This window comes from candidate division TA06 bacterium B3_TA06 (assembly GCA_005223075.1).
Lineage (GTDB): Bacteria > Hydrothermota > Tepidihabitantia > B3-TA06 > B3-TA06 > B3-TA06.
This window is the reverse complement of record NJBO01000003.1, coordinates 56,379-114,049: the sequence shown is the minus strand read 5'-3', so window position 1 is coordinate 114,049 and position 57,671 is coordinate 56,379. Positions and strand designations below refer to the sequence as shown.

Genomic DNA, 57,671 nt, shown 5'->3' with positions numbered 1-57,671 from the left:
CCGGATGTCAAGGGACTTAACGTTTAATCGCCCTATCTCTCTTTCCTCACGTGTCCTTTTGTGTCTCGATTTCCTTCGCAGTACAGGCTGATCCGTAACCGTTCCCATTTTCTTCGCAAGGAGAATCAGCAACAATATGCCAACGGCTATCGCGATGATGAAAAAAATTTGTCTTTTATTCATTTGAATTCCCATTGTTGATATAAGAATAGTCCCTATTTCCTTCGTGTCAAGCCCCCTTCCACGCAAGCTCCACGCATGGTGTCTATGATGTATTTATCAAGTTTGAGCGTTTTTTAATTCTTCTTCATTAAAACCGTATGCCACGAAGTAATCGCAATCAGCAGGCTCGGAAGTGCGGAAGGAAAGAAAGGCTATAGAGCGGGAAGGGAATCATCAATACGGGATAGCAATAGACGTAGTGTCGCCTTGAGTTTGCTGTATTTATTCCTTAATTATAGATTTATCCACCATTTCCCCCATTTTTTCCAATAAACCAATAAATACGCTTGCGTTTACTAAGTGGCGCAATTGCGCAACTTAATAATTCCTTCCCCTGGCAGTTATTTATGGGCATTTTTATTTCCCTAAATCTAATCATCTCAAATAATAAAGTCTTGGCAGGCTTCCTTGTCTTGTTCTTTGCGTATTTTGACAAGTCTAGCTTGCTCCTCTTCTGTTTTCTTAACTTCGTCCTCTATCTTCTTAAAGTCGGTTTTCGCCTGAGCCTTGGAACGCTTTTTAGACAAGCAGCCCTGCCTCGCGCCTGCTGGTTAGTGCTACACTGCTGCGGGGTGAAGGGGAATATGCTTGACGTACTCTTATAGTTAGATATACTGGGGGTAGACATGGGTACCAATTCTTTACACACCAATCAAGACCTCTTCTCAAACCACTACCTTGAAGAAATACTACCAGAAGAAAGAGAATGGCGGGATCACGAAGGGATTGAAGAAGCCTTTGAAGGTATCTCCAAGCTCTATAAGGAGAATTTAACGAGACTCCCCGCTTTAAGCGAACCTCAACTGGAAAACGACTTCATCAGGCCCATACTCGAAATACTCGGTCACCATTACATTGTTCAACCGCGAGAGAAAACCGCCGAAGGCATCAGAAGGCCCGATTATGCGTTATTCGACACGGAATCTGCAAAAAAGAAAGCCTCTACGGAAAAGGGCAAGGAATGGGAGCTTTTCAACAAAGCAATAGGTCTTTGCGAAGCCAAGCATTGGAATCGCAAATTAGACCTTTCATCGCGTTACGAGCCCGACCTGTTTGATTTCGAGTACCGCAACCCTGCCTACCAAATGCACCTGTATCTTCTCTATAGCGAGGTACGTTGGGGCATACTCACTAACGGGCGAATCTGGCGTTTGTATGAGCGGGAACAAAGCAAACACCTTGACCGCTACTACGAGGTTAATCTTGTAAGCCTAATAAACTCCGACGGGCCCCTCTTTGCAGCAGGCGTAAGCCGTGATGAACAACTTGAAGCCTTTAAGTATTTCTACATGTTCTTTCGCTGTCAAGCATTCCCGCGATTTCTCGACTACGTGCTTGACGGCTCAGTCCGTTACGCTGAAGCCGTCGGCGCGGAGCTTAAGGACAACGTTTACAAGGCGCTTCGAATACTCGCTCAGGGATTCGTGGAGTTTAAAGAAAACCGCTTGGAGCCTGTGCGCGACAAGGAGCTTATACGCGAAAACTGCTTTGTTCTTCTCTACCGTCTCTTGTTTATACTCTACGCCGAAGATAAGTTGCTCCTGCCAATCTCTAACAGAAGCTACCTTCAACACTACAGCCTGGAGAGTATGAAGGAGGAGATATACGCAAGGAAGGACGGGCCGCCTTACGGCGGCAGCATACCTATGCTGTGGGGCAAACTATCTGCCCTTTCAACACTTATAGACCAGGGGGAAAAAGACCTGGGTATTGCCCCTTATAACGGTGGTCTCTTCGATGACAATCAGCACGAGTTCCTCAAGAAGTACAAAATAGGCGACCGCTGGCTTGCCGAGGTTATTGACCTTTTATCCAGACCCCAGACAAAGACTACGCCAAAAAAGGAGTTCATTGACTATTCGAGCTTGAAAATCAGGGACCTTGGGAGCATATACGAGGGGCTTTTAGAAAATCATCTTGAGGTTGCCTCTGAGCCGATGGTCGCGGTAAAAAAGGGAAAGAAAGAGCAATGGAAGCCCTTGCGGGAACGCAAAGAAGAGGAGATAAGCAAAACTACGGACAGCGTAGGGAAAGGGGAATACTACCCCGTGACAGAGCGGGGCGACCGCAAGGCCACAGGCTCTTACTACACGCCGGACTACATCGTGAAATACATTGTCGAGCACACCCTTGAACCGCTGACCAAGGACATTAAAGAGAAGGAACTCCTTTCGCTCCGTGTGCTCGACCCGGCAATGGGTTCGGGACACTTTCTGGTTGAGGCAACCGATTTCCTTGCCCCCAAGCTTCTGGGAGTTAAGGAGATTGAGGAAACGGAGGACGAGATCGGCAAGGCAAAGCGTTTGATTATAGAGCGCTGCATCTTCGGGGTGGATAAGAACCCGCTTGCTGTGGAGCTTGCCAAGCTTTCCTTGTGGCTTTCAACCGTGGCCGCGAACAAGCCGCTTTCCTTCCTTGACCATCACCTGCGTCCTGGAGATTCGCTTATCGGCGCAAAGGTTGCAGAGCTTGGCAACCTGCCGGGCGAGAAAACCGGCTCGCTGTTTCAGCAGATAGTTGAACACTACTCGGCACGCACGATAGTCTATTATAAGCAAATTGAGGACGAGCCTTCGGATACCATTGACCAGATAGATGACAAGATAAAGCGGCTCAAGCAGGCGCGGGGGATGATGAAACCTTTTCGCCAGGCCGCCGACGTCTGGGTCTCCACCTACTTCGGGAACGAGGTCAAGCCGAAGGACTACTCGCGGCTTGTGGAAGCGCTGAGGCAAGACGATAAAAAGGCATTTGCCGCGCTGGAGCGCGAAAAGTGGGTGGATAAAGCAACTAAGCTCTGGAACAAGCATCACTTTTTCCACTGGGAGCTTGAGTTTCCAGAAGTGTTTTTCGATAAGCACGGCAGGCCGCTTGCCAATCCCGGCTTCGACGCGGTGATAGGGAATCCGCCGTATGACGTTCTTGAGAAGGAAAGGAAAGGAATCTCTAGCCCCCATAAAGAATTGGGTGATTATGTAAAGAATATCCCTCTGTACGAGGCAGCGCTAGGTGGTAAGCTTAATCTGTACCGATTATTTATTGTAAGAGCATTAGGGCTTTTACAACGAGGGGATCGATTTGGTATGATTGTGCCTTTATCTTTGGTTGCAGATATAAGTTGCTCAAAAGCGCGACGTAATTTGATGCTTTCAACCTGCGAATTATTAGCAGATTGTTTCCCGCAAAAAGATAATTCTAAACGGAGAATTTTTAAGGATGCAAAACTGTCCACAACGATTGTTACTTGTATGAACGAACCTCAATCACCCAAAATGACTCAAATTCATATCCGGGTGTTTCCTGGAAACAGCTTTGAAGATGAATGTCGTGAGGCTTTAATCAAATTTGATGATTTGGTATTGCTCGATCCAAATAATATTCCTATTCCTTTAGTTGACCAGAGTAACTGGGAGGTTTGTCGGAAAATGTACCTAACCGAAGGTATTGTAAGATTAGCAGAAGAAGATACTTTTGATGTAAGAAGAGGAGAAATCAATCAAACAATATATAGCAAGTTCATTACCAGTGATTCCAGTATGTCTAGATTATTGAAAGGAGTGGAAATTGGGAGATACTATTTCCAAGATGTGTTAAGTCAAGGTGAAAGGGAATGGTTCGATGAGAAGAAATTTTTGGAGGATGGAAATTCTATTCCTGAAGAAGTATTCAAGCGTCGTATAGCAACTCAAAGAATAACGGGAGTTGATGAAAAATGGCGAATCGTTGCAATGATTATAAAGCCACCGACCTATTTTGCGGATTCTACAAATTCCATTACTTTGAATGTTAGGACGGAGTACGATCTTTATTATTTAATGGGTTTGTTAAATTCAAAGTTGTTCCAGTGGAGATTTAAGATCACAAGTACGAATAACAACGTGGGAACAAACGAAGTAGAGTCTATGCCCATCCGCACAATCGACTTCTCCAAGCCCGAAGACAAGAAGATGCACAACGATATGGTTGAGCTTGTACAAGCTATGCTTGACCTGCACAAGCGCAAGCAGGAGATAGTTAAAGAATACTCCGGCTGGCTGGAGCACCTTATAGGGGCAAAGCTCGCTGAGCTTTCGGGCAGGGAGCGCATCCGCGGCCTTGAGAAGCTTGACGATGCCAACGCCCTTGCCGACCTTATCGCAAAGAACCGCAAGCTTGCCTTCAACACCCGCGAACCCAGGAACTACGAGCTCCTCTCAAAAGGTTTTGATAAATACAAAAACAAACTCACGCCGGTCGTAACTGAGATCGCCGAAACTGACCGCGAGATTGACCGCCTTGTCTACAAGCTTTATGCCTTAACCCCTGAGGAAATCGAGATCGTTGAAGGAAAGGGAAATCCCTGCAAGGGATAGACTATCGCCCACCATAATTTCACCCTAAGCCCCTGCACCAAAATTGCACCACTTTTGCACCAATTCCTTGCCCTAATCCTGCTCTGAAATCTCAGAGAGGCAATTTCTTAAAGTCGCAATTTTAGGCAAAGGGGCTTGACAAAAGGATAGTCTAAGTGTATAGTATTTCCTTATGAGGTTGGCAGATCGGCAAAAAAGAGGATATTAAATGACCGAATCTTCAGGCGAGACAAAAGAACAGCCGAAAATAGGAATGGGCGAACAAGAGCGAGAGAAGGCTTCCGACATAAAAACAGGCAAGGAATTAGTTGCGGAGTTCTTTAAAGAACTTGACATTTTGCGGATCGATGCCGATGTTATGGGTCTTTTACGTTCCCTTTTTTATAGCAGTAGATTTACCAAAGAAGAGATTCTTAATGGGTTGAAGGAATTGAGAGAGGCAGGCAATGGATAAAGTTAGTCTAAAGAGATTAACCATAGAGGGTTTCAGAGGCATTCTAAAGCCTGTTGTGCTTGAATTCCCCAATAATGCACCAAATCTCGTTTTATACGGCAACAATGGTGATGGTAAAAGTAGCTTTACAGATGCGATTGAATGGTTCTTTACTGACGAAATAGAAGACCTTAGAAAGGAAGGTTGCGGTAGAGAGGATTACTTCAATAAGGCTTTGCCCGATAGTCAAGATGCAACTGTTACGCTTGAATTTGATGATGTGAACTTAAGCTCCGTTAAGACGTTGAAAAGGAAAGGGGGGTATTATTCTTCGAATCAATCTGAGGAATTTAATAAGTTTATAGAGGAGGTCGCGAAAGAATCATTCATTTTAAGACATTCTACGATAGGAAGATTCGTTGACAAGACAAAAAGTGAAAAGCTTGAAGATATAGAGGAAATTGTAGGGTTTAGGGTTGTAACGGAGATGAGAGAGATTCTGCTGAAGGTATACAATGCGTTGAAAGATGACAAGGAACTAATCCAAAATGAAGCTAGGTTGCAGAATAGCAAAGAAGAAATCGGTCGGATTATTGGTCGCGACACTTTTGAAATTCAGGATATTATCAGTTATGCTGAACAAATAAGAGCAGAACTAAAGCATCTCGAATTAAGGGGACTGACTTTGACAGACAGTTCGACTGAACAAATAAGAGCAGAACTAAAGCATCCTCAACCAATAACGGATTTTGAGTCTCTAATTGCAGTAGCCAACACCCTAGATGAACAAACATTGAGAACCGACAAAGGTAAAAAGCGCCTTGCGGTTGAGGTTTTACAGAGGGCCATTGAGAAAATACGCACACCCGAAGAAATTTGTAATCAGTTAAAGACCATCGCCGGCAAACACAACAAACTTGTTGCGAAACCGGAATTGTTGGCTGCTTCGGCATGGGAAGGTCTTTATGCCAAGGCCCAACAGATTTTGAGTAAAGGGTGGGGTGCACCAAACAAGTGCCCTCTATGTAAGAGTAAATTTGATACGTTGCAACTCCAAAAAACTGTGGAAGAAGAAGTAATTAGGCTCGAAGCATTGTTAAAAGAGAAAAAGGAACTTATTGATAGCGTGAAACAATTGAGGGTAAGTATAACTTCATCTATGGATGGAATCCAGGAATTCGAGAGCGAAGAAAACAAGAAGCTCCTTACCTTGCCCGACGAATTGAATCAGATAATTAACTGGCTGAACCGCCTTAATGCGTGGAACGATTTGACAATCAATATGCAGAAGGTTATTGAACCAACTGAAGTAGGAGTGCCGAATGATGAAAGTCTAAGAGTCTTAAGTGAAGCTATTCAAAAGACACGAGGGAAGTTAGCAGCGCTCAAGGATGAACTATCTGATACCGAGGAAGAAAAGATTTTTTACAGGAATGTCGCCAGGCTTGACTCATTGCGCGATAATTTTATAAAGATCCAAAGGTTGAATCAAAAGATTGAGAAATTCAGGGAACAAATATCATCAATGTGGCATGTACTACGAGATTTTGAAAATCGAGAAAAGGAAGGGCTTAACGCCGTGATCTCGGTGATATCTTCCGACGTTGAAAAATTTTTTGCTCGTCTTCATTTGGACGAAAAAATAGATCAAATACAGCTTATTCAAACAGAACTTAGGGGTGTCGAGTTCAAGCTTCTGTTTCACGGCTTGGAAATATCACCACCGCGAAAGGTTCTAAGCGAATCCCACATGAATAGTCTTGGTATCTGTTTGTTCTTAGCCTTCATTAGATACTTCAACAAAGTAAGCAATTTCATTATACTCGATGACGTTATTAGCAGTTTTGATTCGAACCACAGGTTTGCTTTGGCAAGGTTACTCCGTGATGAGTTTTCTGATGTTCAGATTCTGCTTTTTACACACGATGATCTCTGGTTTGAAGAGTTGAAGAAAACCTTGTCACCTACAGGTAAATGGCGTTTTCGTGGGTTGAAAAAATGGTCAATTGAAAGAGGGGTTGAGGTCATAGAGTCACCAGCTACATTAGACGAAAGAATCAAATGGCAATTGGAGAGAAATAATATACATGAGGCTGCGAATCGTTGTAGAACTTTAATTGAAGAATTGTTGAAAGACAAATGCTCTAAACTCGGTGTGAAAAGCCTTGAATTTCGTGTAGGCCCTAGGAATGATCAAAGAGAAGCAAGCGAGTTGTTAGATGGTCTGCGGAGTTACATAAATGAGAACCAGTCTCTGCGTTCAAAGGATGGGAAAGCAATTTTTGATGATTTAAGAGCAAGTCAACTGCTGACAAATTTAGGTTCACATCATCGGAACATGCAATCAACTACTTTAAGTAGAGGGGATGTGGAAACGGTTCTTAGAGATATAGATGAATTTAAGGCCCTTTTCGTTTGTCCAAGTTGTAATACAGAAGCTTGCAAAAAATACTCACCCAACAATGCGAAACTCAAGCAGTGTCGGTGTGGTAATCTGAAAATTTGAGGTGACAAGATGAAGAGAATCCCAGTTCAATCGAGTAATCTTGTATCCGTAGGGTACAACCGATCTACTCAAGTCTTAGAGGTGGAGTTTCATGGGGGTAGAATCTATCAATACTTTGGTGTTCCACTTGCCTTATATGATGGTCTTATGAATGCTCCTTCAAAAGGTCAGTATTTGGATCAAAACATAAAAAAGGAAGGATACACTTACATTCGGGTAAAATGACGAGGTTGCCCCGTGTACATTTGAAAGACGGATTCAGAGAGCGGCTTGAGAAGATATAGACCTACTGCACTAACCTTTTGAGTTCTGGGCAGCGGCCCAAACTGACGGCGGTGTGTTTGGGCTGTGTTTCTCCGAGCACCTTTTGGGCTGTGTCAGTAGGTGTGTTATTTTAGGGGTTCTTAGCCATTTTTGCACCCAAACGCCTACTTTTCAGGTGTGATAGGGTAAACCTTGCACCCGCCCAAAGGGATACCTATATCCCTTGTAAGTGCTTGTGTTACAACGGGTTGCGCCCTACTGGGTAACGATTGAAAAAGCCGACGAGTGGATTCGAACCACCGGCCTACGCTTTACGAAAGCGTTGCTCTACCGCTGAGCTACGTCGGCAAGTTTCTTTAACTCCGTAACTTGGGAGATTGCTCGACGGGTGCATCCTCGACTTGTGACCAATTTGTGACCATCCGGTTTACCGCCTTTCTGAGGTATCTCTTGGAAAGATGCGAATACCGCATGGTCATCTTGATGTCCTTGTGTCCCATCAGTACCTGAACCGTTCGGATGTCTACACCCGCCATAACGCGATAAGAGGCAAAGGTGTGTCTAAGGCTGTGACAATGGAAATCCTCGATACCAGTCCGCTTACACGCTTCAAGTAATTGCTCTCTTTCTTCAAAGGAGAGGTATCTTACCCGTCCTGAGGGTTCCTTGAACTGTTTCACCCTGCTTGCAGGATTTTCTTTCCGCAGGTAATCCCAATCTATTGCCTTACGGAGCATATGCCTTAGTAACGCCAACTCACGGTTAACGGAAGCAGACTTTACATTCTCTATCCAGACTTCTTTGTAGCGTTCAATCTCGCCAAGTTTTAAAAGAGCCTCCCGCTTAGTCCGACCCGCGGACCGGCGGTACCTTTTCGGGTTGTATGAGTCCTCGACATACCAACGCTTACCACATTGATAAACTCTCATACCTTACCTCCAATTGTAGTTGAGGCAAGTATCTTGTCAACATCACGTTCGAGATCGGCGCTGTTGGTTCGGATGAGTTGTGGTTGCACGCCCCGCGACTCAAGCCACTCCTCAACCCGCGCAAGATCGAAGCGAAAGACCTTACCAAGACGATACTGAAGGATTCACCGTCCCCCCCTGTAACTTTCAATAAAATAGACTTATAATTAACTTGACATCGTTCGGAATTTAATCTATAATTCGTCAATGATAAAAATAATAGGATGTCAACGACTTCAATGGCAGACTTTAAAGACATAAGTCTAAAGACCAAGGAGGCTAAGATGAATGAAATGAAAGGCAAGGTCTGCCTGGTGACAGGAGCTAACTCAGGTATAGGCAAGGAAACCGCTCTGGGATTGGCAAAGATGGGCGCGACCGTAGTTATGGCCTGCCGCAGCAAGGAACGAGGCGAGGCAGCCAGGCTCGAGATCAAGAGGGAGAGCGGAAACGATTTGGTTGATTTGATGCTTGCCGATCTCTCCTCGCAGGCTCAGATTCGCCGACTGGCCCAGGAGTTTAAGGATCGCTATCAACGCCTGGACGTGCTCATAAACAACGCTGGCATTGGTCTTGCCGAACGAGCCCAGAGCTCCGACGGTATCGAGATGTTCTTTGCCGTCAACCATATCGCTCCTTTTTTGTTGACCCACCTGTTACTTGATGTCCTCAAGACCAGTGCTCCGTCCCGCATAGTCAATGTTTCCTCCTTCATGCACGCATGGGTTAAGGGGTTAAATCTTAACGAACTACCAACCAGGGAAAAATTCTTCGGTATCCCAGCATATACCCACTCCAAGCTTGCCCTGCTCATGTTCAGCTACGAACTCGCGCGGCGGCTGGCGGGCACCGGGGTCACGGTAAATGCCCTCAATCCTGGCTTTGTGAAGACCAACGTGGCGCATCAGGTTAGGGGTGCTCTTAGGATAGTCAGGTGGGTGAGTTTTAACCTCTTATGGGCGATTCCCCCTGAGGAGGGTGCGCTGACCAGCATCTATCTGGCGTCCTCGCCGGAGGTGGAGGGCGTCACCGGAAAGTATTTCTCCAAGCGAAAACCCAAGCGTTCGTCCAAAGCCTCTTACAACCAAGAAGCTTGGCAGCGGCTGTGGAAAATCAGTGAGGAGTTAACAGGGCTGGCGTCATGAAGAAAACAACCAAGCTGTGAGCTAAACCCTAAAGGAGGTGAACCAGAAAACAAAGTCCCCACGGAGTTGTTTCCAACCCCGTGGGGACGTGTTTAGCCCCCCAGTTTTTTCTTGTTCTCAGCTTATGTTGAGCCTTGTTCTATATCAGTCCATCTGAGCAGATCGAGTATGTTGAAGCGTCCGTCGTGATGCCAGGTGAGGGAAGGAGCGGTCATCTTGCCCAGAGGGCAGATGCGATCTGCCCCTAGTTGGCCCATCTTATTCGCCAGGGATAAGAACCTTTCTTGTGGCAGAGCTGCGCCTACCGTCTGCAGGTAGCCCTTTATGGGTTCGATCAATCCAACCACTTCTGATACGTCTTTCACCGGCTTGATGCGGATGGTTCGATTCAGACACGACGGCACGAATGCCGGATCGCGTTCGTAGATAACCGTCCAGTCCGTACCCCGTGAGCTCGCATGCAGTGCTACACCTTGGTCTTCAAACTCCCGGAACTCGTATGAGCCACGTAGCTGGTTGATATGTGCCGATTCGTCAGGCGAGATCCTCCCGCGAGGGATCTTTTGGTTAAAGGCCTCCATCTCGCTAGCCAACAGCCTCGCAAACTCCTTGGGCGTGGTCTGGCCGCCTTCTTCTACGTAGAACACGTGAGGAGACAGGCACCCCTGCTGATCAAAGACTGATGCGTCTACGGCTGCCCAGGCCGCCGTCTGCCTGACGCGGTCCGCTGCTAGATGCTCGCGGCCTATGACCCCGAAGCTGAGTTTATGCCCGTAGGCGATGAAGCGGGTTCGGAAAGGAACCCGCTTCCGGACTTCGTTTACAGAATGCTCTCCGCCATAGACAACCACAGCATCCGAGGAGCCAAAAGCCAGGTGTTCGATCTCCACATCGCCGCCTTTCCAGCAAACCATGGCAACAGAGCGAGCCAGCTCAGGATCTATCTCAGCCAGAGTTTGTGCGAATAGAACGCCGAACAAAGGCTCCTCAGAGGATGACTTGCCTAAGATCGCCGATTTCATGAGCAGCGCATAGACGATGTTTGCCACAGGAAGTCCTGGAACGTTGCCTGCGAACACGGCGGTGGTGAGACGAGGCCCGTAGACCTTGCACATCCCGGTGCTTTTCGGCCGCGGCCTGAATTGATCCAGAAACAGAGGGTCGCCTAACTCCTCTTCAAGAAGGAGCTTCAGGTCTTCTCCCCGCAACATGAGTACGATCTCGTCCAGGGTCTGGGTAATCATCTCGCTGGAGTAGCCGGTGATGAGAGGAAGTAGCGCTTCGGCCTTGCGACGCAGTGGGTAGTCTGGATCGCGCCAAAGTGCCACGGCTTTATCTATGGTTTCGATGATCTCATAGACAGGGAGCTTGGCGAGGTATTCCTCCCGCGCTTCTTTAAGTTGCGCTATGATCTTGGAGAGCAAAGCAGGTGTAAGGAGGGGAGAATGCATCCTGACCGTGTTCTGGCCTTGCCCGAACTCAAGCGTAGTAAACTCCCCAAGGTCAGCCTCAGCAACTTCGGGCAGGAAGAACGCTGGGATTGATGTTTCTCTCATCTTGCCGGCTACTTCATTTTTTGGGCACTGATCAGCTCGTCCATGGCAATGGAGCAGCCGCGTGCTTCAGCACCTTTTGCTCTGCCTACGACCTCAAAGCCATCTTCGACCGCATAACCCACATCGTCGCTTTGCACGGCCATCACGTTCGAAAAGTTGGTTAGGCAGTGGTAGCGCAGCAAGCCGGTTTGGCCTTTGGGCAGGGGTTTGAGCGTATCCGGATCGACCACAACCGCTTTAACCCAGTGCGGGATCATCTTGTAACGTGGGCCATCTATGCCGTTAGTCTTGTTGTACAATCCGTTATCATTGAATCCCGTGGCCACCTCGCTCAAACCGTAGGCGTTCAGGATGCGCTCCGGTGGAATTCCGAGAACCTGACGGGCCAATTCGAAGTACTCTTCCCTGGGTATCTCTCGCGCCTGCCCTTTGAAGCCTCCGCCGTCGTTTATAACGCTTTTCTCGGGAAGCCGGAACGACATATTCTGGGATTTCGAGTACTCGAAGAAGTGAAGGAACGCGAACGTGGCTCCGGTCAGAATCAGGGGATCTTCGGCTTCTCTTAAGTTCGCTACCAATCCAGGGAAATCAAGTCCTTCCTTGCCGATAAGATACACCGGCTCACCAATCAGGCGGCCTTTAAGCGCGAGCAGCGGGTAGTTGGTCAACGCCAAATTGGGAGCCATAGTTGGTGGGGGAGCAGCGAGCAAAAGACGAGCCTTGTCGAAATCACGACACATGGTCTCAGTCACCACCGTCTGCTGAGACAGCTCAAGCAAGCGAAGCCCGGCTTCATCGAAATAAAGGGTTGAGCGCTTGGTCTGCTGGGTGGTCCCGCTGCTCGTGAAGACCTTCACAGCCTTTTCCGGTGGGAAGGTGCATAAGGGGATCTCCTTGAAAGCGGTTGTGGGCACCGCAGGGATCTGTGTCCAGGAGCGGATCTCGCCTGGGGCAACTCCTCTTTTCTGGCAGTACTTCTGATAGGGCGCATTCGCGTTATAATGGTACTCGAACAACAGAAGGGCCAGTTCATTGAAGCGCTCCTCGGTGCCGGCTTGATCACGTCCTGCCTTTATGAAGGCTGTGATGTCCTGTTCCAGATTGCGGACGAAGTCCGAATCGGCTGCATACCTCTTTGTTTTTTTTGTTGTTTTCGGCATTTGTTCCTCCTTCTTAATACTTGATACTTTAATGTATCAAGCGTTTTCGGCTAACGTTTTCAGGCTTTTAGAAGCGGCAACACCTGCGTTAGTCTTTGCTGAAACACCCGCTGTGGGCGAAGCAGTTCTTCATCTCTAAAGAACGACTCTTTTTATTCATTGATTGATTATAGTCAAAAAATTGCATATGTCAAGTGAACATTTAGGTCATTTTCCAAATAGAAATGGATAGCCAATAAGACTACAGATGGTTCCATTTAGTTGGTTCCTTTAGATAAATGTAATAAAATAATATTATTTAGGGATGTTCGGGCATTAATAGAGTGAGCTAATCAAATGGACTTGACAAAGGAAAGAAAAACAGTAATATGTCCAAAGATTCCCCGCTTACAAGTATGGGTAGTGTGGGCATAGAGAAGTGTAATGCTTGCTGTGACTGAATCAGGCTTAAAACCAGATTCGATGCAAGCAAGAGACTCGCTTTTATTGCGCGAGGAAACCCTTAAATCGCCAAAAGGAGGAGAAAAATGAAAGAGAAAGACAAATCCAAACTCTGGTACGACGAGGAGAACGGGGTACTGTGGCTGGAGATCTTTGATAAGTTCGAGACGGAAGACGTAGGAAGTTTCATTAACTCTGCAAAGGGATTCACCCCGGAGCAACGGCGTTATCTATCAGTCAAGATCTCTTCCGAACGTGGCCAGATTATACCCGAGAAGGAAGGCCGTAAATTACTAAAGGATGGGGCTGCGAGTCTTGATTTCTACAAGATAGCGATCTGCGGCGCGAAACCAGCCGTGCGGATGTTTGGCAGAATCGCAGCGACGGCACTTGGAAGGGCGAAGGATACCAAGTTCTTCGCAACCGAAGAAGAGGCCCTTGCTTGGCTGAAGGCTGAAAAAGAGAAGGAATCAGAGTAATTAGCCCGCTCTGAAGGAGTAAGACATGAACAGGAGCAAAGGGAAAGCGGGGATCACGCCAGAAGGCTACGGTTTTGTCTATCCTCTCCACAAACTCATAAATCGCAAGATGGGATAGGTAGTTTTCCCTTGCTGGTTTTGGTTCTGCGATGATTGGAGAACTAGGGAGGATGTGGGTGCCAGCGAATCTCTCCTGACGCGATCCCCGCGGGTTTGGACCTCAAGGGCAAAAGGGTTCTAAACGTGGGTCTCATCCAGGGCACACAGGAAGAACACCGGGGTAGATGTTTCTGCCCCTGACATCCTGTCCTCCATTATTTTTTTTGTGCGCTGAGGAGTTCGTCAATGGCAATGGAACAGCCGCGCGCCTCGGAGCCTTTTGCACGGCCCAAGATTTCGAAGCCGGAACCGATTGCGACACCTACATCATCCGTTTGAATAGCCTGCGCGGTCACAAGATTAGCCAAACAGTAATGACGAAGCAATCCTCGTTCGCCCTTGGGCAAAGGCTTCAGGGTGTCGGGATCAACAACCAGGGTTTTCCCCCAGTGAGGAATCATCTTGTAGCGTGGTTCCTTTATGCCTTTTCTGTGGTTGTAGAATACGTTTTCCATGAAAGGCAAGGGTACCTCGACCATGCCGTAGCAATTTACAAGAAGATGTGACGGTACGTCAAGTACCTTTTTAGCCAGTTGACAGTACTCTTCTCTGGTGATCTGTCTTGCTTTGCCTTTGTAGCCTCCACCGTCAAAGCAGCGGCTGCCTTCGGGCAGCTTGAAGGAGATGCCCTGGGATTGGCAATAGTCAAAGAAGTGGATATGTCCGAACGTGGCTCCAGCGATCACCACCGGTTCACCGGTCTCTTCGGCCTGCCTGAGTCTTTCGGCAAGGCCTGCGAAATCGAACCCATCAGGCTTTATGAAGAATTCCGGCTTCCCGATATAATGCCCTTCAACCACTTGTATTAGTCCGCGTACCACTATAGATGCCTCGGGCGTTAATTCGGGATCGGGACCGAGCAACAATGCGTGAAACTTCTCATCCGGGGAACCATACAATCCAAGTTCTATTGCGGTTTGGGTGGACAAGTCGAATAACTCGAGACCCATCTTATTAAGATAGACCTTTGAGCGCTTTTCAGGATCGTCTGTTCCGCTACTGGTCATGAGCATTACAGTTTCTTCCTCCGGAAAGGTCCTGAATGTCACTTCCTTGAATGCGGAAGTGGTAACCACGGGAATCTCTTCCCAGGAATCTATGGTGCCTGGTTTTTTGCCGTATTTGTCACAGTACTTCTGGTAAGGTATGTTCATGTTGTATTGGTACTCAAACAACCGAAGGGCGAGTTCGTTGTACTTTTCGTCGACATCGGATTGTTCAGCGCCGGCCTTTATGAAGGCAGTGATGTCATGCTCCAGATCGCGGACGAACTCCGAATCTGTTGCATACTTGTTTGTTTTTTTTGTGGTTTTCGGCATTTAGCTCTCCTTTTTAATACTTGATACTTAAATGTATCAAGCAGTTTTGGCTAAGGTTTTCAGGCTTTTCGAAGCGGTAAAGCCTGCGTTAGTCTTTGCTGAAACACCCGCTGTGTGCGAAGCAGTTTTTTATTTCCAAAGAACGACTCCTTTTGTTCGTTGATTGATTATAATCAAAAAACTGCATATGTCAAGTGAACATTTAGGTCATTTTTCAGATAGGAAGAAGTAGCCAATAAAATTAGAAATGACTCCATCTAGCTGGTTCCTTTAGATAAATGTAATAAAATAATATTATTTAAGGATGTTCGGGCATTAATAGGATGAGCTGATCAAATGGGGTTGACAAGGGAAGGAAAAACAGTAATATGTTCAAAGATTTCCCCCTTACAAGTATGGGTAGTGTGGGCATAGATGAAGACAGAATAATGTTAGCCGTAGCTGAATCGGGACTAAACCTGATTCGGTGCAAGCAAGATACTCGCTTTTCTTGCGCAAGAAAACCTTTAAATCGCTGAAAGGAGAATAAAAATGGAGGAGAAAGAGAAGTACAAGATCTGGTTCGACGAGGAAAACGAGGTGATGCGCGCGGTTCTCTATCAGGCATTAGACTCGGAGGGTACCTCCGGCTTCTTCCATTTTGTCAAAGACAATTTTGAACCCGAGCTACACCGCTACTTCTTCATCGAGCTGGCCGAGGAGTCTCAGACTCTCCACGATAAACAGACCCGCAAGACAATCCGCGAAACTATCAACCTGGTCAACTGGGGTAAGATAGCGATCCATGGAGCGAACCCGACACTCCGGATGCTTGGCAAAATCGTATTCACAGCGATAGGAAGAGGGAGAGATCTCAAGTTCTTCGACACGGAAGAAGAAGCCCTTGCCTGGCTGAAAGACGAAAAGGGAAAAGAGAAGGAATCAAAGTAATTAGCCTCATTGTGAAGGAGTGAAGTATGGCTAAAACGAAAGGGATAGCCGATCTGGAAAGCCGAATCGAAAGGATGGAAGAGATTCTTTCTCAGGCCGCGTGCGGCGATTTCGGGGTCCAGATTGAGACCGACACCGATATAGAGAAGGCCGATGCCCTTAGCGCAGTAGAGACCGGGATAAATCTCGTGATCTCCGACATGGGCGAGGAGGTTCGCGAGAGCACGAAGAAGGCCGAAGAGCTTGAGGAAAAACTCGCCCTTATCGAGCAACAGCGCAAGGCAATTGAGGAGCTTTCAACACCCATCATCAAGATATGGGAGCGTGTGCTGGTTCTGCCCCTTATCGGAACGCTCGATACCCGGCGCTCGCAGAGGCTCACCGAGTCCCTCTTGACAGATATCGCGGCCACCCAAACCAAGGTGACCATACTGGACATCACCGGCGTTCCCACGGTTGACTCGGCTGTAGCCAATCACATGTTAAAAACGATTGCCGCGGTGCAGCTTCTGGGTGCTGACTGCGTTATCACCGGCATACGACCGGAGGTCGCCCAGACCATGGTGCATCTGGGGGTGGATCTCTCAGGGGTAGAGACACTCTCTACCCTGGCTGAAGGTTTGAAGTGGGCCTTTGGGCGTCTGAACATAAGGATGGTAGAAGAGCGGAAAGCCTAGCCATGCTAGAGAACACCTCTATTCCTATCCTTAAGCTGAAGGATTTCCTGCTCGTCTCCATCCAGATTGACCTGCACGACCGGATAGCCCAGCAGCTTCAGCAAGATATCCTCGAGCGCATCTCCCAGACTCAGGCCAAGGGCGTACTCATCGATATCTCAGCCTTGGAGATGGTTGATTCCTTCATGGGGCGCACCCTTGCGGACACAGCCAGGATGGCCTCTACACTTGATGCGGAGATCGTGATCGTGGGCATGCAGCCAGCGGTTGCCATCACATTGGTGGAGTTGGGGCTTTCCTTAGGTGGGGTAAGGACAGCAATAAACCTTGACGAAGGCTACGAACTCCTGCAGGAGAGCCTGAAGGAGAAGGCCTCAGAGAAGCAAGGTCTCGAGGAGGAAAGCGAAGAAGAGGAAGCGGATGATAGTGGTTCCGATTAAAGAGGAATCTGACATCGTCCACGCACGTGCCGCAGCAAAAGAGGTGGCTCGAAAGTTAGGTTTCGGGCTTGTTGATCAGACCCGGATCAGCACCGCGGTATCTGAGCTGGCCCGAAACATCTACCTCTACGCAGGCGAAGGAGAAGTTCACATAGAAGAACACTCCGATTCTCACAGCGGGATTCGCATAAGCTTCATCGATAATGGTCCGGGAATAGATGATGTGGAACTGGCTCTAAAGGACGGCTGGTCCTCAATGAAGGCCATGGGGAAAGGACTACCCGGTGCGAAAAGGCTTACTGACCATATGGAGATCAATACCCAACCAGGTCATGGAACCACCGTCACAATAGAGAAATGGCTGGCGCAATGAACGATACAGCTAAACTAAGGATAGAAAAACTTAAGGGAATTGACCATGAGAGCGGACTAATTGGGGGGTCTGGAGAAGAGGGTAGAGGGAGATTCGAGAATATTAGTTAGATGCCTTTAAGGGAAGTTAATCTGGGTCGGTTGGCAAGATGCATAGGGAGGTAGGGGGGGTGCATGAGGGTTTAGAGTTTGGATACAGGTGTAACTGTTTACATGACTGGTTCTTATAGAGGAGGCAGATTACTCTCCTCCCTTAATGGGACAGCGTGCTCCCGTCAGGTATAGCATATCCCTTGAGCACTGTATGCGTTCATAGGGTATCAGCCTCGCTAGCGAACTAATATCCCACGGATGCTTTAAGGTACACCCTATACACGTTTGCTGTCAGCCGTGGGCGGTCGGCGGTGAGCTGTTAGCCGTTAGCGCACCTTCAATTTGCATTTTGCACTTTGAAATTTGAAATGAGCGGCGCAGCCGCGTCCATGCCGTTAGCTCCCTCTGCGATCCTTACCTATAATGACGGTAAATCCCACACTCCGGCAGCGCCTTTTTTAACTCTTTTTCCCCGGCGTCCGTGATCTTGGTTCTCCACAGATCCAACATCCTCAGATTCTTGAGGCCCTCAAGGTGGCGAAGCCCGGCGTCCGTGATGTCGGTATTCCGCAGATTCAACTCCCTCAGGTTGGTGAGACCTTTAAGGTGTTTAAGTCCCGCGTCGGTGATAGCGGTATACCACAGATTCAACTCCCTCAGGTTGGTGAGTCCTTTAAGGTGCGTAAGCCCAGCGTCCGTGATGTCGGTGGCCCCCAGATCCAACACCCTCAGGTTGGTGAGGCCTGAAAGGTGGCGAAGCCCGGCGTCCGTGACATCGGTGCCGTTCAGATACAACCCCTTCAGGTTAGTGAGACCTTTAAGGTGGGCAAGCCCGGCGTCCGTGATATCGGTACCGAGCAGACCCAACACCCTCAGGTTCTTGAGTCCCTCAAGGTGGCGAAGCCCGGCGTCGGTGATATCCGTCTCGAACAAACTCAACACCCTCAGGTTGGTGAGACCCTTGAGATGCACAAACCCTGCGTCCGTGATGTCGGTCTCCCACAGATACAACTCCCTCAGGTTGGTGAGGCCTGAAAGGTGGCGAAGCCCGGCGTCCGTGATCAGGGGCCCGAGCAGATACAACGCCCTAAGGTTGGTGAAACCCTTAAGGTGTGCCAAGTCATCATCTTTTATGACAAAAGGAAATACTACAGTAAGATTGGGGAATCGCTTCAGCTCCAACATATGCTCTGCATCCGTGCGAACGCTAACTATCTCCTCAGGATTGGACAGATCGGCGAACGCGACCTCTTCAAGGTCCGCACCGACCAGCTTGCCGTTCACCCATAGAAGACCATCCTCGATACGGTAGTCAAGGCTGTCTTCACCTTGCCAGGGGTAGCCGAATCCACTCAACCAGACGAACTCTTCGCCAGGCTCCCAGCCGGTGACATCTATCTCTTTCTCGTCCCCGCCTTCTTCAGTGATGATGAGATACCGTTCCTCGACTTGGTTGTTATTCCCGGCTTGTTTCTTGCAGGTAACAGTTACGGGCATCAGCAGCGCAAGGATAACGAGCGCTGCTCGTTTTATGAACGCAAGGTTATTCATCTTTTCCTCCTTGTTGGATTAGGAATATCCTACACGGCTCAGCCGAAGATGTCAAGATAGGAAGCATTCGTTACCTCTCCTTCCCATCAAGGGAGAAGATAGTGTGCTGAAGACAGAAGGCCTTTGCTTGAGGAGGTATTCTTATCCGCATGGTCTGAATGCGGTTGCCGCCAAAGGTAACTTGCCGATTATTTGAACTTATCGGCCTGCAACTCGCTAAATTGGTCCACTGTGATGGCCAATTCCCAAACTTAAAGGATAACCCCAAGATTGACGGCGACGGTTTTTATAAACTGTTGGACTTAGTAATTAGCTATACTCCACAACCAGGCTTATCTATCCCTCTGGACCAACACTCATTAGAATCTCAAACATATACCCTTCATCTCTCCATAATCGAAGCCCACAGTTCTATCGCTTGTATCCAGACAAATTTGCAATTTAGAATTTGCAGTTTGCAATTTGAATTGAGCGACACCCTCGTGCACAGAGGCAGGTAAGGCTGTTCCACATCTTTCCCTCACCCTATCACGCTACCCTGGTAACAATCTCTTGGCGCACAGACATTTGTCCACTTGACTTCCTCTGCCAAAGCAGATAGTATGCATCCAAGGAGGGATAACGTGAAACCAGGATTTGGGTAAACGATGAGGTGGTTGGTGTTGATCTAGGGGAAGAGACCTTTTCCGAGCTCCCCCGATCCTTCCAGGATCATAACCGTTAAGATTAACTCTCAGCATACGGATGAGTTAAAGCGGTTCCCGAACCTGCCGGCGGTATCTGCCTGCGATGGCATGTCGCCGGGGGGTCCGGTATTGCCTCTTGACATACAGGAATAGACGGATAGAGTTCGGTATGCGCAAGGGAATAATATGGGCAGTGCTTTTTCTCACGGAGTTCCTTTTTGCCGCCGAGACCGGAATGGTTGCAGGGTTCGTGCGCGAAGCGGAGTCAGGCGAGTTCCTGAGCTACGTCAGCGTTTATCTTGCCGATAAAAGCATGGGCACCGCCACCAACAAGCAGGGCTACTACGTGCTTTCACGTGTACCCGAGGGCAAGCACACCTTGATCGTTTCGATGATAGGTTATCGGGAGGAACGCTTAGAGATAGACGTCAGAGCCGATAAGAGGCTGCGCCGCGACTTCTACCTTAAGCCCCAGCCCCTGGGTATGGAACCGGTCGAGGTAACAGCGGAGCGTGCGCGGTTCGAGCACGAGGTCGACGTTGGGGTAAGGCACGTTGAACTCAGCGAGCTGAAGCAGATACCGGGATTTGTTGAGCAGGATCTGTTTCGTTCTTTACATATGCTGCCCGGAGTGGTGTCGGTCTCCGATTTTACCTCTGCCCTTTACATTCGTGGGGGAACCATGGATCAGAACCTTGTGCTGCTCGACGGCGTTACCGTCTACAACCCATACCATCTGCTGGGCTTCTTTTCCACCTTCATTCTCGAATCCCTCAAAGGGGCGGAGCTATATACCGGCGGTTACCCGGCCCGTTACGGCGGAGCGATATCCTCGGTGCTTGACGTGGAGATGAAGGCGGGCAACAGCGAACGGATAGCCGGTTATGGAGAGATCGGGCTTTTGACCTCCAAGCTTGTCGTGGAAGGGCCGCTTCCCTGGGGTGCCAAAGGTTCCTGGCTTGTTGCCGGACGAAGGACTTACATTGATGCCATCACCTGGACGCTGGATAAGATATTCAATCCCGATTTCTCCATCTATCTCCCCTATCACTTCTACGATCTTCAGGCCAAGGTGAACTGGGACGCCAGCGAACGATCCCGGTTCACCGTCTCCGGCTTCTTCGGCGACGACGTGCTGTCATTGAAAGGGGCTGAAGAGGAAGGGTATGAGGAGGAGGAAGGGGTAACGGATTTAGATTTCCGTTGGGGGAATGGAACTTTGGGGCTGCGCTGGCGTTACCTTTTCACGCCTCAGCTTTTTTCCGTTCTCGGATTCAATGCCACTCGTTACCGGGTTGACAGCAAGGTAGTTGAGAGAAACGGTGAGGAGTATTATTATAGGCTTCGCAGCGGAATCGGTGAGCTGGGGCTGCAGTGGGGACTCAGTTGGTTCACCGCACCAGAACATGTTTTAGAGTTCGGGTTGGAGGGCAAGGTTATTGAGACCTCTAGCATTCAAGAGGAGACGGATACCGTGTTCTATGATCTGCGGGACACCTTCTGGCTTGCCGCTGCGTACGTGCAGGATAAGTGGGAACCTACCCCTTTCTGGGTCATAGAAACCGGCATGAGAGGTGAGTACTTCTCTAAAGGAGATTACTGGAGGGTTTCTCCCCGGTTAGGCATAAAGCGCCGGATCACTGCCGCCTGGGCGATAAAGGCCGGAGCAGGGCTTTACTATCAATACCTTTGCGTTCCCCTACCCCGCGATGAGATGATGCTTAAGATGCCTGTCCAGTTCGTCCAGCAGTGGATGCCGGCCGACGAGCGCTATCCCCCGCTTCACTCTACACTCGCTACCTTGGGCACAGAGCACCTCTTTGGTAAGGATATGAGTCTTTCGGTGGAGGCCTACTTTAAGGATATACGAAATATACGCGAGGCCACCTGGTTTGGAGGAGAAGGGATCACTACAGATACCGGTGACATCTCCATGGGGCAAGGCTACTCATACGGTGCGGAGGTTTTCCTCAAGCGCGGCTCGGCCTGGCTGGGTTACTCTTATTCGGTTACCAAGTATCGTTTTGAGGATAGCGACTGGTTCTATCCGGTGCACGACTCGCGGCACAATGTGAATTTCTCGTTCGCGCTGCCTCTGGGCAAGGGCTGGAACTTTACCACAGCGTGGGTGTTCGGTTCGGGTTTTCCCTTCACAGCACAGATAGGCTGGTATCAGCATGTTAATGAAGAGGGAGAGATTGACTGGATGCCTATCTCGGGCAGACGGGGCGAGGTTCGTTATCCGCCCTATCACCGCCTCGACGCAGGCTTCACCAAGCACTTCAAGCTGTTCAAGCGCTACGACGCCGAGTTCTACATCCAGGTGCTCAACGTTTACGCCAGGCGCAACGTACTCTTCTACGACTACGAGATTGACGAAAACGGAGTCACCCAAAGGGAAGCAGTACCGATGCTGCCCGTCCCCATACCCAGCTTTGGAATAAGGGCCAGGTTGTGATGAGATTCAGGATAATACCCGCCATCATCCTTCTTTTATCCGTAATCGCCTGCGACACCACTCCGGAAACCTACGAAGGTGAACCTAATATCTATGCTGTACTCACTACCGACTCCTCGTTTGCGTGCATCATGGTTGGAAAAACCACTTCAGTAGGCGATACCCTGGCGCTGGTGCCGGATACCATCATGGATACCTTCTGGTATGACGATACGTTTGAAGTCTGGCTGGAGATAGTTTTCCCCTGGAGCGGGGTCAGCGGGGCAGAGGTCAGCCTCAAACAGGGCGAGCAGAGTTTTGCTCTTGCCGAAAACGAAGACTCTGTGGGATACTACTATTCAGATTCCATCCAGCTTTTGGCCGGCCAAACCTGGGAGCTTGAGGTTACCTATCCTTCGGGGGAGGAGATCGAGGCTCAGACCACTATTCCTGGAAGCTTCGAGATAACGGGATTTCAGACCGACACCATATCCACTACCGATACCCTGGCGTGGAGCAAGTCCAGCGATGCCGCAGGTTATCTGGTGAAGGCATTTGTCTGGGCCTCGTGGGAGGATGAGGACGCAGATACAGTCTACATAGATTCCGCTTTCACCTATCCGGAGTTGTTGCCCGGTGATAGTTACTCGATACCTCTGGAGGAACTTGATTTGTGGGGCGACTCCCTTTGGTTCTGGGTATCGGCTCTGGACACCAACGCTTATGACTACCGGTATTATGGAGAAGATCGCGGGGACCCTGGCATCCGCGTGGAAGACTACATGCACATCGAAGGTGCTTGGGGCGTGTTCGGTTCCCAGGCGGTTGTTTGTTCTCAGCGCTACGTCCTCCGGTGATATAAATCCCGGTCTGAGGGCAGACACCCGACCCTCTGAGGCTCATCCGCTCGGTATTATTCACAAAGACCTACGTGTAGAGAAAGGCCGGGGCTCAGGCCCCGACCTGGTTTGAGCTGAACCCCTTCTAGGGGAAATTTATGCCCGTGTTACGGGTTACGGTGTTACGGGTTACGGGAAGATACCTCGTCTCTTGTAGATTCTCTCCAGTCTGGTAAGTGCCTCGATGCGTGCGGCGGTGCACCAGTCGGTATTGAACTCCGCTGCTCGGTCGCGCACCCGGTGGTAAGCGTCCTTCATCTTGTTCTGCAGTTTGCGGTCTACCTCTTCAAGTTCCCACAGCTCGCTTCGTTTGTTCTGCAGCCACTCGAAGTAGCTCACGATCACGCCGCCGGAGTTGCACAGGATGTCTGGGAGCACCTCAATTCCCCTCTCCTTCAAGATCTTTGAGCCATCTCGATCGCAGGGGCAGTCGGCTCCCTCGACCACCAACTTGACGTTGAGCTTGGGTGCGGTCTGGGCGGTGATCTGATACTCCAACGCGGCTGGGATGAATATATCGGCTTTTGTAGCAAGGAAGGCCTCGTGATCTATCGGTTTTGCATTGGGGTAGCCTGCTATGCGTCCGTTCTCCTTGTCGTAGGCGAAAAGGTCTTCAGGATCAATTCCATCCGGGTTAAGGATGGGCCCAGAGGTATCCTCAACGGCAACGAGTTTTGCTCCTTTTTGATTGAGCAAGATGGAGGTCCAAACACCTACACTTCCGAATCCTTGAACCGTGTAGGCAGCACCCTCAAGATCGAAACGGTGACCAGCTGCCCATTCCTCGATGGCAAAGACAAGCCCCTGGCCCGCTGCTTTGTCGTGTCCGACGCTGCCGCCCAGGTGGATGGGTTTGCCGGTGACCACGTGTGTTTTGGCCTGCCTTTTTTCCGGAGGCATGGTAGAGAGGTAGGTATCCAGTATCCAGGCCATAGTTTGGGGGTTTGTGTTCACGTCCGAGGTGAGTATGTCGTACTCCGCTCCGATGTTCGAGCCAAGTGAGTAGGTAAAGCGGCGGGTGATTCGTTCCACATCAGAGGAGTTGTAGTCAGAGGGGTTGAACTGGATCCCGCCTGCAGCCCCGCCGAATGGGATACCGGCGATAGCCGCCTTACACGTCATCACAGTAGCAAGCGCGCGCATCTCTCCCAGATCAACCCAGGGATGAAAGCGAAGTCCGCCCGAGTAGGGACCCATCACGTTGTTGTGCTGCACACGATAGCCAGTGAACATCTCCACCAGACCGTTTGACATCTTTACCGGGAAGTTGACGGTAATCTCGTTGGTAGTCTTGGTAAGGATTTTGAGAACCTCACAGTCTAGCTTCATCAAATCCGCGGCATTATGGAGCCCCTCAAGAACGTCGCCGTAGAAACCGGTTTCCTTCTTCATCATCACTCCTTACGGTTTGCTGTTACCGTGTGTTACGTGTATTACGGGTGTTACGGGTGTTACGGGTGTTACGGGGCTGCTCATGGGAAGATTCCACGTTCCTTGTATACCGTTTCAAGACGTGAGAGAGCGACGATGTAGGCCGCGGTTCGCCAGTCTATGTTGTGCTCTCGAGCCGTATCGCGAACGCGTTCGTAGCCTGCAACGATCTTGCGGTGCAGTTTTCCATCCACCTCTTCAAGATCCCAGAACTCGCTGCGTTTGTTCTGCAGCCACTCGAAGTAGCTTACGATCACGCCGCCCGCGTTGCAAAGGACGTCTGGAAGAAGATCGGTTCCCTTTTCATTAAGAATCTTATCACCGTCCGGATTGGTGGGACCGTTTGCGCCTTCGGCAACCAGCTTCACGTTAAGCATTGGAGCGGTCTTTAGTGTGATCTGGTTCTCAAGAGCCGCCGGGATGAAGATGTCGGCCTTGGTCGCAAGGAAGGTTTCGTGATCAATAGGTTTGGCCTTTGCGTAGCCGCCAATCAATCCCTTATTCTTCTGCGTATACTCATAAAGGTCGTCGGGATCGATCCCCTTTGGATTGGCAATAGCCCCGCTTACATCCTCGACAGCAACGAGCTTTGAACCGTGGGGTTTGAGGAGACGGGACGCCCAGGAACCCACGTTCCCGAATCCCTGAACGAAGTATGCCGCACCCTCAAGATCAAAGTTGGTATCTTTGGCCCACTGCTCGATGGTAAAGACCACACCCTGGCCAGTAGCCTTGTTGCGGCCTATGCTCCCACCCGACTCGACAGGCTTGCCGGTAACTACATGGACTGCCGCCTGACGCTCGTGGGCAGGTATGGTGGAGAGGTAGGTATCCAGGATCCAGGCCATTATCTGAGGGTTGGTGTTTACGTCCGGTGCCGGGATGTCGAACTCAGGCCCTATGTTCGAGCCCAGGGCAAAGGTGAATCGGCGGGTGATGTGCTCAAGCTCGCTTGCCGAGTACTTGAATGGATCGATCTGGATGCCGCCTTTTGCTCCACCGAACGGGAGGTTCACTATGGCCGACTTCCATGTCATCCAGGTGGCAAGGGCGCGAACCTCGTCGATGTCTACCGCCGGGTGAAAACGCAGCCCCCCTTTGTAAGGGCCAAGCACGTTGTTGTGCTGCACCCGGTAACCGGTGAACATCTCGATGTGGCCGTCGTCCATCTTAACCGGAAAGTTGACGATTACCTCATTGTTGGTTCTAGCAAGTACCTTGCGGATCTCAGGATCCAGATGCATCAAATCAGCAGCCTTGTTAAACTGCTTGGTTACGTTATCGTAAACGCTCGCCTTTTTCATATCTCTAATCTTGGGTTTTAGGTTGTCATCTCTTTAGCCTGCTAACAATACTCGTCGCACTGCCAAACACCGCCTGCAGGCTTGGGAAAGACGCAGTGATGACGGTTCTCGCAGTTGCGGCACAGTCCTTTGAACTCCACCTCGTCGGCGGCCTCTGGCTTGGCAACCCTTGGGACTACCCTAGTCTTTGGACCCTCGTAGCCGTCGAACTCGTCGCAGTGCATTATTGGACGAGCGGGGTCACGAGGAAAGGTGCAGGTTGCAGCGTTCTTGCAGGTAGAGCAAAGCCCCCGATACTTCGGCTTAACAGCCTTTTTGGTCTCTTGAACTGTTGATGTCTGCATGAAATCCTCCTTTGCGTGTGATTTCTTTTCACGAGCTTTTCCAGGAGCCGTCCTTGTGAGCGACTCACCCCCTAGCTTGCAATATTCGTGCCAGGCTAGCCTAAATGTGAGTTACGATGAGGATGGCTTAGTTAAGTCAAGCTAGATTAAATAGTTAGAAGTGGATGGATGGGCTTTGGGATGCAGCTTCAGTCTCCCCCTGGATTAAAATTGGCGGGGAGATGTGTCCCGGTGAGGAGAAACGCCCCACCTTCTTACTGGGATTCTTCCATCTTCCTGAGTTTTTCGCGCAAGGTCTTTCGGTCGATTTGGAGTATCTCTGCTGCTTTGGTTTTGTTGCCGTTAACGCTTGCCAACACGTTGCGTATGTGTTCTGCCTCCACCTCGGCCAAGGTCCTTTCAAATCCCTGAGCCTTTGGAGAAAAGCGCATAAGTGCCGGCAAATCCTTAACATCTATCGTATCCCCCTCCACCATCACCACCAACCGTTGGGTTACGTTCTCGAGTTCCCGCACGTTACCGGGCCAGTGGTAGTTCTTTAGAACCTCAAGCGCTTCGTCAGAGAAGCTAGGTGTGGGTTTGCCAAGCTCCTCTGCAAACTTTTCCGTAAAATGTCGCAGCATCAGGAGTATGTCGTCATCCCTCTCCCGCAGCGGTGGAAGATCAATGGTAATGACGTTGAGGCGGTAGTAAAGGTCCTCCCTGAAGTTTTGCTTTTTGACAAGGGCCTGTAGGTCTTTATTGGTTGCGGCAATAATCCTCACATCAACCTTTTCGGATTTTCGTGAGCCGAGCATGAAGATCTCCTTGTCCTGCAGCACCCGCAAGAGCTTAACCTGCATGGCCGGACTTGTTTCACTGATCTCGTCAAGGAAGATGGTGCCGCCGTCTGCGGTTTGAAAGAAACCTGCCCTGGTCGTTGCCGCGCCGGTAAACGCACCCTTAACATACCCGAAGAGTTCCGATTCCAGGAGTTCATGCGGTATAGCCCCGCAGTTGATAGGCACGAAGGGTGGTGAGGCACGTGGGCTTGAGTAGTGGATAGCCCTGGCCACAAGCTCCTTGCCAGTGCCGCTTTCCCCTGTGATGAGCACCGTAGCCGGGGTTGACGCCGCCTTATGGATGGCGCCGAAGACCTCGCGCATGACCTTTGAGGAGCCGATTATCCCATGAGGCGACGGGATATCCTCGGATACCTGCGCGGCCCTGCGCATACGTAGTTTGTCAAGCGCCTTTCTTACCGCCAAGAAAAGCTCCTCGTCGGTAAAGGGCTTTGAAAGATACTCCTCGGCCCCTTGCTTTACCGCCTGAACAGCACCCTCTACGGTGGCATATCCTGTAATCATCATCACCTCGGTGTCCGCAAGGTTCTCCCGCACGTATCGCACCAGATCCAGGCCACTTGCCCCGGGCATCTTTAAATCGGTTATCACCAGATCAACCTGGGTGTCTTCAAGCAACCTTAAGGCTTCCGGCACGTTTTGCGCGGTAAAGACCTGATAGCCCTGTGATGCCAGATTACGCTGTAGGACCTCCAGGGTATCAACAGCGTCATCTACTATCAGGATGCGTTCACTTTCAGGTGACGTCATTCGGTCTCCTTGTTAGTTTCATCGCGTCCCTCAGGACGCGTAGGCGTGTTACGGGTGTTACGGGTGTTATTTCCTTTTGAACGGAGCGTATGCTCCGAGTAATTGTGAGAATGCCCCGAAGGGGTACGGGTGTTACGGGTGTTATTCCCTTTTGAACGGAGCGTATGCTTCGAGTAATTGTGAGAATGCCCCGAAGGGGTACGGGTAAGGGGTAGTTTTACGGTGAAGCGTGATCCCTTGCCTTCCTTGCTTTCAACCTCGATCGTCCCCCCGTGTGAGGTGACGATCCCGTGAACCACGGCCAACCCAAGACCGGTTCCTTGCCCGACCTCCTTTGTGGTAAAGAAGGGCAGGAATATCTGTCTTTGAACCTCCTCGTCCATACCCACACCCGTATCCTCCACGATCAGAATAACCTTCTTCTCTGTTGCTCTTGTTCTTATGGTGAGCCTTCCTCCGCCAGACATTGCCTGGAGTCCATTTACGACCAGATTGATAAGCACCTGGTTCAGCTGTGACGGGTCGGCGGTGATCTCAGCCAGCCCCTCGGCAAGATCGCGCACCACCTCGATCCCCTCCTTTTCGCAGCGGCTCTCAAGGAAGTAGAGTCCTTCTTCCACCACCTGGTTAAGGTTGAGGAGTGTTTTATGGGTGGGCATCTGACGGGCGAATATGAGAAGCTTCCTTACCACCTCCCTGGCGTGAAGTGCTGCGTTTTCGATCTTCTCGATATCTTTTCCTGCCTGCTTGGGTAGACCATCGGATTTGCGGGCAAGCTGTGCAAACCCAAGCACACCTTCCAGGGGTTCGTTAAGCTCGTGTGCCACGCCTGCTGCAAGCTGGCCCAGAGTAGCCAGGCGATCCGCGTGACGAAGCTGTTCCTCAAGCTTGGTCCGTTCGGCTTCCCACTGCCTGCGTTCGATTATAAGCACGAGCTGAGCGGCCACAGCATCCAGAAGGCTCTGCTCCTCTGCGATGAAAAGCTCCACCTCAAGCTCAGGCTTCTCCTCTGAGTAGAACACCTCCACCACGCCTCGTTTCACTCCCTCGACTACGATATCCGCGGCCAGCCGGTAGCGGGTCTCGTGACACTCCGGCGGGCAGCAGTAATCCTTATCATCCAGTATTATCCTAGCCGAGGCTATATCCGGGTATCGCATGGCTGGTGGCAACAAATCGGCTATGCCCTGAAGGATCTTCTCAAGAGATATGCCCGGCTCCTCAACCAGTCGGGCTATCCCGTAAAGGCAGTAGAGTTCCTTGACGCGCTCACGCAGTTTGGTCTGTGCTCTGCGGCCTGCCATTGCTATCCCTATGGTCTGGGCAACGCCCTCGTAGAACTCTATCTCTTCAACGGTAAAGAAGTTCTTCTCTCTGCTTTTTAATTGAATCAGCCCGTTATTGTTATCGTCTATTACAAAAGGGATCATGGCGAGTGAGGAGTAATCACCGGTAGACGCCAGATCAGGAGGGGTTTCCTCGCCCGTTTGGGAACTCAGCACCTCCTTCAGGTTGCCAGTCCAGAAGCTGCCGGTTTTGGTGAAGTAAGGATAGGAGCTGTCAAAGTTACCACCTAACAGTATCTTACAGGTTTGTTCCAGGCTTGAACCATCCGGCAGGCATGGGAGCGCCAGCCCCTTCTCATCCTGTATATAGGGGAGTTTCTCGAACTGAAAGCGCTCATTGGGTTCCATCCTGGCTTCCCACCGGTAGTGCAGCTTGCCGTCGGTGATGCGCAGCTCAACCGCATCGCATCCGGAGAAGCGGATGAGCATCCTTGAGACCTCGCGCTGGAACTCAATCCTAGGCGCGCCGCGGTTGGCGAACTGCAGTATCCTCCGCGAGAGTGCCGAAAAATCGTGAGATCTCTTGCTTGCCCTCGCTTTGGTGTCAACCGACCTTGAGCTTTTGCCTGTCATAGGTATAAACTATACTAATAATTTAGCCTCAAATGTCAAGCGATGTTTGGATACCCCAACCCCTTGACAATAGCCACCTGGGGGATGAACTATTTGCATTAAGGAGGAGATATATTACGTAAGATGAGTATTTTGATACTACTTCTTGCTCTCGGCTTAAGTGCTGAGCTTTGGGTAAACTCCATCCGGGACCCGTTCGGCAACGTGCGGGAGAAGAACTTATTCTGAACAGGTTGAAATCTACGATGCTTCGGGCCGAGAGGTTTACAGCCGCTCTATTCAACCTGGCACCCGCAAACTTCTCTGTGCAACGGATGATATTCCGGCAGGACTTTACTTCTATCGGTCCATGTAGGGGGATCGAATCATAGCCGCGAAGCCGGTGATTCTGAGGTGGTTTTCACCAGTAAGCTGGTGGATGATTAACTCTCCGTGTGTCCAGGCAGGAGCGGCACGAACTGGCACTCGGAGAGCTCGCGTGAGCGCAATCCTCCTCGAGTTTTGGTTATCAGGTTGAGACGACCTTTCAACGGGATAACCATCCGGCCGCCCGGCTTGAGTTGATCCACCAGGTTAGACGGCACCTCCTCGGTCCCAGCGCTCACGATGATTGCGTCGTAAGGGGCATGCTCTGACCATCCCAGCATCCCGTCACCTGCACGAAGATGTGCTGTCCCACACCCGGCACGAACGAGCCTCTCCCCTACCTCCTTTAGTAGAGAAAGGTCGCGTTCGATGCTGTAGACCTCGGCGACCAGTTTGGTCAAGAGCGCCGTCTGAAAGCCCGAACCTGTCCCGATCTCAAGCACGCGGTCTCGAGAAGATAATTGGAGAGCGGTAAGCATTGCTGCCACCGTGGATGGGGCGGAGATCGTTTGAGAGCCGCCTATGGGAAGGGCTGCGTCAGTATAGGCTTTATGTTCCAGCCCAGGCGGCACGAAGAGGTGACGAGGTACGCTCACGAACGCTTTGAGTATCCTCTCATCTCCTATGCCCTTGCTGCGCAGGGCGTGGATCAACCTTTGGAGATCTCGTTCGTTGGATTGCATCTTCCATTATAGCGTATGCTTGAGTGTGGGTCAACACACTCGGTCTGTAAGAAAACCCTGTGTTCCTACGCCAAAAGATGTTTGCCAGGACACCAGAGGTGCTAGCTCTCGTAGTAGCTACGCTGGATGTTGACCTTCACCATTATAGAAGTCTATCGTGCCGAAGAGAACTACTCACCCCTTATCTCATCCTCTTCTTCAAGGCGAAAGTTCGCAACCACCGTAGGGGAAAGACGGGGGTATTGCCGGTTTTGCACTTGACATATCTGCTCTTGCGCGTAACTTCTTAGTATGGAGTTCAGGTTTGGTCTGTATGGTGCGGGCAACATCGGGCTCAGCATGGCGGCGGCTTTATATAACGCTGGCGAGACCTTTGTTGGGGTATCAGATACCGATCCTGTGGCCGCGCGCAGGGGTGCCGATCTCTTAAGGTGTCCGGTGTTTCCTGCACCTTCCTTGGCAAGCGAGGCGACTGCCCTTCTCTTTGCCGTGCCTGACGACAGGATAGCATCGCTGTATGAAGAGTTGAGGGATTTCATCAATCCAAAGAGCCTTTTGGTGCACTTCTCCGGGGCCCTTACGAGTGAAGTCTTTGAAGTCCCTCTTCGCCTCTCAGCGCATCCTGCCCAGACCTTCCCGTACCCTCAGTTGGCAAAAGACGTATTCAAGGATGTCTACTTCGCCCTTGAGGGAAGCAAGCAAGCGATGGCTTTCTTCCGACCTGTGCTCGAACGAACAGGTGCAAGAACGTTTATCATCTCTCAAAAAGAAAAACCCCTCTACCACGCGATGTGCATTTTTGCATCAAACCTGGTTGTGGGATTGCTCAAGTACTCTGATGACATAGGCTTATCCTTGGGATTGAGCGAGGAGGAGAGAAGGGGTTCAATAACTCGTCTTGCTTTAGAAACAGTCTGCAACGCTGCTGAGAGTGGTTCCCTGGAGGATGCACTCTCCGGCCCTCTTGTTCGGGGTGATAAGGACACTATCATTAAGAACTTGAACGGCCTTGAGAAATTGCCTGCCCAAAAGAGGCTCTATCGCTTGCTTTCCCGCAGGCTGCTTGATGTGGCCAGGCAAAGGGGGGTTCCTGAAAAGAAGCTTAAAGAGATCGAAGAGCTTCTACTCTGAAAGGATAACGAACTCTATGCGGCGGTTTGCCCTCTGACCGCTTCGGGTGCGGTTGTCACCGATAGGCCTTGTTTCACCGTATCCGCGTGCCATGAGGCGCGAGGCATCTATCCCGCTGGCAACAAGCCAGCCCTTGACCGCATCGGCACGCTGCTGGGAGAGCCGCATGTTTACCTCCTCCTCGCCCACGCTGTCGGTATGTCCCCCTATCTGGATGTGAACCGTAGGGTAGGTTTCAAGGAAGCGGGTCACCTCTTCCAGCACCGCGTAGCTTTCAGGCATGATGACCGCACTGCCCGGATTGAAGAGCACGTTTTCGAACTCAGGCATCCGGGCAGGTTCGGACGGTGAAAGGCTCACATTTAGTTCTCTAACCTCGCCATCCTTCAAGGAGACCGAACGCTTTTCCTGTGCGTAGCCTTCCCTGGAGAAGGTAACAAGGTAGTCTCCCTGTGGAACCGCAGCCTTGAAGATCCCCAGGGCGTCGGTAGTAACCTCGGGTATATCGGTCCTGCCGAATGATACGAGCACCCCTTCGAGCGCCTCGCCGCTTTTGGTATCCTTTACGGTCCCTGAAAGCTGAGCCCGGGGTTGTCTTTCCTTTGCCAGTGAGAAGTCCAGCACCCTTTCGTCCCCATCCTGAAGCACGACCCCCTTCTCCTTCCACTTGTATCCTGGGCTTTCGGCACGGATGCGGTATACCCCTAGCGTAAGCTCTACCGAGTAATCGCCGGTCGCTGAATCGGTCATCACCGGTTCTATCTCGGCTTCCGGGAAGATGAGCCTTGCCGCCAGTGGATCGGTCGTTTCTTCATCAACAACACGCCCCAGAAGGTGCGCGCGAGGAATCTTTGGAGGTTGGATCAGATCGAATCCCGCCGAGATGCCAAGCTCGATCTTCCATGGGTAAAGCGATGAACCTATACCTATGGGCACTGCGAGATCAAAGGTCGCGGCAGTTACCGCAGCGGTACTCATACGAACCATAGGCGTCACTTGTAAGGCATCAAACGAAAGTACGTCATCAGTCGGGGTACGGTTTGTTACCTCCACAGCGAGATCGAGTATCTCGATGGGCGAGACCTGCAAAGCCGCTCCCCAGGGAAGCGAGGTGTTAACCTCGCCTGACTCAAACCCCATGCCGTAGCCTGCGTTGATATAGAACCCAACTATATCGTAGCCCACGCCAAGTATCCCCACAAGATCAAGGGCCGGAGGCGGATCAGGGACTGATGTTGAATCGCCGACCCAGACGCTTGCGGTGGCGAACCGACCGAGAGCCACTAAACCAGGAGCCAGGAAGAATCTCTTCTCATTCGGTTCGGAGCCAAGGTAAAAGTCATAACCCGTTTTCAGGGCAGGAGAGAGCATGATAGGACCCATGAGGTAACGGTAGTCGTCTGAGCGGAAACCGTCCGCGTAGACCGCGGTGGAGAACTCGAGGAATGATAGGGGAGCGAAACCGATTCCGCTGTAGTCATGACCATAGACGTGATCTGAATACCCGCCTGCCAGATGGATGAAGCTAAAGGAGAGCAACCCCTGCTCGCCTGTGGGTGCGTAGAAGACATCCAGCGCACCGTTCTGCGCCCAACGGTTGGGCCGGGCTTGAGCATGGCCATCCCATAAAAGAAACACGGAAATAATTATAGGTATGAGGAAAGTATTCCTTTTCACCACGGACCTCCTCTATTTAGCTAGAAACCAATAGCCCCAACGGGAATCGAACCCGTATCTTCACCTTGAAAGAGTGATGTCCTAACCATTAGACGATGGGGCCATAGCCTATTTTATCCTCCTCCGTAGTAATTGTCTGCCCTGCGGTAGTCCTTCACGTCACTGCGCGGGAAGACCTCTTCAGCCAGGGCGTTAAGGATAACCGTCTGTTCGTTTTGTATCGCGGTCGGCACGAGTTCGGAAGCCGGGTCAAACTCACGCTCTAAGCAGCGGAAGAAGCCGTAGCCGATGTCGCACTTTACCGGACCACTCATCTGGCCTACGTCGATAGCGTAACAGGCACCGGCCATCTCCGCACCGTATCGGGTCTCCGCTTCAAAGTAAGATCCAAAATGCAAGGTATCTATACTTACGTGCGGCATACCAACAAGCGAGGGGAAATCGGCCCCGGCCTGGATCTTTCGACGCAGCTGAATTGCGTAATCGCGCTGAGCATTCTTGGCCCTTTCACGAATTACCCGGCCACTTACGTATTCCAGGGTGCTGTCCAGGGGAATAATCTTCTGCTTTGCTATGTCTACGGTCGCAAATACGTAGTATACACCCCTGACCTCCGGGAATGGTTCACTTATATCGCCTACATGCGAGCCTAAAGCGTAGGTCTTGACGGCTTCAGTGTAAGGGAATCTTGGCATCACAACATCCTTGCTTTCGCGGACGTATGGGCCAACGCGTGCTGAGACTCCGTATTCTGCGGCTAAAGAGTCCAGGTTCTCCTTACGGGTGCGTTTGCTGAACTCGTCTATACGCGCCCGAACCGCCTTCCTGGTCTCGGCGCTGGACTCAAGTGGGAAGTATATCTCCTGGTAGGCAATATCATTTGGGGTTCTTTTAACAATCTTTGCAAGATGCCATCCACCTCTGTCGAAGTATGGCTCTGAGGCCTCGCCTTCGGTAAGTAAGCCAAGCGCTTCATATTCCACCGCGTCCAGTAGATCAATCGAGCGGGTTACGCTTCTGCTTGAATCCTGCGTGAAGTCCAGGGCTATCTGGTCGAAATCATACCCGGCCGCAAGAGCCGCCACTGCATCTTCGATCCTTTCGATCAAGAAGCTTGAGTCCTCAGAGGAAGGGTATATGGGGAAGAGAAGGGTTCGTAGCTCCCACCACTTCTTGCGCTCGAAGTACTTTATGTTTTCCTCGTAGTAGGCCTGTAGTTCTGCCTGGGTGACGTTTGAATCAACCTGTGGCAGCTCATAGATGAATAAGGCCTCAAGAATCATCTTCGTTCCCGCCCTGAGCTGTGCTTCTACGAGTTGATTTCGGGTGAGCCGTAGCCCATTAGTTACGTCAGAGCGCAGCTTTGAACGCATTACCTCACGGCCAAGTTCCGCCTTGTATATCTCGATGAATCGCTGTATCTGAGGGGTGGGGTTGGGATCGGCAAGCATCTGCCAGTAAAGCTGGTAGTTGAACTCCCCGTCAGTATACCAGGATGAATCTTGCAAGAGTTCTTGAGGCGGTGTGAACATCATGATCTCACGCAGCTCCGCTTCTCCCAGGGCGACGCGCTCACGCTTGATCGCCAACTTCCAGATCGCGTCCCCCAAAGCCTCCTCCCAAGTGGCCGCGGCGAGTTCACGACGTTCTGCCTCACTCAAATTCCTCCATTCCTCTTCACCTATTTGAGAGGCCAGACGATTGTAAGCCGCAGCGTAATCCTGGGAGGTAACCTCCTCCTTTTCTACCACGGCCAGGACGTTTTCCTTTACCTTGCGTCTCCTGCTTCTCCCGCCACGGGATGTTATATCAGCACCCCAACCCAGCACCATCAACCCTCCAAATGAGATAAGGACGATGAACATAATAATTTTCGCCCTTTTTCGCAGATTCATAATCATCGGCTTATTCCTCCGTTAACAACCTTGATTTAATTCTAGCGCGATCAAGGCAGAAGTCAACTATCTACCAAGAGGAAGCCGTTCGGCAAGCGAGGAAGGCAGGCCCGATTCTGATATGCGGCGTTGAGCTCCAGCAACATCGTAGGTTACACGACGCAAGGCGATCTCACGACCCGAACAGTCCACCCTCAGGTAACATGAACGAGGATCGCCGTCACGAGGCTGACCCACGCTTCCGGAATTTATTAGAAAACGGCTGCCCTTTTCCCACTTGACTGAGGTTTCCATCACCTGCTCCGCTCGTCCATCCTCCTCAGATGCCTGGACGATAAAAGGCACATGGGAGTGGCCGATCACACCCAGGCGGGTGGCAAATCCATCAAACTGCCTCCTGGCCTGATAAAGCGTAAAAACGTACTCCCAGCTTGCAGGGTTCGTGAAGTCCGCATGGGAAAGGCTGATCTCTCCATTGATCAATGTAAGTGGAAGTTCTTCAAGATAGCTTCTGGATTCAGCGGAGAGGTTCTTGCTTGTCCAGAGTACAGCTTGCCGTGCGGCTGAGTTGAAGTAGTAGATAGAGGTTTTCTCGACCGCTCCCCAATCGTGGTTGCCCGCGATGCAGACGGCACCAAGCTGTCTTAGCATCTCGATGCACTCGTTTGGGGCACCACCGTAGCCTACTATGTCTCCTGCAACAAGCCACTGGCAGTCCCCCCAATCCTTAGCGTCCTTTATTACCGCCTCAAGCGCATCGATATTTGAGTGTATGTCTGAAAGAACCGCTACCTTCACTATAGTGTAACCTTCACCGCTCTGAGACCAGGACCTCCCGCTTGTATAAAGAGTCAAGCACCCCGTTCACGAATCGCGCCGAGCTCTGGGTCCCGTAGAAGCGGGAAAGCTCCACCGCCTCGTCTATCGAGACCTTGGGAGGGATTTCTGCCAGGAAGAGAATCTCGCAGGTGGCCAGACGTAGAATGGCCCGATCCACGTAGGATAGCCGATCCAGTTTCCAGTCGGTCAGGGAGCGTGAAAGCGAGGCATCTATCCGTTCCTGCTCCTGGATCGTCTTTTGGATCAGGGTTCGGAGATAGTCGGCGGAGTTAGCCCTAAGTCTTCGACGGCGTATGACCTCTTCTGTAACCTGTGAGGGTTCTGCCTCTACCAGATCGATACGGTACAGGACCTCCACAGCCGCGATTCGGGCACGAGTCCTGGGCCCCTTGAATGTATCCTTCTTCACCCGATCTTAAATCCCTCTTCCTTCCACCGGGAAGGTGTTATTTTTCTTTAGCCAGGTTCGCCATCTCGATTGCAGCAAGGGCCGCATCCCAACCCCGGTTGCCCTGCTTGACCCCGGCACGCTCCATGGCCTGCTCTGTCGAGTCGGCGGTGATGATACCGTAGATCACTGGTTTCTCCAACTGAAGGCCAAGTGCTGCGATCCCCTTGGCCGCCTCGGCCGCCACGAACTCAAAGTGGGGGGTCTCGCCGCGAATAACCGCACCAAGACAGATCACCGCATCAACGCCTTTGTCTTTGGCCATGACCTTGGCCGCATGTGGAACCTCGAAGGTCCCTGGCACGTAGCAAACCTGAACCCCATCCGCCTTGTGGCGATCAAGACAATCCAAGGCAGCCTCAAGTAAAAGCTTGGTGATGCGCTCGTTGAAGCGCGAGACAACTATCCCGAAGGCTAGCCCTTCTGCGTCAAGGCTGCCCTTTTGTTCGGTAACCTTCATTTATCTTCCTCCTTGCCATTTGAGGGATCAAGCAAATGCCCCAACTTATCCCGCTTGGTCTCAAGATAGAAGCGGTTATGCTCGTGGGGCTGGATAACTAAAGGCACGCGTTCAACAACCTCGAGCCCATAACCCTCAAGCCCTATGCGCTTGGCAGGGTTGTTGGTCATGAGGCGGATACTTGTAAGCCCAAGATCTGCAAGGATCTGGGCTCCGATCCCGTAGTCGCGGGCGTCAGGCGGGAAGCCGATAGCCACGTTCGCCTCAACCGTATCCAGCCCCTGATCCTGCAGTCTGTAACAGACCAGTTTGTTCAAAAGCCCTATGCCTCTTCCCTCCTGCCGCATGTAGACGAGCACGCCAAGACCTTCTGCCTCGATTTTTTGCATCGCCTCGTGAAGCTGATCACCGCAGTCGCAGCGGCCCGAGCCGAACACGTCGCCTGTAAGGCACTGGGAGTGCACACGAACCAGAACGTTCTTCCTACCTTCAACGGCTCCCTTAACCAGGGCAAGGTGATGGTTTCCCTCTATGACAGCCTCGTAAACTATCAGCTTGAACTCGCCGTAACGGGTGGGAAGTGAAGCGGAGAAGAGTCGGCGGACAAGCTTCTCGCGGCGCTGGCGGTAGGCGATAAGGTCCTTGATGGTTATGATCTTTAAGGAGAACTCGCGAGCGATCTCCTGAAGACGCGGGAGTCGGGCCATGGAGCCGTCGGAGTCCATGATCTCGCAGAGCAGTCCGGCGGGGTAAAGTCCAGCAAGTCGGGCAAGATCTACCGTTGCCTCGGTATGACCGGCGCGTCGCAGCACTCCACCCTTCTTGGCCACGAGTGGAAAGATGTGACCTGGTCGGGCCAGATCGTCAGGACGGGTGGAGGGGTCAACGAGAGACAGGATTGTCTTTGCCCTGTCGAATGCAGAGATGCCTGTGGTGGTACCGTGCTTGTAGTCCACGGATACGGTGAACGCGGTGCCGTGCTTCTCGGTGTTGCGCTCGACCATCGGGGGAAGCTGGAGCTCCTCAGCTCTCTCCTTGGTGATGGGTGCACAAAGTAGACCCCTCCCGTGCTTGACGATGAAGTTGATCATCTCAGGCGTTGCCTTGGAGGCTGCGGCTATCAAATCACCCTCGTTCTCGCGGTCCTCATCATCCACCACAACTATCAACTTACCCTGACGGATGTCCTCTACAGCATCCTCGATCGATGCAAAATCACTCACAGCTTTCTTCCGTACCACGCCCTGGTGTATGTCTTGAAGCGTTCATCCGCACGGCGCATACGCCAGAAGCGCTGATTCTTGCTATACCAATCTATGGTCTCATCCAACCCTTGCTCCAAGCGCTTTTTAGGTCTCCAGCCCAGAAGTTTTGCGGCCTTGGTGGATCGCGCAACGAGCTTTGCCACGTGACCGGGCCGGTCCTTGTGGGTTTTTAACAGGGTCTTTGGTTTACCCAGACGCGCAAGTATCCTTGCAGTGATCCAGTTTATTGAGAAGCTTCTGCCCGTTCCTGCGTTTATCTCCTGACCTGCAAGGGGCGAGAAGTTCCCTGCGAAGAGTGCCGCTTCTATAAGGGCGGCACCGTCTTGCACCCACATCCAGTCGCGCTCCGCAGTGCCGTCACCGTAGACGTAGAGAGGCAGGTCAAGAAGTGCGTTTGTGGTAAAGAAAGGAATCAGTTTTTCTACATGCTGACGCGGCCCGTACATGTTGAATAAACGGAGGATAAGTACAGGCAGCTTGTAGGTCTTGTAGAAGGAGTAGGCCAGACGATCGGCCCCTGCCTTGGTCGCTGCATACGGAGACTGTGGGGCTATGGGATGGACTTCATCCATAGGGGTTTTCTGTGCTGAGCCGTAGACCTCGCTGGTGGAGAGATGAATAATCCGCTTGACCCTGGATGAAACAAGCGCTTCAAACAGGTGCGCAGACGCCACGAAGTCGTTTTTGACGAAGGTGTCTATCGAAAGGATGGAGCGGTCAATATGTGTCTCGGCTGCAAGGTGGGCTATAGAGTCTATCTCTTTGAGCAGCGGTTCGAGGATTCTTTTGTTACCGGCGTCGCCCCGGATAAAGCGGAAGTTGGGGTCTTTACGAACGGATCGAGGTATGGTATCCAGACGGCCGGGATAGACGAGCTTGTCCAGAACCGTCACCCTGCTATCGCCGCGTTCGATCAGCCTCTCAACCAGGTGCGAGCCTACGAAACCCGCCCCTCCGGTAACGAGCACTGACCGCTTCCTCATCCGTCCTTCCTTGACCAGTCGTAGGGAACCTCGCCTGAGTGGGGGTCTACCCTGAACTCGTCAGGCTCCTCGTAATTGTAAAGCTCGGTGGGGATGTTTATGAAGTACGCCGGCTCGGTTCCGATGCCCTTCATGCCGTGCAGCACCCCCGGTGGAATAGAGACCAGTAAAGGATTCTTCTCCCCTGCGAATAACTCCATCAACTGGCCCTTGGTGGAAGAGTCATCGCGCCAATCATAGAGCACCAGCTTGGCCATCCCCTTGACAACGCACAGATTATCCCGCTGCACCTTGTGATAGTGCCAGCCCTTTACCACTCCGGGATAGACGGTTGAGAGGTAGACCTGCCCGAACTTGGTAAATAACGCATCGTCCGCCCTCAATATCTCCATCAACCAGCCGCGCTCGTCAGGGATAACGCGAAGCTCCTTTATCTCTACACCTTTGATTTTATCTCGCATCTCCTAAGTTTAAGCTCGTTTACGGCCAAGTCAACCTCAGCAGGCAAATACTGAACAACCCCTTTTCTGATGCAGATAAGTTGACAACGGAGGATCTTACCGTTATTGTTCCTCCTAAGGAGGCAATATTATGAAGATACTTAAATTGCTAATTTCCCTGGCATTGATCGCCACCGCGTGCGTGTCTCCCCCGTTGTATGATTCGGCAATCGCGCATGAAGGATTGACCGTGGGCGCTGGCTTTGCCTACCAGTCGGCCTATCGGTCGGGCACCGAGGTTAATCAGGGTACGGCTGAAGGGACGTTCAAGGGTACAAGGCCGGATTTCATCATCGCCTACGGGGTTTCCAACACCTTCTCGATCCAGGGGCGCTTCGGGATGTTCGTCTCTCCGGATCTCTACTGGCGGGGTGACGACCCCGACGACGACAGCGGAGCTTACCATCTACCCGTCCCCATGTCATGCGTGGGACTCAAGCTCTCTACCCCGGCTGAAAACCGGTTCAACGTTGCCCTGCGCATGGATCTCGATTTCCCCAACATCGCCAGCCTTACCCCCATGATGGGTCTCTCAGACGAACGGGGTCATGAATTCATTACCTTGGGGCTGCAGACCACCTATCTCTTTCTCCCCCAGACCGCCTTCATCAACGTCCATCCGGTGAAGGGGTTGCACATGTACGCCGCCGCCGACGTGCTCCCCTCCAAGCTGGAGGTGGCTGACCTTCGCATCAACGGCGACGATTTCTTTCAGAGCTTCTGCCTGGGTCTAGCCTACACCCACCACTTCGGGAAGAGGCAACAGTAAAGGTATAGATTCTTAGCTTTCAATATCTCCACGAATCATCCTAGAAACTACCAGGTGCTAGGAATTGCTTCTGCGATCTTTCCGTCGAAGGCGGAAAGGAGCACTAAATTTCTTGACAGGGGGTAAGAGAAGGTTAATATCATCCCATGCCTGAGTCGAACTTTGTCCATCTTCATCTGCACACCGAGTACAGCCTTCTTGACGGTTCCATCCGGGTCAAGGAACTGGCCGAGCAGGCGCATCGCTTCAAGATGCCTGCGGTGGCGATGACCGATCACGGGAACATGTTTGGCACAGTACCCTTCTACAAGGCGATGCAGAAGCGGGGGGTAAAGCCCATAATAGGGATAGAGACCTACGTTGCTTCCGGATCCATCTCCGAGAAGAAAGAAACCCCTGCTTCGGGCGAAACAAACTACCATCTTACCCTGCTTGCCGCAACCAATAAAGGCTACAAGAACCTTATAAAGCTTTCCTCTATCGCATATCTCGAAGGTTTCTACTATAAGCCTCGAATAGATAAGGAAATACTTGCCGAGCACAGCGAGGGAATCATTGGTCTTTCTGGCTGCTGGAAAGGTGAGATTCCCTCGGCGTTGGCCCGGGGGGATATCAAGACGGCCAGAGCAGCCCTGCGATCCTACCTTGACATCGTCGGGCCTGAGAACTTCTTCATTGAGGTGCAGAACCTGGGGCTGCCGGAAAGTGCCGATATGATTAAACTCATCGTTGATCTGGCACGAGAAGATGGTGTGGATGTGGTGGCCACCAACGACTGTCACTTTCTTAGCCGCGAGGACGCCGACGCCCATGATGTCCTCTTGGCAATCCAGACCGGGAAGAAGGTGGACGATGTTGACCGGATGCGATTCGAGTCAAACGAGATGTACTTCAAATCGCCCAAGGAGATGGCCGAAGCTTTCAAGGATTTGCCTGAAGCTCTTGAAAACACGGTCAAGATAGCCGAGCGCTGCATGGTGAGCATTGACCTGGATACCCGCAACTTCAAACTGCCGCGCTACCCTATCCCCAAGGAGTTCGACTCTTCGATGTCCTATCTGAGGGAACTCGCTTCCTCTGGCTGCCGCCAGAAGTGTCCTATGGAGAAAAAAATATACGCGCAACGTCTTGAGCATGAGCTTGCTATCATCCGCAAGACTGGCTTCGCCGGGTACTTCCTGATCGTGAAAGACATCGTTGACTACGCACGGAAGACCGGTGTGCCTGTGGGGCCAGGACGGGGTTCGGCGGTTGGGAGCCTGGTTCTTTACTCACTGGACATCACCGCGCTTGACCCCATCCACTACGGACTGATATTCGAGCGTTTCCTGAACCCTGACCGCATAACCCTTCCCGATATCGACATAGACTTCGCGGACGAGGATCGCGATAGGGTCATTGACTATATCCACGAGCGCTACGGCCAGGAGAACGTCGCACGCATCATCACCTTCGACACCATGAAGGCCAAGGCCGCGGTTCGCGACGTTGGAAGGGCGCTGGACATCCCATTCGGTGAGGTCGACAGGCTGGCAAAGCTCATCCCATTTAACGCAAGTCTTCGTGAGGCACGCAACACCCAGAAGGAACTTACCGAGGCCATCAAGACCGATCCTCTCTACGAGCGACTGTTTAACGTCGCTCAGAAGCTTGAGGGCATATCGCGCCACGCATCAATCCACGCCTCAGGCGTGGTGATTACTCCCGAGCCATTGACCGAGTTCATCCCCCTCTACAAGGCTGCAGACGACGGTATCTCGACCCAGTTCGACATGAAGGCCGTGGACTCAATCGGTCTTTTAAAGATGGACATCCTGGGGCTGAGAACCCTGTCGGTGATCAAGATGAGCGAGAAGCTCATCAACCAAGACGGTCAAAAAATCGACACCAAAAATCTTCCCCTGGATGATAAAAAAACCTTCCAGCTGTTGCAACGCGCCGAGACCACTGGCATCTTCCAGCTGGAAAGCAGGGGTATGCGTGAGATTCTGAGAAAACTTGGTCCTACCCAGATCGAGGACATCATCGCGGTTATCGCAATCTACAGACCCGGACCACTGGCCAACATTGATCTGGATGAGTTCTTCCGCCGCAAACACGGAGAAAGCGAGATCACCTACCTGCATCCGCGTCTGGAACCGGTGCTTGCCGGAACCCACGGTATGTTCATCTACCAGGAGCAGGTGATGCAAACCGCCCGAGCTATCGCCGGATTTTCTTACGTTCAGGCCGACCACCTGCGCCGCGCCATGGGAAAGAAGATACCAGAACTCATGGCCGAGATGAAGCAGCAGTTCTTCGAAGGGGCAAAGAAAGAGGGGGTACCTGAGAAGGTAGCTAAGGCTATCTTCGACCAGATCGCGCCCTTCTCGGGCTACGGATTCAACAAGTCGCACTCCGCCGGATATGCCCATATCTCCTACGCCACCGCATATCTTAGGGCCAACTACCCGCTTGAGTTCTTCACCGCCCTTTTGACCAACGAGATGGGACATTCGGAAGCAAAGATGGCTCAGTTCATCGCCGATGCCCGCAAGTTCGGGATTAAGATCCTTCCGCCGGAGATAAACAAAAGCGGTTATGAGTTCCTAATCCAAGGGGATGCAATCCGTTTCGGCATCGGGGCTATTAAGAACGTGGGGAGAGGCGCGGCGGAGCTTATCGAGCAAGAGAACTCAAAAGAGCCTTTTTCCGACATGCGAGACTTCCTTACCCGCACCCACGGAACGGTGAACCGCAAGTGTGCGGAGTTCCTGATCAAAGCCGGTTGCTTCGATTCAATCGACCCGGACCGGGAGCTTCTGATAGCTCATCTTCCCGACGAGATCTCACGACTGGGGAACAAGCGCGGGCTGATACTTGAGAAACAACAAGGGCTTTTCGCCGATACACAAGGTATCAAGGAAAAGTCAGAGAGGCGCAAACAAAAGAAGTTCAAGCCCACCGATTTTTTAAGCTACGAGAAGGACGCATTCGGTTTTTACCTGTCAGGGCACCCGTTGGAGGACTACCAGGACCTCTACGAAGCGCTTGATGTATCTCCAATCGAAGAGATAGACGAACGTATGGACGGTAAAACCATTGTTGTTGGCGGGGCAGTTGCGGCTCGCAAAGCAAAGCGCGACAAGAATGGACGTGAATATGCAATTATAACCCTGCGCGACTTCACCGGTGAGATAGACGTGTTCGTGTTCGCAAGGCTCTACGAGCAGCACCGTTCGATCCTTCGCTCAGACGAACCCATACTGGTTAAGGGACGCGCAGCGGTTAGTGAGGATGATACAAGGGCAAAGCTCTTCAGTGAAGAGATAATCCCGTTCAGCGCCGCACGGGCAAGACTGAATAAGATGATCGTGGAACTTGACGAACAAGAAGTCTCCAGGGAGAATCTCCTAAAGATACGCAAACTGACGGAGGAGTTTCCGGGACGCTGCGCCTTTTACATAAACTTGAGTAACGGCGAAGATGATAACGAACGCACCCGTATACGGAGCAAGGATATAAGGGTAAGCCCTTCGGCAGAGCTTATAGAGCGTTTGAAGTCTATTCCCTGCGTGCGCAGGGTCCGCGTGCACGGAAAACTATAATCCACCCCACGCAAGCGATTTTAAGCTCAAAGGGATAAAGATGTAGGGGCAGATCTCAGCGTGCCCCGTGGGATACCTACTTTACTGCACAGTGTGCCCCTTGAGATGCTAACTTTATTGCATCTCATAGGGTATCCTATAGGGTAGAGGGTTGGGGTGAGGGCTACAGTTCCCCCTCCCTTTGTGGACAGCGTGCCCCTTGGGGTGCCAATTTTACTGCACCCCATAGGGTAGGGGGATTAAGGGGGAGGGGATTACGTCATCGCGACCGTGGCGATCTCATATGCAGCACGATCCCCTTGGGGTCCCCGCGACTACGCGAAGCGGAGTTGTGGGGTAGTTAAGTGATTTGGCGGAGATTAAAGAGGGAAGTCAAGGAGATTGGGGTGCGTAACTCCTTAAATCGAGAACCATATCGATTTGGAATTTTGGTTCTTCAGGAAAAGTCATTATTTGGGGCTGTGCAATACGTGAGAAATCAGGGCTTATTTCTTGTGGGAGTCTTATTCTATCTTGGTCTAATTCGACTTGTCCGCCAGTAGGGAAAGTGACAATCTTCGTATATGGGAAGATAAAGAAAATGAATGCCAAAGCAATCCAAATCAACATAAATGTATATGCCCATCGCCTTCTGAATTCCTGACCTTTTTTAGTTTTCCCTATTTTTTTATGAAAGAAAACACACATAGAAGCGGCAAGCCAACCGACGACTAGTACAAGGGCACCTAATTGAATCCAATGAAAACGAAACCCTGCATTTCTTTCCTCCCTCTTTTTCTTAATGTAAGTTAAGAGACTTTCTCCTTCCGGGTACCCTTTTTCACCAGCTAGATAAATAGCAGCTGAGGCTGCCAATTCTGCATTATCGAAACGGCCAGCCATTAAATAAGCTAAGGCAAGGTTATATCTGGCCACAGTATCTCTCGGATCGTTTTCCAAGGCTTTGGCGAACTTTTCGGTAGCTTGGCCCGGTTTTCTTTGTTTAAGATAAACTATACCTCTCAGAGTATTAGCATTAACTTTAAGTATCTTCTCACTCCCTCTTGAACGCACTTCGTAATTATTAAGCACTGAAATTGCTGAATCAATCTCAAGTGTTGCTTCATCTAAATCGCCTAATATACAATTTTCCCAGCCCTTAATGAGTAACACTTTAGTAAAATCCTCTGCAATATCTTTTATGCTGGGTGCTTCGCCCTCTTTCGCTAAAGTCAAGGCTTTTGAAAAAACAACTGATGAACTGTCTAACTCACCTTTGTAAAATAGAAGAAATGCTAAATTGTTGTAAGGCGTAGGGTCATCACTGCTTAATTCAATGGCTTTTATGTATGTTTCCTCTGCTTCTTGGGTTCGACCTTGCCTTTCATAAAGGGTAGCAAGATTATTGTATGTTGAAGGGTGAGTATCACCCAACTCCAACGCCCGTTTTAATTCTTCTTCCGCTTCCCCCAAATTACCCGTTTTAAGTTTCACCCCTCCAAGTAGAGCGTGTAACTGAGGTAAATTTGGCTCCAATTCGATAGCTTTTTTGAATTCGACCTCAGCTCTATCTAGTTTATTTCTGACTAACCAAATTATAGCTCGCAAATAATGGGCAAACGTAATATCTGGATTAGAGAGCAAAACATTATCAACCTCTTCTTCCATTCTATCGAAATCTTGTTTTACAAATAATATCCAGGCATGATGAAGTCGAAAATCTACGTTTTGCGGCTCAATACTCATGGCTTTTCTTATTTCGATTTCTGCGTTAACAACATCGCCTTTACCAATTAAAGCACCAGTAAGGTGAATAAATGCAAAAATGCGGGTAGAGTCAATCTCGATGGCCTTCCGAATTGCTAATGCGGCTTCAGAGAATTTACCTTGGTAAAGTAAGGCCAAGCCTAGGTTATACTGAGTCCAAAAATCATCTGGCTTTAATTCAACACAACTACGGTATGTCCCTTCAGCCTGGGGGTAATCTTGAGTAACGAAGTAAATTGCAGCTAATTTTCTCTGAGCATCGTAATGTTTAGGGTTTATTCTTAAGGCGTTTTCACATAAAACCCTTGCACTATCCAAATTTCCAAATTTTTCATAACGCAAAGCCTCGGTATAAAACGAATCTGACCTAAAAATCTCTTGGGGTGTCAGTTCCCTTTCCCCACAAAAAATGAAGAGCCCAAATGAAAGTGAAATGAGAAATAAAAGCTCTCTTCTTAAACTCATATCTAAATTTATTCCAAAGAAGCTGCTTGTCAACCCCCCTAGGAGCTCACGGCAAACAGCTTACAGCTCACGGCCGACGGCTGTCAGCCCCCTTAACTTTGCTTTGCATTTTGATATTTGCACCGGAGGGCGACGCTTGCGGAGCTATCTTTAAATCTTTCAATCTTGAATCTTCAATCTGTAATTGCGACGCAGTCGCGCTTTTGTCCATCTTTTGGGTAGCTTTTGACCAGCTTTTGACCAGCATTTGACCATCTTTTTGGTGACGAGTGCCACTCAAACCTGACGAGTTGGCGCCGATTTAAACAGTAGAGTAATCACGACGCCGACCACTTGCAATTCCCGTTTCCCTGAGTAAGATACGTATTGTAAGAGGCTTGAGCTGAATCCCAGGAGGATATAGATGTCGAAGGTCAAGCGGGTGCCGCCCCAGGAGGAGCCGCATCCGTTCAACGTAGCTTACATCAAGAACCCGTCGCAAGCCGACCTGCGCCGGCTGGCGTTGGAACACACACCGGCCTGCTATGTTACGAAATACGGTAACATCTCGAAGATCGCGCGTAACAAGGCGCGGAAAGCCCAATACACCTACGTCATCGCTCCTGAGCCCGATGCGCATCTTTATTCGAGCAAGGTGATCGAGCCTGATCGCGCCGAACGCATCCTGAGCCGGGTGTGGGAGTATGTGGAACTGCAGGGCAGGCTGATCGAGATCCAGGGCTACTACGGGCTGGACGAGCGGCGCTTCCCTATCCAGTGGCTTTACACCCTGCCGTGCGCGAACGTTGCCGGCATGCAGCAGATTCTTTCTTTCCCGCGCGATGCGGTAGAGACGCCCGAGCAGCTTGCCGAGGAGTACAAACCGGTGATCCGGGTGGTGATGGTTCCCGAGTTTCCACTTCCCGACATGCCGGGCGGGCAGGCCATTATTGTAGACCTAGAGAACTACACAACATACGTGATCGGTGCGGACTACTTCGGCGAGTCCAAGAAGGGGGCTCTCAGAATGCTTAACGACTACGTTTATCAGCGCGGCGGCCTGGTGCTTCACGCCGGGGCCAAGGCGGTGACCATCCGCGGCGAGCGCATCACCATGACCGTGATGGGGCTTTCAGGAACGGGAAAGACCACCACCACATTCTCCAAGCAGGGCGAGCTGACCCAACCGATCCAGGACGACATGGTGTGCCTGTGGCCGGGAGGGAAGATTACAATCACTGAGAATGGCGCGTTCGCCAAGACCTGGGGGCTTAAGGAGGAATCGGAACCGATTATCTACAAAGGCACCCTCGATCCCGCGGCCTGGGTAGAGAACGTCTACACCGATGCTGAGGGCGGGTTCGATTTCTCCAAGGAACGTCTTACTCCTGAAGAAGTCAAGCGTTTGCGCGACTACCTGATCATCACCGGCGCTTTGCAGAAAAACGTGGACGCCTACATCAGTGGGGAGGTCAATATTGAGGATAAAGTGGATGCCTATGGCATCCCGGAAGACGGCTGGGATTTTTTGGTCTGGACCCAGAACGGTCGTTCGGTGATCCCCATGTCGCGTATCGAGGGTGCGGCGGATTTGCGGGATATTCCGTCCGTGCGTTCGATGGGCATCCTGAACCGGGACGAGGGACCGGACGCGGCCATGCCCGGCATCGTGCGCTTTGTCTCTACCGAACAGGCAGCGGCCTATTTTATGTTGGGCGAGACCACCAAGACCTCTGCAGCGGGCAAGGAGCGCGGCAGAACACGCTCGCCCTTCACCCAGCCCTTCTTCCCAAAGGCGATGGGTCTTCAGGCGGTCCGGTTTGCAGAGCTTAGTGCCCAGATACCAAATCTCGAGACCTGGCTCATGAACACCGGCTATATCGGCGGCGATGCGAATGACGTTGAGGCGGGCAAAGCACTCAAGGTCAAGATTCCTCACTCGTCAGCGATGCTTGAGGGGATGCTTGCCGGTAAGATAGCCTGGCAGCTTGATCCTGACTTCGGCTACGAGATTGTGGACGTGGAGGCTAAGGAGAACGCGGATTTGCTCAAAAAGGTGCCGGCAGAAATCCTCAATCCTATCCTTTTCTTTGAGAAGAATAAGAAGATGGATGTCTACCGTAACTGGGTCAAGACCATGAAGTTCAAGCGGCGCGAATTCCTGAAACAGTACAAGGTCGATCCCAAGATCATCGCTACGATACCGGAGTAAATTGCTTCTCTTGTGGAATAAGACATGTAGTGCGAGTCTCAGCGTATCCCTTGAGCGCTTTATGCGCTCATAGGGTATTAGACTCGCTGCGAACCTAATGTCCAAAGGGGGCACTCTGGGGTTCACGCTACATGTTCTACCTTGACTGATCACAATTCCAGATTATATTCGTGTAGAGCGAGTCTTTAGACTCGCTGCGGGACTGAAGTCCCGCGCTACATGTTGTTGTCTAAAAGAGAATAGGAGAAGGGGTACTCCTCCGGAGAAGAAACCAAACCACGCCGCACAGGGTTGTTGAGAATGTATTCTATGACCTTTGGGGTGGTTTCTTCCCGCCGCAGGATGCGCTCGAAGTAATCTTCCTGCCATAACTTTTCGCCTTCAATCTGCTTCCACTGATAGCCGCTTTTCTGTTTGAATATCTTCATGAACCGGCGGAGATCGGATTTCTCATTAACACCTTCGACAAGGATGTGCAAATGATCCGGCATGAAACACCAGGCCCAGACCGTGAATCCTTCCTGCTCAGCGGTTTCTTTCAGAATGTCAGAGACGGTTCTTACGCGCCCCTCGCTGGTGAATGCCTGCTTCTGGTTATGCGTGCAGATGGTCACGAAGTATCTGTAAGCACCCAGGTAATCGAAAGACTTGAGGCGTATTCGCTTCTTCCTCATTGGGTTAGAGTAAATCAGACCATGTTTTTTGTCAACCTAACCTTTCCTTTTCGTTGAGTTTTATTTAGCGGGACTAAAGTCCCGCACTACATGTATAGCACACAGCATGTAGTGCGAGGCTCAGCGTGCCCCTTGAGCGCTTTATGCGCTCATAGGGTATTAGCCTCGCTAAAAATAAAGGCGGACCTAAAGGTCTGCGCTACTAATCTCACTGACCACCAGAGCTTACAACCCGATGGGCTCAAGACCAAATTACTTCTTGCGCTTCTTTTTGCCGCCGGCTTTTTTCTTCCTAGAGGTCCTTTTGGTCGCCTTGGCGGTTTTCTTCTTTATAGGGGCTTTTGCCTTTCCCATGCTTCCTCCATTACATTAAAGAGCGTTTACCTCACATAGAGGCAGTAAGCTTGCCTCCTTAGGGTAGAAGTATATGGGACAAAGCTTCCCTGTCAATCCCCGCTTAGTTGATCAGTTGGCTGGTCGATCCAGGGTGCCCTGTGATATAAAAGATAGGGGCCGACCTGAAGTCGGCCCCTATCACTTTCTCTCGATCTCGATCAACTAACTGTCAAGAATGACGAGAAAGGTATCTTTTTGTTTTACCAGCGGTTTCCACCGCCTCTGGAGAAGCCGCCGCGTTCGCGTGGAGGGCGGGCTTCCTCTACTCTAATCTGGCGGCCCTCGTGCTCTGTTCCGTTAGTGGCTTCAATGGCCGCCTTGGCCTCCTCGTCATTCGGCATGTCTACAAAAGCAAAACCGCGAGGGGCGTTAGTGTAGCGATCTCTGGGAACCGCTACCTTACTTACTTCCCCGTGTTCAGCGAAGATCTCGCGTACCTTTTCCTCCTCGTAGGAGCGGGGAAGGTTTCCGACGAATAAACGCATCTATTTACTCCTTATTGGTGCCGTTGGTGGCACCTCGAACGTTATATTATAACCTTTTTAAGGAGGGTGTCAACCCTGAGTTGTCGCTAAGCATCGGAAAGGAAACAGGTTAGAACTCCGTAACTTCAACGGTCTGTGGCTGAGAAGATCAGAAGTATCCGGTTAATCTCAAAATTCCGCCCTTGACTGGTGCAGCGCCAAACTCCGATTCTTCGTCCCCGAAGGAGATCAAACCGAACGCGGATAGATCAAGGTTGTCGGCGAGGTTCAGGCTCAATCGAGGGATTACGATACCGGAGCCATCCACCGGGCTCACGATCGCGGAGATGCCCACATTATGGAAGCTTATAATCGTCTGATCCGCGCCAACATATAACAGATGCTGCCCCATCGCTTTACGAAGCCCAGATGCCCTCTCCAGCCAACCGGTGAAGGTGTAGTCATCTGCAGAGTCAAAACCTCTCCCGTAGTAAAGATACTCGGCCATAACGTGGGTGCGAAAGGTGAAGGTGTGATCGGCACCCACTACAAACTCAGCGTAACTCAATGGATCTTCTTCATATAGGTTATATCCGCCCTCGGCCCACAGGCCGATGTTGCCTATCTCACCCGCGAACTGACCGCCCAGCATCAATCTTCTCCGAGTTGTATCTGGAGTTGTGGTGGTGTCCCAGAGCCAGGCGCCGATTGCGGCAAGGTCGAAGCCTAAAAGATTCTCCTTGAGCCTTAAGATCGCCATACTGCTATCCGGTCTGCCCCGCAACACACCAATCACTTCCGCTCCTCCGCCGTATCTCCACGAATACGAAAGCCTTAATGCGTTCTCGCCGTCCCTGCGATAACTGGGATCGTACGCCAGCCTGGGGGCGATGATCTCGGTGGGATTCCACACATATCCCGTGCCCCAGGCCAGGGGCTGCTTGCCCAACCTCACCACCAGCCTCTTCCATGAGATGGACATGTAGGCATTTGATATGCGGAACGAGGGCTCCAGCTTATAGTCGTATAGAGATCTGAGGGAATCGGGGATCATATCAGCCAGGGAATCAGGCACAAAATCCAGCAGGTTGACATCAACCGATCCGAACGGAAGCGAGGCCTCGGCATCTGCGTGCAGGAAGGATGATGAGCCCAGGTCGCCTTCCACCGAGAAGAGAAGATTGTTGAGATCAAGAATCGAGAAGTTCTTGATGTGCTGGACACTTAACACGTTCTCGTATTGACCGTTGATCTCTACCTGCCCGTAACTCACACCAACCAGTCCCAGAATCAATAATGACCTATACATCTTCACGGATGAACTCCTTCAGGTGCTTGGTCTGGTTAAATAACGAAAGCGCGTACCCCCGGGGGGTGTGCTCAATTATCGAATAGGAGGCAGTTTCCGGGTGCAGCTTCCAGAAGTAGGGGGCAGGGATGCCTAAGATACCGGCAATCAACGGCTTGAGCACCGCACGGTGGGTCACCACCGCGAACCCTCCTCCCATCCTTTCTTTGGTAATTCTTACGAGCGTGGCAACAGCCCTTTCCTGTACCTGGGACAGGGTTTCGGCACCCTTCATCTTTAGCTTCTCCGGTTCACTGCGCCACAGTCTGAATTCTTTGGGGAATCGCTCGGCGATTTCTTTCTTAGGCTTACCCTCCCAGGAACCAAGGTGGATGTTATTAAAGCCCTGTTCTACGATCGGCTCAATCCCTTGACTTCTACAGATCGCCTCAGCAGTTTCCATAGCCCTGGAAAGTGGACTGGTGTAGACCGCGTCGAACTTTACGTCTTTGAGTTCTTCAGCCAACCAGATGGCCTGCTTGCGTCCTACCTCGTTTAAGGGAAAGTCATATCTGCCTCTGAACAGTCCTTCCCGATTGCCGGCACACTCTCCATGTCTTATCAAATAGATTGTTGTCCGCATATCTAACTTTAACTCCGGAAGGGCCTTATGTCAACTCCTGAAATCCCAATATCTTAATCCTGTCAAGAGCATGAACATCGCGGCCTCCCACGATTCACTTGACATCTTTTTGAAAAAGACTATATTGAGGGAAGCAGGTTCTTTTATGTAAGTGGGGGCTGCTCGATGCAGCCGAGGTTAAAACAATCAAGAGGAGGTAGGCATGAAGAAAAACGTGTTTTGGAGTGCGGTGCTGGTGGTGTTGGTTATGGGCGCTGGGTTTGTCCTCTACGGATCGGGTGAGAACCAGTGGTCGGATTATGCAGTCGGCGGCATACTGATGTCTGTCCTTGATGACTCCGAACCCACCCATACTGTCGGGCGCTTTCAATTCCCCGCGTTGTCCGAAGAGGATACCTTTGCCACCTACGTGTATACCTACGGCGATGTGGTGATCTTTTCCTAGGCTGATTCGACCGAATTCCAGGTAGTAGACTCCGATGGTCAGTCCGTCTGGTTTGATACCTTGATGGAGGAGGAGTATAAACTGGTAAGCGATCTCGCCGCAGGTGTATACAGAATTATTGCCCCCAAAGGGTTTTCGGTTCTCAGTGGCGATCCGTTTATTGAAGGATTAGGCTGCTGGTACGCGGTGGATGGAAACAACAGCCCACTCAGTACCAAGCTCTATCTGTGGGGCCCAAAATCTCTTCTGTAAGCGATGCGGTTATAGCTGTCTTCGCCTATTACGATAGTACCCATGTCGTTGTTCGCGATATAGATGAAGGTGGAATAATATGGGAGGGCGATCTGGATAGCGCCGAGTATTATCTCCAAGACTCTCCGACTCCCCATCCCTTAATCTTCTCGGTTGAGTCAACCAAGCCTGTGTCGGCGGTGACTCTCAGCGGGCTCAGCGGGGTTGTAGGCACATACGCACCTGCGTTCAACGGAACCTTCACCGGTCAGGATTTCATTACCTATTGTCATAACTGGACAGAGGCATCTCAGGATTTGAACATCATCCCCTGGGAAGACGATGCAACGGTTGTCGTTACCGATCTTGATGATCCCGCTGATACGATCTGGCAGGTGGTGTGTCCTAAAAAGGGTGAGATCAAGGGAATGGATATGCCTCAGAGGATAGCCCTTTACATACATGCGGATAAGGATATCTCGGTTGCTCAGACTCCCTGGGCCAGCTACGGTGCAAGCATGATTGCCTTCTACATGGTTCGGGGAATAGACCGAGGCGGCACCGGTCTAGGAACAGAGTTTTATCTCCCCGTTGAGACATCACTTTCCGGAGGCGGCAGGGATTATTATTCTCGACTTCATGTTGTCGCATTCAAAGACAGTACGGAGGTCACAGTGACAAGGATTCCACGAGATGGAGGAGACAAAACAGAAATCTGGCAGGGAACTCTACACACAGGGGAGTACTACCGCTACACCAGTGCACTTGGCGACGCAACAGCCCATGCGATCTACCACGTGATGGCTTCCAATAAGGTGGCTACGATTGCGAGCTGTGGAGATGATAAGGGTTCGGATTTCTTCCCCGTTGCGGATCTTGCGAGGATAGGCATTTCCGAGGAGCCGCCCGTAACACCCGTAACACATCCATCCAATTGGCGGCTCTCAGCTTCGGTCGGACGTCAAATCGTCCTGCAATACTTCGATATGCCTCAAGGCTTCCACGCCAGCTTCGCTGTCTTCGACGCGGTGGGCAGAAAGGTGGATGAATTGCACGTCAGCGGATCATCCGGCACAATCACCTGGCCCGTAACACACCACTCGCCCGGCGTCTACTTTATTCGCCTTCAATCTGCTAAGACGGCGACAAAAAAGGTCATCCTGCTGCGTTAGAGAAGGATAGAGGCTCAGCCGGGCCGACCTTCCCGTCGGCCCATGCGTCTTGTTGTCCTTAATGGTTAATTTGACTTTTCTCTCTTGCGGGCTATCCTTCAACTGAAATGGATCATCCCGGAGGATTTTAATGATAAAGCGTCTGGTTGTGCTGCTTCTTGCGGCAGGAGGCCTTTCGGCATTCGAGGATGTATCCTTCTCCGCACGCACCTTAGGCCTGGGAGGTGATCAGGTGGCAGTCGCTGATGATGCGTTCTCCGCTCTCACCAATCCTGCATTGCCCGCTAGATGGATGCGGCCGGTTACGGCTCTGTCTGCCACGCTGTACCGTTGGAATAGATACTGGAGCTTTAGCTATGTTCAGCCGGTGCGTGGCCTGGGCAGCATAGGGGGAAATCTCTTCTACTGGCATATCCCCGGCATGGCAGACAGGGGAAGCGGTGATGCAGATGCGCGCTTCTTTTGGGCCGTTCCCTTGGGGAAACACTTCAACTTGGGTGCGGCATTTGGCACTCATAGTATCTGGAGAAGCCCGGAGCAACCTGACCGCTACGCCTTTGAAGAGCGATTTACGAAAGGCGCTTTCTTTTCCATAGGCAGCTTGGTTTCTTTACCGAAAGGGCTTGGCCTGGGATTATCCGTGGTGGAGACGGCGTTTGATCTTTATTCATCCCCTATTGTCCATACCGGGATTGTCTGGGAACCGGTGCTTAATGGATCGGGACCCTTCTCATCCCTTCTTTTGGCCGGCGATCTGGCTTTGAGATTCAGAGAGAATGTCTTAAAGCTTCATTTAGGCACAGAGGCCTATCTGTTTCGCGATCATCTTGGACTGCGTGCCGGGATACGCTACGGGACGGATGAGCTTTCAGGCTTTTCACCCACCCTGGGCGTAACCCTGCGCACACACCGGCTACAGAAGACGGACTTCGAGCTTTGCTACGGCACGGCGTTAAACTACGGGGCTGCCGATACCTCGATGATTCTTCACCAGTTTTCCTTAAACGTCTTGTTCGGCGATGCCCGCAAGGCTGAGAAGGACAGTATCTTAGCAGAGCAGGCCGAGCGTGCAAGGCGTCTGCGTGAGGAGGCACTGGCGCGTGAGCGCGACCGCTTACGTGAAGAGCTTGATCAAATCAAAAAGGAGCGCGCTGCCCTTGAGAGGGAACGTGCGGATATCGAGCGTCTGAGACGTGAGGCGCTTGAAGAGGTGGGCCGTATCCACGGGCTTGGTATAGTGGATAGCGACAGCCTGGTTCGTATCACCGTGACCGAGCAGGCGATCCGCTTCGACGAGGGCTCGGCCCAGATACCTTTCCCCGAAGGATATCGAGTTCTTGCCAGGATTGGCGAGTTCCTTGCCAACTATCCGGGGAAGGTGTTGCGGGTCGAGGCGCATACCGATAACGTTCCTCTAGCCGAGGGGTTCAGAGAGAGGTATAAGGACAACCAGGCACTCTCTGCGGCCAGGGCCGAGATTGTAAGAAACTACTTCGTTGGGGTGGAGAGGATAAGTCCGAATCTTATCACCGCGAGGGGCTTGGGTTCTAAAGAGCCTGTGGCCTCGAACGAGACCGAGGAGGGGCGCGCTCTAAACCGCAGGATTGTAATCACGGTCTTTAAGTAAGCAAACACCTTACAAACCAGATCGGGTCCCCAAAGCAATGCGCAGCGTCGGTTTGGGGTAAAAGGAAGCGGCCCCCCCACAGGGGAGCCGCATTTTATGAGGAGGCATTGAATCTTAATCTAGTAGGCGCGGGTTGCATCCGCAGTTTGAGCCTGGCGGATTCTCGCCTCAAGCTTGCGGATCAACTCCTTCTTCAAACGCTCCTTTTCCTTCTTCTCTATGTTTAGCTTCATCACAACCTCCATTCGTTCTGGAGGGTAGCAAGCGTCGTGCCAGGTTGCCTTCAGTTAAGTTGCGTAATTTATAGAGTTGCAAAAGGGGCTCTTGGCAATCCATTTTTAGAGTTATCCTAATGGATAATTTCATAGCGGATTCTGAAAAGTATACTCGTCTTTGAGTCTCTCAGTAAAGTTGTCCAGAATCTGTCATCGGTGAGGGGGAAGTGTGTCCTCCCGGGTTGAGAGCTCTTTTGCAAGGTGGGAATCGAGTATCGTTCCTACAGCGATGATCCTTGAGCGGGTGGATTTCTTTCCTTCTCCCGTGCAAAAGACGATGTAGGAGCATTGATTTGATTGTCTTAAAGGCAGCAGGACAGAGAATTCTCCTTGTCCCTCGCTGATCCTACACTCCATATTATTTTCCTCATCTTCTGTTTTTGCGGTATCTTCCGTCTCATCCCTAATATCTCAAAAACATCCTACGCTTATTATAGATACTTTATATGCGAAGTCAAGTGAAAAGGAGTTTACTCATCCCCATCCGTTGCCTCGCATGCTGTAAGGAAGGCCTGGATTCGTATCCTTCTTCTTTTTGTTATTGGTGGCAGGGGGATTAGATCCCGGTTGATTCTACTCTTCGGGCGAGAAGTCGTCCTTGGACGCGCCGCACACCGGACATGTCCAATCATCCGGTAGATCCTCAAACGCGGTTCCAGCAGGGATGTCCGAATCCAGATCGCCTACCCCGGGGTCGTACACGTAACCGCACACGTTGCAGACGTAGCGCTTCATGTCGTTCTCCTTTGATTTTTTTCTTTCTTCTCTGTCTTACAATCTCCCAACAAGGGGCTTAAGCCCCTTGTCTGATGAAGGGATAACTGCTTACTGAGCTATTCATTTCCAAAACCTCCGATTTTTAAATCTCCTGCCAATGCAACTTATCATCTATATTACGCAAGGCGTGTTACGGGTGTTATCTCCTTGTGCGCGGAGCGTAAGCTCCGAATAATTATGAGAATGCCCCGAAGGGGTACGGGTACTGGGTTTTTCTTGCCTCCTGTGAGCGCTGCAACAGCCTGGTAGCGGCGTAGCAGACCTTTAAGAGGAAAGCCCTGTCCTCCTCCGAAAACGCATTCAGGGTGTTGGAGTCAATGTCCAGCTCCCCCATCACCTCGCCCTGTCTGAGTACGGGCAGTACGATCTCGGATTTGACGTGCGGGCTGCAAGAGAGATAGTTTTGCTCCCTGGCAACGTCCGGGACCATAAAGGTCTTCTTTCGCTCAGCGGCCTGCCCGCATATGCCGTAGCCGAAGGGGATGCGAACGTGTTCGGTGGGTTCGCCGGCAAATGGGCCGAGAACAAGTTCACGTTCCTTGTTGGGGTCTACCAGATAGAATCCTACCCAGTCGTAGTGGGGAACTTCTTCTTTGAGGAGATCACATACTGCCTGAAGCCTGGCATCGGCATCGTCGCCTGACTGTGCTTCAGAAGATGAAAGGGAAGAGTCAGGTTGTGTTACGGGACGCGTGGCCTGACTTACCTTGTGGATAAGGTTTGAGAAAAGCTCCTTTTTCTGTTCATCAGTCATTTTTTCCCTCCTTCATGTCGCACCACAGATCAACCGCCCTTCTCAGATGGGGGATTACGATAGAACCGCCCACCATTAATCCCACCATCAGGGCCTCCTCGAATTCGGCAGATGTAACCCCTTCCTCCTTGCATCTGATAAGATGGTAGGTGATGCAGTCCTCGCATCGCAGCACAAGCGAGGCCACCAGTCCCAGAAGCTCTTTGGTCTTTGCATCGAGAGCACCCTCTTGATATGTCT

51 protein-coding genes and 2 tRNA genes (2 of these 53 cut by a window edge) are annotated in these 57,671 nt (G+C 51.1%); 21 read left to right on the top strand and 32 right to left on the bottom strand.

The genetic code is table 11. The features are described from left to right. Window positions 1–195: the beginning of a hypothetical protein gene (locus CEE36_03265; protein ID TKJ43719.1), read on the bottom strand. It extends 1,083 nt beyond the left edge of the window; 195 of the gene's 1,278 nt are visible here — the first part of the coding sequence; its start codon is at window positions 193–195; the stop codon falls past the left edge of the window. Window positions 196–848: 653 nt separating this feature from the next. Here CEE36_03265 and CEE36_03260 point away from each other — a divergent pair. The 4 genes from CEE36_03260 (at window position 849) to CEE36_03245 (ending at window position 7,738) form a co-directional block, all read left to right on the top strand. After that, window positions 849–4,574 (top strand): hypothetical protein, encoded by a 3,726-nt coding sequence (locus tag CEE36_03260; GenBank protein ID TKJ43718.1) that lies wholly within the window; start codon window positions 849–851, stop codon window positions 4,572–4,574. 208 nt (window positions 4,575–4,782) lie between these two features. Further along, window positions 4,783–5,028, top strand: coding sequence for a hypothetical protein (locus tag CEE36_03255; GenBank protein TKJ43717.1), 246 nt, complete (start codon window positions 4,783–4,785; stop codon window positions 5,026–5,028). Continuing rightward, window positions 5,021–7,513 carry a hypothetical protein gene (locus tag CEE36_03250; GenBank protein TKJ43716.1) on the top strand — a complete coding sequence of 831 codons (2,493 nt, stop codon included), beginning with the start codon at window positions 5,021–5,023 and terminating at the stop codon, window positions 7,511–7,513. The genes CEE36_03255 and CEE36_03250 overlap by 8 nt, the downstream gene beginning before the upstream one ends. Before the next feature lie 9 nt (window positions 7,514–7,522). Continuing rightward, window positions 7,523–7,738, top strand: a complete 216-nt coding sequence (locus CEE36_03245; protein ID TKJ43715.1) for a KTSC domain-containing protein — start codon at window positions 7,523–7,525, stop codon at window positions 7,736–7,738. Between the two features lie 315 nt (window positions 7,739–8,053). Here CEE36_03245 and CEE36_03240 read toward each other — a convergent pair. Beyond that, window positions 8,054–8,125: transfer RNA gene (locus CEE36_03240), tRNA-Thr, on the bottom strand. Between the two features lie 8 nt (window positions 8,126–8,133). Then, a complete protein-coding gene (locus tag CEE36_03235) occupies window positions 8,134–8,706 on the bottom strand; it encodes a hypothetical protein (protein TKJ43714.1) in 573 nt (190 codons plus the stop codon). A gap of 323 nt (window positions 8,707–9,029) precedes the next feature. Here CEE36_03235 and CEE36_03230 point away from each other — a divergent pair, with 323 nt between their 5' ends. Next, complete coding sequence (locus tag CEE36_03230; GenBank protein ID TKJ43713.1) at window positions 9,030–9,890, top strand: short-chain dehydrogenase; 861 nt, start codon at window positions 9,030–9,032, stop codon at window positions 9,888–9,890. A gap of 122 nt (window positions 9,891–10,012) precedes the next feature. Here CEE36_03230 and CEE36_03225 read toward each other — a convergent pair whose 3' ends face one another. Together CEE36_03225 and CEE36_03220 are read right to left on the bottom strand one after the other, a co-directional pair. Then, a complete protein-coding gene (locus CEE36_03225; protein ID TKJ43712.1) occupies window positions 10,013–11,446 on the bottom strand; it encodes an acyl-CoA reductase in 1,434 nt (477 codons plus the stop codon). 8 nt (window positions 11,447–11,454) lie between these two features. Further along, on the bottom strand, window positions 11,455–12,606 hold the full coding sequence (locus tag CEE36_03220) for a hypothetical protein (GenBank protein ID TKJ43711.1): 1,152 nt from the start codon (window positions 12,604–12,606) through the stop codon (window positions 11,455–11,457). Window positions 12,607–13,133: 527 nt separating this feature from the next. On the opposite strand from CEE36_03220, the gene CEE36_03215 reads away from it, so the two are divergent. Next, entirely contained in the window at window positions 13,134–13,526 is a 393-nt protein-coding gene (locus tag CEE36_03215) for a hypothetical protein (GenBank protein ID TKJ43710.1), read from the top strand. Between the two features lie 314 nt (window positions 13,527–13,840). Here the strand turns inward: CEE36_03215 and CEE36_03210 are convergent, their stop codons facing one another. After that, window positions 13,841–15,004: a hypothetical protein gene (locus tag CEE36_03210; protein TKJ43709.1), complete on the bottom strand. Its 1,164-nt coding sequence runs from the start codon at window positions 15,002–15,004 to the stop codon at window positions 13,841–13,843. Between the two features lie 531 nt (window positions 15,005–15,535). On the opposite strand from CEE36_03210, the gene CEE36_03205 reads away from it, so the two are divergent. The 4 genes from CEE36_03205 to CEE36_03190 are packed head-to-tail and all read left to right on the top strand — an operon-like array spanning window position 15,536 to window position 17,424. Next, window positions 15,536–15,934, top strand: a complete 399-nt coding sequence (locus CEE36_03205) for a hypothetical protein (GenBank protein ID TKJ43708.1) — start codon at window positions 15,536–15,538, stop codon at window positions 15,932–15,934. Between the two features lie 26 nt (window positions 15,935–15,960). Next, window positions 15,961–16,611, top strand: coding sequence for a sigma-b regulator rsbr (locus tag CEE36_03200; protein ID TKJ43707.1), 651 nt, complete (start codon window positions 15,961–15,963; stop codon window positions 16,609–16,611). Window positions 16,612–16,613: 2 nt separating this feature from the next. Next, window positions 16,614–17,051 carry an anti-anti-sigma factor gene (locus tag CEE36_03195; GenBank protein TKJ43706.1) on the top strand — a complete coding sequence of 146 codons (438 nt, stop codon included), beginning with the start codon at window positions 16,614–16,616 and terminating at the stop codon, window positions 17,049–17,051. Next, window positions 17,032–17,424 carry a hypothetical protein gene (locus CEE36_03190; GenBank protein TKJ43705.1) on the top strand — a complete coding sequence of 131 codons (393 nt, stop codon included), beginning with the start codon at window positions 17,032–17,034 and terminating at the stop codon, window positions 17,422–17,424. The genes CEE36_03195 and CEE36_03190 overlap by 20 nt, the downstream gene beginning before the upstream one ends. Window positions 17,425–17,930: 506 nt before the next feature. Here CEE36_03190 and CEE36_03185 read toward each other — a convergent pair. Further along, window positions 17,931–19,067 carry a hypothetical protein gene (locus tag CEE36_03185; GenBank protein TKJ43704.1) on the bottom strand — a complete coding sequence of 379 codons (1,137 nt, stop codon included), beginning with the start codon at window positions 19,065–19,067 and terminating at the stop codon, window positions 17,931–17,933. Between the two features lie 158 nt (window positions 19,068–19,225). On the opposite strand from CEE36_03185, the gene CEE36_03180 reads away from it, so the two are divergent. The 3 genes from CEE36_03180 (at window position 19,226) to CEE36_03170 (ending at window position 23,047) form a co-directional block, all read left to right on the top strand. Next, window positions 19,226–19,567 carry a hypothetical protein gene (locus CEE36_03180; GenBank protein ID TKJ43703.1) on the top strand — a complete coding sequence of 114 codons (342 nt, stop codon included), beginning with the start codon at window positions 19,226–19,228 and terminating at the stop codon, window positions 19,565–19,567. 289 nt (window positions 19,568–19,856) lie between these two features. Continuing rightward, a complete protein-coding gene (locus CEE36_03175; protein ID TKJ43702.1) occupies window positions 19,857–22,211 on the top strand; it encodes a hypothetical protein in 2,355 nt (784 codons plus the stop codon). Then, window positions 22,211–23,047 carry a hypothetical protein gene (locus CEE36_03170; GenBank protein TKJ43701.1) on the top strand — a complete coding sequence of 279 codons (837 nt, stop codon included), beginning with the start codon at window positions 22,211–22,213 and terminating at the stop codon, window positions 23,045–23,047. Before CEE36_03175 ends, CEE36_03170 begins: the two co-directional genes overlap by 1 nt. Window positions 23,048–23,218: 171 nt before the next feature. Here CEE36_03170 and CEE36_03165 read toward each other — a convergent pair whose 3' ends face one another. The 6 genes from CEE36_03165 to CEE36_03140 all read right to left on the bottom strand — a co-directional run bounded on the left by CEE36_03165 (window position 23,219) and on the right by CEE36_03140 (window position 30,728). Beyond that, a complete protein-coding gene (locus CEE36_03165; protein ID TKJ43700.1) occupies window positions 23,219–24,484 on the bottom strand; it encodes a glutamate dehydrogenase in 1,266 nt (421 codons plus the stop codon). A gap of 77 nt (window positions 24,485–24,561) precedes the next feature. Then, on the bottom strand, window positions 24,562–25,824 hold the full coding sequence (locus CEE36_03160) for a glutamate dehydrogenase (GenBank protein ID TKJ43699.1): 1,263 nt from the start codon (window positions 25,822–25,824) through the stop codon (window positions 24,562–24,564). A 41-nt stretch (window positions 25,825–25,865) separates the two neighbouring features. Further along, window positions 25,866–26,168, bottom strand: a complete 303-nt coding sequence (locus CEE36_03155) for a hypothetical protein (GenBank protein ID TKJ43698.1) — start codon at window positions 26,166–26,168, stop codon at window positions 25,866–25,868. 254 nt (window positions 26,169–26,422) lie between these two features. Then, entirely contained in the window at window positions 26,423–27,760 is a 1,338-nt protein-coding gene (locus CEE36_03150) for a sigma-54-dependent Fis family transcriptional regulator (GenBank protein ID TKJ43697.1), read from the bottom strand. Next, window positions 27,757–29,679: a hypothetical protein gene (locus CEE36_03145; GenBank protein TKJ43696.1), complete on the bottom strand. Its 1,923-nt coding sequence runs from the start codon at window positions 29,677–29,679 to the stop codon at window positions 27,757–27,759. The genes CEE36_03150 and CEE36_03145 overlap by 4 nt, the downstream gene beginning before the upstream one ends. Window positions 29,680–30,101: 422 nt before the next feature. Continuing rightward, complete coding sequence (locus CEE36_03140; protein ID TKJ43695.1) at window positions 30,102–30,728, bottom strand: protein-L-isoaspartate O-methyltransferase; 627 nt, start codon at window positions 30,726–30,728, stop codon at window positions 30,102–30,104. Window positions 30,729–31,019: 291 nt separating this feature from the next. Between CEE36_03140 and CEE36_03135 the strand changes: the two genes are divergently transcribed. After that, window positions 31,020–31,859 carry a hypothetical protein gene (locus CEE36_03135; protein ID TKJ43694.1) on the top strand — a complete coding sequence of 280 codons (840 nt, stop codon included), beginning with the start codon at window positions 31,020–31,022 and terminating at the stop codon, window positions 31,857–31,859. Here the strand turns inward: CEE36_03135 and CEE36_03130 are convergent. The 9 genes from CEE36_03130 to CEE36_03090 all read right to left on the bottom strand — a co-directional run bounded on the left by CEE36_03130 (window position 31,851) and on the right by CEE36_03090 (window position 39,888). Next, window positions 31,851–33,536, bottom strand: a complete 1,686-nt coding sequence (locus tag CEE36_03130; GenBank protein TKJ43693.1) for a hypothetical protein — start codon at window positions 33,534–33,536, stop codon at window positions 31,851–31,853. The genes CEE36_03135 and CEE36_03130 overlap by 9 nt on opposite strands. A gap of 31 nt (window positions 33,537–33,567) precedes the next feature. Continuing rightward, a tRNA-Glu gene (locus CEE36_03125) sits at window positions 33,568–33,639 on the bottom strand. A gap of 10 nt (window positions 33,640–33,649) precedes the next feature. Continuing rightward, complete coding sequence (locus CEE36_03120) at window positions 33,650–35,437, bottom strand: hypothetical protein (GenBank protein ID TKJ43692.1); 1,788 nt, start codon at window positions 35,435–35,437, stop codon at window positions 33,650–33,652. Window positions 35,438–35,497: 60 nt separating this feature from the next. Then, complete coding sequence (locus CEE36_03115; protein TKJ43691.1) at window positions 35,498–36,286, bottom strand: hypothetical protein; 789 nt, start codon at window positions 36,284–36,286, stop codon at window positions 35,498–35,500. After that, a complete protein-coding gene (nusB, locus tag CEE36_03110; GenBank protein TKJ43690.1) occupies window positions 36,243–36,680 on the bottom strand; it encodes a transcription antitermination factor NusB in 438 nt (145 codons plus the stop codon). Before nusB ends, CEE36_03115 begins: the two co-directional genes overlap by 44 nt. A gap of 37 nt (window positions 36,681–36,717) precedes the next feature. Beyond that, window positions 36,718–37,179, bottom strand: a complete 462-nt coding sequence (locus CEE36_03105) for a 6,7-dimethyl-8-ribityllumazine synthase (protein ID TKJ43689.1) — start codon at window positions 37,177–37,179, stop codon at window positions 36,718–36,720. Then, window positions 37,176–38,402, bottom strand: a complete 1,227-nt coding sequence (locus CEE36_03100) for a bifunctional 3,4-dihydroxy-2-butanone-4-phosphate synthase/GTP cyclohydrolase II (GenBank protein ID TKJ43688.1) — start codon at window positions 38,400–38,402, stop codon at window positions 37,176–37,178. Before CEE36_03100 ends, CEE36_03105 begins: the two co-directional genes overlap by 4 nt. After that, window positions 38,399–39,427, bottom strand: a complete 1,029-nt coding sequence (locus tag CEE36_03095) for a hypothetical protein (protein TKJ43687.1) — start codon at window positions 39,425–39,427, stop codon at window positions 38,399–38,401. Before CEE36_03095 ends, CEE36_03100 begins: the two co-directional genes overlap by 4 nt. After that, window positions 39,424–39,888 (bottom strand): dTDP-4-dehydrorhamnose 3,5-epimerase, encoded by a 465-nt coding sequence (locus tag CEE36_03090; GenBank protein ID TKJ43686.1) that lies wholly within the window; start codon window positions 39,886–39,888, stop codon window positions 39,424–39,426. Before CEE36_03090 ends, CEE36_03095 begins: the two co-directional genes overlap by 4 nt. A gap of 130 nt (window positions 39,889–40,018) precedes the next feature. On the opposite strand from CEE36_03090, the gene CEE36_03085 reads away from it, so the two are divergent. Beyond that, the gene (locus CEE36_03085) at window positions 40,019–40,696 is read left to right on the top strand and encodes a hypothetical protein (GenBank protein ID TKJ43685.1); all 678 of its coding nucleotides are present in this window, start codon (window positions 40,019–40,021) and stop codon (window positions 40,694–40,696) included. A gap of 146 nt (window positions 40,697–40,842) precedes the next feature. Then, on the top strand, window positions 40,843–44,283 hold the full coding sequence (locus tag CEE36_03080; GenBank protein TKJ43684.1) for a DNA polymerase III subunit alpha: 3,441 nt from the start codon (window positions 40,843–40,845) through the stop codon (window positions 44,281–44,283). 372 nt (window positions 44,284–44,655) lie between these two features. On the opposite strand, the gene CEE36_03075 is transcribed toward CEE36_03080, so the two are convergent. Both CEE36_03075 and CEE36_03070 read right to left on the bottom strand, forming a co-directional pair. Then, window positions 44,656–46,494 carry a hypothetical protein gene (locus CEE36_03075; protein ID TKJ43683.1) on the bottom strand — a complete coding sequence of 613 codons (1,839 nt, stop codon included), beginning with the start codon at window positions 46,492–46,494 and terminating at the stop codon, window positions 44,656–44,658. Between the two features lie 67 nt (window positions 46,495–46,561). After that, complete coding sequence (locus tag CEE36_03070; protein TKJ43682.1) at window positions 46,562–46,741, bottom strand: hypothetical protein; 180 nt, start codon at window positions 46,739–46,741, stop codon at window positions 46,562–46,564. A gap of 156 nt (window positions 46,742–46,897) precedes the next feature. Between CEE36_03070 and CEE36_03065 the strand changes: the two genes are divergently transcribed. Continuing rightward, on the top strand, window positions 46,898–48,685 hold the full coding sequence (locus CEE36_03065; protein ID TKJ43681.1) for a hypothetical protein: 1,788 nt from the start codon (window positions 46,898–46,900) through the stop codon (window positions 48,683–48,685). Window positions 48,686–48,900: 215 nt separating this feature from the next. On the opposite strand, the gene CEE36_03060 is transcribed toward CEE36_03065, so the two are convergent. The 4 genes from CEE36_03060 to CEE36_03045 all read right to left on the bottom strand — a co-directional run bounded on the left by CEE36_03060 (window position 48,901) and on the right by CEE36_03045 (window position 52,150). Then, entirely contained in the window at window positions 48,901–49,359 is a 459-nt protein-coding gene (locus tag CEE36_03060; GenBank protein TKJ43680.1) for a hypothetical protein, read from the bottom strand. Window positions 49,360–49,955: 596 nt separating this feature from the next. Beyond that, entirely contained in the window at window positions 49,956–50,240 is a 285-nt protein-coding gene (locus CEE36_03055; protein TKJ43679.1) for an RNA-binding protein, read from the bottom strand. Window positions 50,241–50,388: 148 nt separating this feature from the next. After that, window positions 50,389–51,513, bottom strand: a complete 1,125-nt coding sequence (locus tag CEE36_03050) for a hypothetical protein (GenBank protein TKJ43678.1) — start codon at window positions 51,511–51,513, stop codon at window positions 50,389–50,391. 7 nt (window positions 51,514–51,520) lie between these two features. Further along, window positions 51,521–52,150, bottom strand: coding sequence for a phosphoglycerate mutase (locus CEE36_03045; GenBank protein ID TKJ43677.1), 630 nt, complete (start codon window positions 52,148–52,150; stop codon window positions 51,521–51,523). A gap of 202 nt (window positions 52,151–52,352) precedes the next feature. Between CEE36_03045 and CEE36_03040 the strand changes: the two genes are divergently transcribed. From CEE36_03040 to CEE36_03025, 4 genes are all read left to right on the top strand, one after another. Then, window positions 52,353–52,595: a hypothetical protein gene (locus CEE36_03040; GenBank protein ID TKJ43676.1), complete on the top strand. Its 243-nt coding sequence runs from the start codon at window positions 52,353–52,355 to the stop codon at window positions 52,593–52,595. Between the two features lie 63 nt (window positions 52,596–52,658). Next, window positions 52,659–52,847: a hypothetical protein gene (locus tag CEE36_03035; protein ID TKJ43675.1), complete on the top strand. Its 189-nt coding sequence runs from the start codon at window positions 52,659–52,661 to the stop codon at window positions 52,845–52,847. After that, window positions 52,823–53,998, top strand: a complete 1,176-nt coding sequence (locus CEE36_03030; protein ID TKJ43674.1) for a hypothetical protein — start codon at window positions 52,823–52,825, stop codon at window positions 53,996–53,998. The genes CEE36_03035 and CEE36_03030 overlap by 25 nt, the downstream gene beginning before the upstream one ends. Window positions 53,999–54,128: 130 nt before the next feature. After that, the gene (locus CEE36_03025; GenBank protein ID TKJ43673.1) at window positions 54,129–55,625 is read left to right on the top strand and encodes a hypothetical protein; all 1,497 of its coding nucleotides are present in this window, start codon (window positions 54,129–54,131) and stop codon (window positions 55,623–55,625) included. Between the two features lie 425 nt (window positions 55,626–56,050). Here CEE36_03025 and CEE36_03020 read toward each other — a convergent pair whose 3' ends face one another. The 4 genes from CEE36_03020 to CEE36_03005 all read right to left on the bottom strand — a co-directional run. Then, the gene (locus CEE36_03020; protein ID TKJ43672.1) at window positions 56,051–56,257 is read right to left on the bottom strand and encodes a hypothetical protein; all 207 of its coding nucleotides are present in this window, start codon (window positions 56,255–56,257) and stop codon (window positions 56,051–56,053) included. A gap of 216 nt (window positions 56,258–56,473) precedes the next feature. Then, on the bottom strand, window positions 56,474–56,635 hold the full coding sequence (locus tag CEE36_03015; GenBank protein TKJ43671.1) for a rubredoxin: 162 nt from the start codon (window positions 56,633–56,635) through the stop codon (window positions 56,474–56,476). A 217-nt stretch (window positions 56,636–56,852) separates the two neighbouring features. Continuing rightward, window positions 56,853–57,431, bottom strand: coding sequence for a hypothetical protein (locus CEE36_03010; GenBank protein ID TKJ43670.1), 579 nt, complete (start codon window positions 57,429–57,431; stop codon window positions 56,853–56,855). After that, window positions 57,424–57,671, bottom strand: the 3' portion of a protein-coding gene (locus CEE36_03005) for a hypothetical protein (protein ID TKJ43669.1). It continues 103 nt past the right edge of the window; the window shows 248 of its 351 coding nt (coding positions 104–351); its start codon lies off the right edge, out of view; its stop codon occupies window positions 57,424–57,426. The genes CEE36_03010 and CEE36_03005 overlap by 8 nt, the downstream gene beginning before the upstream one ends.

Bases quoted from the DNA above. Each gene is read 5' to 3' on its own strand.
- CEE36_03260 (TKJ43718.1), top strand. From the start codon at position 849: ATGGGTACCAATTCTTTACACACCAATCAAGACCTCTTCTCAAACCAC.
- CEE36_03255 (TKJ43717.1), top strand. From the start codon at position 4,783: ATGACCGAATCTTCAGGCGAGACAAAAGAACAGCCGAAAATAGGAATG.
- CEE36_03250 (TKJ43716.1), top strand. From the start codon at position 5,021: ATGGATAAAGTTAGTCTAAAGAGATTAACCATAGAGGGTTTCAGAGGC.
- CEE36_03245 (TKJ43715.1), top strand. From the start codon at position 7,523: ATGAAGAGAATCCCAGTTCAATCGAGTAATCTTGTATCCGTAGGGTAC.
- CEE36_03235 (TKJ43714.1), bottom strand. From the start codon at position 8,706: ATGAGAGTTTATCAATGTGGTAAGCGTTGGTATGTCGAGGACTCATAC.
- CEE36_03230 (TKJ43713.1), top strand. From the start codon at position 9,030: ATGAATGAAATGAAAGGCAAGGTCTGCCTGGTGACAGGAGCTAACTCA.
- CEE36_03225 (TKJ43712.1), bottom strand. From the start codon at position 11,446: ATGAGAGAAACATCAATCCCAGCGTTCTTCCTGCCCGAAGTTGCTGAG.
- CEE36_03220 (TKJ43711.1), bottom strand. From the start codon at position 12,606: ATGCCGAAAACAACAAAAAAAACAAAGAGGTATGCAGCCGATTCGGAC.
- CEE36_03215 (TKJ43710.1), top strand. From the start codon at position 13,134: ATGAAAGAGAAAGACAAATCCAAACTCTGGTACGACGAGGAGAACGGG.
- CEE36_03210 (TKJ43709.1), bottom strand. From the start codon at position 15,004: ATGCCGAAAACCACAAAAAAAACAAACAAGTATGCAACAGATTCGGAG.
- CEE36_03205 (TKJ43708.1), top strand. From the start codon at position 15,536: ATGGAGGAGAAAGAGAAGTACAAGATCTGGTTCGACGAGGAAAACGAG.
- CEE36_03200 (TKJ43707.1), top strand. From the start codon at position 15,961: ATGGCTAAAACGAAAGGGATAGCCGATCTGGAAAGCCGAATCGAAAGG.
- CEE36_03195 (TKJ43706.1), top strand. From the start codon at position 16,614: ATGCTAGAGAACACCTCTATTCCTATCCTTAAGCTGAAGGATTTCCTG.
- CEE36_03190 (TKJ43705.1), top strand. From the start codon at position 17,032: ATGATAGTGGTTCCGATTAAAGAGGAATCTGACATCGTCCACGCACGT.
- CEE36_03185 (TKJ43704.1), bottom strand. From the start codon at position 19,067: ATGAATAACCTTGCGTTCATAAAACGAGCAGCGCTCGTTATCCTTGCG.
- CEE36_03180 (TKJ43703.1), top strand. From the start codon at position 19,226: ATGCGGTTGCCGCCAAAGGTAACTTGCCGATTATTTGAACTTATCGGC.
- CEE36_03175 (TKJ43702.1), top strand. From the start codon at position 19,857: ATGGCATGTCGCCGGGGGGTCCGGTATTGCCTCTTGACATACAGGAAT.
- CEE36_03170 (TKJ43701.1), top strand. From the start codon at position 22,211: ATGAGATTCAGGATAATACCCGCCATCATCCTTCTTTTATCCGTAATC.
- CEE36_03165 (TKJ43700.1), bottom strand. From the start codon at position 24,484: ATGATGAAGAAGGAAACCGGTTTCTACGGCGACGTTCTTGAGGGGCTC.
- CEE36_03160 (TKJ43699.1), bottom strand. From the start codon at position 25,824: ATGAAAAAGGCGAGCGTTTACGATAACGTAACCAAGCAGTTTAACAAG.
- CEE36_03155 (TKJ43698.1), bottom strand. From the start codon at position 26,168: ATGCAGACATCAACAGTTCAAGAGACCAAAAAGGCTGTTAAGCCGAAG.
- CEE36_03150 (TKJ43697.1), bottom strand. From the start codon at position 27,760: ATGACGTCACCTGAAAGTGAACGCATCCTGATAGTAGATGACGCTGTT.
- CEE36_03145 (TKJ43696.1), bottom strand. From the start codon at position 29,679: ATGACAGGCAAAAGCTCAAGGTCGGTTGACACCAAAGCGAGGGCAAGC.
- CEE36_03140 (TKJ43695.1), bottom strand. From the start codon at position 30,728: ATGCAATCCAACGAACGAGATCTCCAAAGGTTGATCCACGCCCTGCGC.
- CEE36_03135 (TKJ43694.1), top strand. From the start codon at position 31,020: ATGGAGTTCAGGTTTGGTCTGTATGGTGCGGGCAACATCGGGCTCAGC.
- CEE36_03120 (TKJ43692.1), bottom strand. From the start codon at position 35,437: ATGATTATGAATCTGCGAAAAAGGGCGAAAATTATTATGTTCATCGTC.
- CEE36_03105 (TKJ43689.1), bottom strand. From the start codon at position 37,179: ATGAAGGTTACCGAACAAAAGGGCAGCCTTGACGCAGAAGGGCTAGCC.
- CEE36_03095 (TKJ43687.1), bottom strand. From the start codon at position 39,427: ATGAGGAAGCGGTCAGTGCTCGTTACCGGAGGGGCGGGTTTCGTAGGC.
- CEE36_03090 (TKJ43686.1), bottom strand. From the start codon at position 39,888: ATGCGAGATAAAATCAAAGGTGTAGAGATAAAGGAGCTTCGCGTTATC.
- CEE36_03085 (TKJ43685.1), top strand. From the start codon at position 40,019: ATGAAGATACTTAAATTGCTAATTTCCCTGGCATTGATCGCCACCGCG.
- CEE36_03080 (TKJ43684.1), top strand. From the start codon at position 40,843: ATGCCTGAGTCGAACTTTGTCCATCTTCATCTGCACACCGAGTACAGC.
- CEE36_03075 (TKJ43683.1), bottom strand. From the start codon at position 46,494: ATGAGTTTAAGAAGAGAGCTTTTATTTCTCATTTCACTTTCATTTGGG.
- CEE36_03070 (TKJ43682.1), bottom strand. From the start codon at position 46,741: ATGCTGGTCAAAAGCTGGTCAAAAGCTACCCAAAAGATGGACAAAAGC.
- CEE36_03065 (TKJ43681.1), top strand. From the start codon at position 46,898: ATGTCGAAGGTCAAGCGGGTGCCGCCCCAGGAGGAGCCGCATCCGTTC.
- CEE36_03060 (TKJ43680.1), bottom strand. From the start codon at position 49,359: ATGAGGAAGAAGCGAATACGCCTCAAGTCTTTCGATTACCTGGGTGCT.
- CEE36_03055 (TKJ43679.1), bottom strand. From the start codon at position 50,240: ATGCGTTTATTCGTCGGAAACCTTCCCCGCTCCTACGAGGAGGAAAAG.
- CEE36_03045 (TKJ43677.1), bottom strand. From the start codon at position 52,150: ATGCGGACAACAATCTATTTGATAAGACATGGAGAGTGTGCCGGCAAT.
- CEE36_03040 (TKJ43676.1), top strand. From the start codon at position 52,353: ATGAAGAAAAACGTGTTTTGGAGTGCGGTGCTGGTGGTGTTGGTTATG.
- CEE36_03035 (TKJ43675.1), top strand. From the start codon at position 52,659: ATGGAGGAGGAGTATAAACTGGTAAGCGATCTCGCCGCAGGTGTATAC.
- CEE36_03025 (TKJ43673.1), top strand. From the start codon at position 54,129: ATGATAAAGCGTCTGGTTGTGCTGCTTCTTGCGGCAGGAGGCCTTTCG.
- CEE36_03020 (TKJ43672.1), bottom strand. From the start codon at position 56,257: ATGGAGTGTAGGATCAGCGAGGGACAAGGAGAATTCTCTGTCCTGCTG.
- CEE36_03015 (TKJ43671.1), bottom strand. From the start codon at position 56,635: ATGAAGCGCTACGTCTGCAACGTGTGCGGTTACGTGTACGACCCCGGG.
- CEE36_03010 (TKJ43670.1), bottom strand. From the start codon at position 57,431: ATGACTGATGAACAGAAAAAGGAGCTTTTCTCAAACCTTATCCACAAG.